Origin of the sequence: Herbidospora mongoliensis, from assembly GCF_001570545.1 — a bacterium.
In the GTDB taxonomy this organism is placed as follows: domain Bacteria; phylum Actinomycetota; class Actinomycetes; order Streptosporangiales; family Streptosporangiaceae; genus Herbidospora; species Herbidospora mongoliensis.
Genome location: NZ_BBXD01000022.1, coordinates 171,209 through 226,728, shown reverse-complemented (window position 1 = coordinate 226,728; position 55,520 = coordinate 171,209). Strand labels below are relative to the sequence as shown.

Genomic DNA, 55,520 nt, shown 5'->3' with positions numbered 1-55,520 from the left:
CGGTCCGCCCTCGAACACCCGGGAGGCTCCGGCGGTCAGGGACGCCATGCCGGCGGCCACCGCGGACAGCTGATCGGCCCGGTCGGGCGGGAACCCGTCGGAGTGGGCCAGTCGCAGGCCGTCGGCCGACACCACCACGGCGTGCGCCACTCCGGGCGTGCCGCCCACGAAGTCGGTGATCAGCCAGTCGAACCTGCTCACGTCGACGCTGAGCTCAGTCACGAGCCCTCCTCCTCATTACCCGTGCCTTCCTGCGGCCTCTCGGCCCGCCCCCGGCGTACGCCCTGCTGGAAACTGGACAGCCGGTCGCGTACGGCCTCGGGTGAGACCTGCGGCCGGGGCGCCTCCTGCGGCGGTGTGCCAGGACCACCCTGCGCGCCGACGGAACCCGGCACCAGGTTGGCTCGTGGCGTCCGCTTCGGGAGCCCCGACTGTGTGACGCCCCCGGAGGCCGGTTCGTTGGCCGCACGGGCGGCCTGGAAGCCCTGATCGGCCTGCTGACCCCAGGGCGTCGTCCCAGGCGTCACAGGCGTATCTGGAGCCCCAGGGGCGACGGGCGGCGTTTCCGGCCGCTTGAACCAGGCCGACGACTCGATCGACGCGAAGATCGGCAGGAACTCGTCGCCGCGTTCCAGCGGCGGGTCCGGAACGCGCGGCGGGGGCGGACCGGCCGGAACCCCGGGGACGGGGAAGGCCCCCGAGTGCTCGGTGAAGGGCGGCGCCGGAAGCGCGGGCTGCTGCGGCGGCGGCTGCCGGTTGTCGCCCGCCGGCGGGCGCAGCCGTCCGGTGGGGCTCCCCGGGCCTGTCGGCTGACGCCGCTCGAAGCCGGGGAAGGTCCCGCCGGGAGGCGCACTCTGCCGGGGCACCCGGTTGCCCGGCGCGTCGTCCCCCGGGGTGCGGGGTGACGGCGGCTTGCGCTGCGGCAGCCCGCCCTGCCCGGTGGAGACGGAGCCGGTGTTGATCGGGCCAGTGTTGATGGGGCCCGTGTTGATGGGGCCCGTGTTGATGGGGCCCGTGTTGATCGGACCCGTGCTGATCAGGCCGGTGTGGATCGGACCTGTGTGGTTCGGGCCCGTGCTCGATGGGCCCTGGGTGAACGGGCCCTGGTTGAAGGGGCCGGTGTTGATGATCGGGCCGGGGACGAACGGGCCTGTGCTGATCGCGGGCAGCGGGCCCGTCGGGAGTTCCGGGCGGGACCGGGTCACCTGGGGCGACTGCGTGGGCTGGGCGGCGTCCGCGTTGGTGATGAGCACGGCCGGGAACAGCACCATCGCGATGATGCCGCTGGTGTCGCCGCGGCGCAGCTGCACCCTGATGCCGTGGCGCGCGGCCAGGCGGCCGACCACGAACAGGCCCATCCGGCGGGAGACCGACACGTCGACGACGGGCGGCTCGGCCAGCCGGGTGTTGATCTCCAGCAGTTCGTCGGGGCTCAGCCCCATGCCCGAGTCGGTGATGGCCAGCAGCACCGCGCCGCCCTCGATGGGGCTGCTCGACACGATGACCTTGGTGGCGGGCGGGGAGAACGAGATCGCGTTCTCGACCAGCTCGGCCACCAGGTGGACGACGTCGTTGGCGGCGTGCCCGGCGATGGCGGGGGAACGGTGCACCCGCACGGTCACCCGCTCGTAGTCCTCGACCTCCGACAGGGAGGCGCGGACGACGTCCACCAGCCGGGCCGGGGAGCTGCGCTTGCGCGCGGTCTCGTGCCCGGCCAGGACCAGCAGGTTCTCGGAGTTGCGGCGCATGCGGGTGGCCAGGTGGTCGAGCTTGAACAGGTCGGACAGACGCGCGCCGTCCTGTTCGCCGCGCTCCAGGCCGTCGATCAGCGAGATCTGGCGCTCCACCAGGGTCTGGGTGCGCCGCGACAGGTTGACGAACATCGCGTTGACGTTGCTGCGGAGCCGGGACTCCTCCCCCGCCAGCTTGACCGCCTGGAGGTGGACCTCGTCGAAGGCCTGCGCGACCTCGCCGATCTCGTCCTGGCTCTCGACCGCGATGGGCTGCACCGCCGGGGAGGTGTCCCCCGTCTCCGACTCGCGCATGCGGCGCACGATCTCCGGCAGGCGGCTGCCGGCGATCTCCAGCGCCTCGGCGCGCAGCCGCCGCAGCGGGCGCACCATCGAGCGGGCGATCAGCACGGTCGTCACCAGCACCAGCAGGATCAGCGCGAGGATCAGCGCGCCGGCCACGATGGCGCTGCGCCGCTCGGTCGAGCGCAGGTCGTCGGCGCGGGCCCGCAGGGCGCCGGCCACCTGGGCCTCGACCTTGGAGACCGCGTCGAGCACGGTGCCGTTGTCGCGGAACCAGTCCTGCGCGGTCAGCACCCGGCCGGGGATCGGCTTCAGCGCCTGGTTGCGCGACCCGAGGGCCACCGCCCAGGCCTTGGCCATCTCGACGTCGGTGCCGGCCTTGCTGATCCGGGCGGTGTGGAAGGCCTGGAACTGGGCCGTGGTCGCCTCGGCGTTGAAGGCGCTCTCGTACGACTCCTGCCGTGACCCCGCACCGAGGAAGCGCTGGAGGTCGTCGGGGGTGAACGACTGGCGTGGCTCCAGGAGCTCGCCGACGAGCAGGGCGCGCTGCTGGGAGGCCTCGTCCTTGACGTGGGCCAGGGCGCTGAGCGCGCGGGCGGAACTGATCACGCCGGGGTCGTCGCTGAGCTCGCCGAGGTCGTCGTGCAGGCGCAGGACGGTGCCGATGGTGGCGGTGTACTCGAAGAAGATCGAGGTCGCCGGGTCGTCGTCGCGCTCGGCGACGTGGCTGTCGGCCACCGTCTCCAGCCGGTTCACGACCTGGCGGGCGTCTTCGACGACGCGCGGCCCGAACGAGGCGTCGATCAGGGCCAGATCGGCCGTGGACGTCTTGATCAGTCCGTCCACGACCTGCTTCTGCTTGGTCAGTGTGTCCGTGTGCTGGCGGACCGTCTCGTCGGCGTTGCGCAGCGCGCTCTGCACCCCGATGAGACCCTCCAGCCAGGCCTTGTGGTCACGTTCGGCCGCCAGCTGCTGCGCCAGATCCCGGAGACGCCCGGCGTACTCGGCCGCGGTCGCGGTCCTCTCGTAGGTCGAGAGACTGTCGACCGATCCGACGACCCGCATGCTGGCCAGAATGACCGCGATCAGCGTCGGCGCGAGGATGAGGGCGGTGAGCCTCGTGGGCACCCGCCAGTTGCGCAGCGCGAAACGGCTTGCCCGCTTGTGAGTGGACACCGGCCCCCGCCATTCGTACTTGACAAAACGCCCTTCACACTCCTGACAGCGTGAAGTGACATAGCCATACAAGCGGGCACAATTCGACCACAAGGTCATGATCAGCCACGGGTTTACCCATGGCCAAGCACACAATCGTTACCAATAGGTAAGTGGACGGAAACGTACAAAGGTGATCAAGAAGGGGCGTAGTAAGCCCTCTCTATGACTATCAGGATCATCGCAGGGCGGACAGGACGTGTTCCCTGACTTGTCCACGTTGTGTCTCATCGGTGATGGGACGCCCGGCCCGGTCGACGACGTAGAAGACGTCGACCGCCTCGGCGCCCAGCGTCTCCACCCGTGCGGCCCGTACGTCGAGGCCGCAGTCGCCGAAGGCACGGCCGATCTTCCACAGCAGGCCGGGCCGGTCGTGGGCGCGTACCTCCACGACCGTGGCGGTGTTGGAGGCGTCGTCGACCAGGGTCACCCGGGGCGGCGCGACCGGCACCCGGGGCGGGCGCAGCGACCGCGTGCGGCGGGCCAGCCGCTGTTCGATGTCCAGGCGCCCGGCGAGGACCAAGCGCAGGTCGGCCTCCAGCGTGGCGGGGTCGGGCGGAGAGCCGTATTCGGGCACCACCGCGAACTCGATGACGGCCGTCGACCCGGCCGAGGCGGCCGACGCCGACCGCACGACCATCCGGTGGGCGGCCAGCACCCCGGCGGCCCGCCAGAGCAGACCGGGCCGGTCGGGGGCGACGACGGTGACCGCTCCCCCGTTGACCCTGATCGCGCCGCCGCCGTGGCGGGCCAGCGAGGCCTGCTCGGCCGACAGCATCGGAGCGGCCGCGGGCGGGGTGCCGGCGAGCGCCGATCGAACACGTCTGACCAGGTCGGAGACGAGGTTCGCCTTCCAGGAGTTCCAGGCGGCCGGGCCGGTGGCCAGGCCGTCGGCGACCGCCAGGGCGGCTAGCAGTTCGAGCACCTCGTGGGAGCCGACCGCGTCGGCCACGCGGGAGATCGTCACCGGGTCGTCGAGGTCGCGCCGGGTCGCGGTCTCGGGCAGCAGCAGGTGGTGGCGCACCATCGTGGCCAGCACCTCGACGTCGGCGGGCGGCAGGCCCATGCGGGCGGCGATGTCGCGGACGACCACCTCACCGGTGGTCGAGTGGTCGCCGGGCCAGCCCTTGCCGATGTCGTGCAGCAGCGCGCCGATGAGCAGCAGGTCGGGCCGGGACACCTCGCGGGTGAACGCGGCGGCCCCGGCGACGGTCTCGATCAGGTGGCGGTCGACCGTGTAGGTGTGGATCGGGTTGCGCTGCGGGCGGTGGCGGACGCGTTCCCAGTCGGGGATCAGGCGTACGAGCACCCCCGCCTGGTCGAGTTCCTCCCAGACGGGCACGGCCGCGCGCCCGGCGCCCAGCAGCCCCACCAGCGCGTCGCGGGCCTCGTCGGGCCAGGGCACCGGCAGCGGCGGCGACTGCGCGGCCAGCGCGGTCACCGTGGCGGGCGCCAGCGGCAGCCCGGCCTCGGCCGCCGCGGCGGCGGCGCGCAGGATGAGGATCGGGTCGTTGCGCGGGTTGATCCCGCGGGCCAGCACGACCTCGCCGCCGTGCTCCACCACGCCGTCGGCCAGCGGCCGGCGGCCTCGCGGCGCCGGCCCGGACAACAGCCGGTCGACGGTACGCCACGTCGCGTCGAAGGAGTGGGCGATCGTGCGCCCGGCCTCGGCCAGGCGGCGCATCAGCGCCTCGGCGTCGAGCAGCCCGAGGGTGCCCGCCACGGCGTCCTGTTCCTGGAGCACCAGACGGTCGGTGCCGCGCGCGGTCACCAGATGGAGCCCGTGGCGGATGTCGAGCAGCAGTTCGTGGGCCTCCCTGACGCGCGGACCCGGCGCGGACGCGACCCAGGCGGCGGCCACGGCCTGCATCGCCTGGACGTCGCGGATGCCGCCGCGGGCGTCCTTGAGGTCGGGTTCGAGCAGGAAGGCCAGTTCACCCGAGGAGTCGGCGCGCTTGTCGGCGGACTCCCGCAGTTCGCCCAGCCGGCGCCGGGAGTCGGCCCGCCATTCGGCGAGCACCGCCTCACGCGCGGCGCGGGTCAGCTCGGCGTCGCCCGCGATGTGGCGGGCCTGGATCAGGCCGAGCACGGCCTTCAGATCCTCGCGCGAGACCTTGACGGCCTCGTCGACGGTACGGACGGAGTGGTCGAGGCCGACGCCGGAGTCCCAGATGGGATACCAGATGCGGTCGGCGATCTGGGCGACGTCGTCCCGCCCGTTGTGCAGCAGGACCAGGTCGAGGTCACTACCAGGGGCCAGCTCCCCGCGTCCCAGGCTCCCGACCGCGACGAGCGCGACCCCGGTGAGGGGGCCGCGCTCCGCGCTTCCGAGCTCTGTTCTTCCTCTGAGCTCGCTGTCGAGGAGCCCGCCCTTACCGTTCCGCTGACTGACGGCGGTCCGGAGCAGGTCCGTGAGCCACCGGTCGATGTCCGCCGCCCGCTCTTTACGGGCGGCGGCGAACGAGCGAGCTTCCCCTCTCATCATCCGGTTACAGCGCCTCCGGGCCGCGTTCCCCGGTTCTGACCCGGACGACCGTGTCGACGGGGACGGACCAGACCTTGCCGTCACCGATCTTGCCGGTCTGGGCGGCCTTGACGATGACGTCGATGACGTCCTCGGCGTCGTCCTCCTCGGTCAGCACCTCGACGCGCACCTTGGGGACCAGGTCGACCTGGTATTCGGCGCCGCGGTAGACCTCGGTGTGGCCCTTCTGACGGCCGTAGCCGCTGGCCTCGCTGATCGTGATGCCCTTGACGCCGAACTGCTCCAGCGCCGCTTTCACGTCGTCGAGCTTGAACGGCTTGATGATCGCCGTGATGAGCTTCATGCGTCCACCTTCTTCGCCTCAGCCGGAACCGCCGGCCCGTTGAGCGAGGACACGCCCGAGGAGTGGATGGTGCCGAGGTCGTAGCCGGTCTCGGCGTGAGTCGTGATGTCGATGCCGGTGACCTCGTCTTCCTGCGCGATCCGGAAGCCCATGGTCTTGTCGATGACCTTACCGATGATGTAGGTCAGCACGAAGGAGTAGAGACCGACGGCCACCGGGCCGAGAACCTGCAGCCCCAGCTGGCGGAAGGACCCGGTGTAGATGAGGCCCTCCTCCTGACCGTCGAGGAAGGGGTACTTGGCGACGAAGCCCAGCGCCACGGCGCCGATGACACCGCCGACCAGGTGCACGCCGACCACGTCGAGGGAGTCGTCGAAGCCGAACTTGTACTTGAGGCCGACGGCCCAGGCGCAGATCGCACCGGCGAGCAGACCGATGAGGGCGGCCGCCCAGACGTCGACGAAGCCACAGGCGGGGGTGATCGCGACCAGACCGGCGACGGCGCCGGAGGCGACACCGAGGGTGGTGGCGTGACCGTCGCGGAGCTTCTCCACGACGAGCCAGGCGCCGGCCGCGATGGCCGTGGCGACCTGGGTGTTCATGAAGGCGAGACCGGCGGTCGCGTCCGCGGCGAGCTCGGAGCCGGCGTTGAAGCCGAACCAGCCGAACCACAGAAGACCGACACCGAGGAGCACCAGCGTCAGGTTGTGCGGACGCATCGGCTCCTTACGCCAGCCGGAGCGCTTGCCGAGGACCAGCGCCAGGGCCAAAGCGGCCGCACCGGCGTTGATGTGGACGACCGTGCCGCCCGCGAAGTCCTCGATGCCGAGCTCGGTGAGCCAGCCGCCGCCCCACACCCAGTGGGCGACGGGGAAGTAGACAAGGGTGGACCAGACGACGGTGAAGACCACCCACGCGCCGAACTTGGCACGGTCGGCGATCGCACCGCTGATGAGGGCGACCGTGATGATCGCGAAGGTCAGCTGGAAGGCGGAGAACACCATCATGGGGAAGGTGTCGTTGTAGGCAGCCTCGTTGACGCCCATCAGCCCGACGTTGTCGAGCCCGCCGACAAGCTTGTGCAGGAATCCGTCGCCCTCACCGATGGCGTCGAACGCGAGGGAGTAGCCGTAGGCCACCCACGCGATCGTCACCGTGATGATCGCGACGAACGACATCATCATCATGTTCAGGACGCTCTTCGCCCTGGTCATGCCCCCATAGAAGAACGCGAGTCCCGGGGTCATGAGCAGCACGAGCGCCGTGCTCACGAGCATCCAGGCTGTGGAGCCGCTATCGATCTTCATTCGATGCGACCCTCCTTCCAATTGGCGTGTGGCCGGTTATCACTTGCGCAGTGGCGCTTCACCAAGGGCGTCATCGACCGGCTCGCGCACTGACGTAGTCAGGGATGAGGGGTAACCGTCACAAACCGCCCGGCTACCTCTCCGTGCACGCCAGGGTGTTCTTTCACCGTTTCAGGCCGAGACGCTGCATGTTTCACATCTGTGAAACTCACCGCAGGCGTGTTTCGGACGTGTTTCGGAGGCTACGCAGACGCAAAAAACGCCTGCCGGTAAACCGGCAGGCGCTTGATGACCTGGTAAAACTAGGCGGCCACGTGGGCCATCTTGCGGAGGCGGGCCAGCGCGTCGCGTTCCAGGCGGCGGGCCCGGTCGCGGCCGATGCCGTAGCGCTCGCCCACTTCGGTCAGTGTGTGTTCACGCCCGTCGAGCAGGCCGTAACGCCAGCGCAGCATCTCGCTGGCCTGACCCTCCAGGCCGGTCAGCCAGTGCTCCAGACGCTCGCGGTCGAGGGTGGCCAGGGCCTGCTCCTCGGGGTTGGCCCACGACTCGTCGGCGATCATGTCGCCGAGCTCGGTCTCGTCTTCGTCGCCGACGCCCAGCTGGAGTGACACCGGGTCGGAGGCCCAGCGGCGCAGCTCGCGCACCCGCTCGATGGGCAGTTCGAGCACCTTGGCGAGATCGTCGTCGGTGGGCTCGGCGTCGAACTCGGCCAGCATGTCGCGGCGGACCCGCATCAGGCGGGTCATCTGCTCGCCGGCGTGGGTAGGCAGCCGCACCGGACGGGCCTGCTCGTGAATGGCCCGGCCCACCGACTGGCGAATCCACCACGTCGCATAGGTCGAGAATTTGTAACCACGGCGGTAATCGAATTTCTCAACCGCCCTGACCAGGCCCAGGTTCCCCTCCTGCACCAAATCGATGAGCGGCATTCCGCGCCCGGAGTATTTCCGGGCCACCGCCACCACCAGGCGAAGGTTCGCCTGGATGAACTCGTCTTTGGCGCGGCGCCCCGACACCGCGACCCGTTCGAGTTCCTCGTCGAGCGCGTCGGAGACCTTCGGCTCCGGGTCACCCGTGTCGAGCAGCTGCTCTGCGAACAGCCCCGCCTCGATACGCTTGGCGAGCTCGACCTCCTGCTCTGCGCTCAGGAGCGGAACGCGCCCGATCTCGGCCAGGTAGGTTCCCAGCAGATCTCGATCCGCGACTTCCTGCGTCCTGTTCCCCGTCGCCATTCCAGGCACCTCGTTCCGCAGCGCGAACACCCTCGTCCTGAACTGGCCAACGGTTCGATCAGGGCAAAGATTCCCTCAAGAGATACGCCAGCAGAATGGTTTTCAATTCCTCCTAAAGGAGGATGCGCCGTACTTTGGCCGGAATTTTCACACCACCCTACGTCCCGCCTGCCAGACCTGCGTGACCAAAGGAACTCCAGGCCGGTACGCCAGGTGCACATACGAGGCCGCCTCAAGGATCACCAGATCGGCCCGCGCCCCCGGCCTGATCACCCCGATGTCGGTCCGGCGCAGCGCCGCCGCCCCGCCCGCCGTCGCGGCCCGGACCGCCTCCGCCGGGGTCATCCCCATCTCGCGTACGGCCAGCGCCACGCAGAACGGCATCGACGAGGTGAACGAGGAGCCGGGGTTGCAGTCGGTCGCCAGCGCCACCGTGACCCCGCCGTCGAGCAGCCTGCGCGCCTCGGGATACGGGGACCGGGTGGAGAACTCGGCCCCGGGGAGAAGGGTGGCGACCACCCCCGCGTCGGCCAGCATGCCGACGTCGTCACGGGTCAGGTGGGTGCAGTGGTCGGCCGAGGCGGCCCCGAGCTCACAGGCGAGCCGGACGCCGGGGCCCTCGCCGAGCTGGTTGGCGTGCACCCGCACGCCCAGCCCGGCCTTCTTCCCCGCGGTCAGGATCTCCCGGCTCTGGGCCTCGTCGAAGGCTCCCCGCTCGCAGAAGACGTCGACCCACTTGGCGTAGGGGGCGCAGGCGTCGAGCATGGGCCCGGCGACCAGGCGGGTGTAGTCGTCGGGATCGGTCCCGGGCGGCACGACGTGGGCGCCCAGGAAGGTCGACTCCTCGGTGAACGCCCGCGCCACCTCCAGCGAGCGTTTCTCGTCGTCGAGCGTCAGGCCATAGCCGCTCTTGATCTCGACGGTGGTGGTGCCCTGGCTGGTCATCTCGTGGACCAGCCCGGCGGTCCGGGTGGCCAGCTCCGGGGTGGTCGCGGCCCTCGTCGCCGCGACCGTGGTCCGGATGCCGCCCGCGGTGTAGCGCTCCCCGGCCATCCGGGCGGCGAACTCGGCGGTCCGGTCGCCGGCGAAGACCAGGTGCGCGTGGCTGTCGACGAACCCGGGGAGCATGGCCCGGCCGCGTGCGTCGATGCGGTGGTCGGCGGCCGGGGCGCGGGCGGTCTCGCCGACCCAGGCGACCTCGGCGCCGTCGATCACCACCGCCGCCTTGGTGATCTCCTCCCGCGTCCGGTCGGCCGTGAAGAGCAGTCCGATGTCATAGAAGAGCGTCGCGCTCATTCAGCACTCGCAATCCGTCAGCCGCGGACGTCGCCGATGGCGTCCCGCAGCAGGTGGCCCACCTCACCCATCACGTGGCGTCCGGCGTCGACGATCCGCCGTCCACCCGACACGACGGAGACGACATCGGCCCCCGTCGCCGCGAACACCACCGATTCCACTGCCGAATCGGCTGTCGCGCCAGCCGTACGGACCGAGTCGAGCCTTACTGTGACCAGATCGGCCCAGGCGCCCGGGGCGAGCTGGCCGCCGTCGGGGAAACCGAGCGAGGCGTGACCGGCCAGGGTGGCGGCGGTGAGCAGTTCGTCGGCCCGCCAGTGGCCGCGTTCGCCGCTGACGATGCGCTCGCCGAGTTCGATCGCGCGGGCCTCCTCGAACAGGTCGACCACGGCGTGGCTGTCGGAGCCGAGTGTGATGGGGCTCCCGGCGCCGTGCAGGCGGCGGGCGGCGCAGATGCCGTCGGCCAGGTCGCGTTCGGTGGTCGGGCAGACGCAGACGTGGGTGCCCGAGCCGCCCAGCAGGGCGACGTCCTCGTCGGAGACGTGGGTGGCGTGCACCGCCGTCGACCGGGGGCCCAGCGCGCCGGCCTCGTGCAGCACCCGGACCGGGGAGGCGGCGTAGGCGGCCACGCACTGCTCGTTCTCGGCGGGCTGCTCGGAGACGTGGACGTGCAGCGGCCCGGCGTGGTGGTGGGTGAACTCGACGACGACCGGCATCTGCTCGGGCCGCATGGCCCTGACGGAGTGGATGGCCGCGCCGATCTCCACGTCGTCGGCTCCGGCGTAGGCCCCGGCGAGAAGGTCGGCGCGCTCGGCCCACTGGTGGACGTCGCCGTCGCCGAACCTGGTCTGCACCCCTTCCAGAGGAGCGCCGAAACCGCCGGACAGATAACAGGTGTCGAGGAGGGCGAGCCGGACTCCGGCGTCGCGGGCGGCCCTGATCAGGGCGTGGCCCATCTCGTTGGGGTCGTTGTAGGGGACACCTTCGTGATCGTGGTGGAGATAGTGGAACTCCCCCACCGCCGTGATCCCGGCCAGGGCCATCTCGGCGTAGGCGGCGCGGGCCAGCCGGTAATAGGTGTCGGGGTCGAGGCGGCCGGCGACGGCGTACATCTGCTCGCGCCACGTCCAGAAACTGCCCTTGCCCACCTGGGTGTGACCGCGCAGGGCGCGGTGGAAGGCGTGGGAGTGGGCGTTGGCCATGCCGGGGATGGTCAGACCGCTGAGAATCTCGCCGCTCGGCGGCACACCCTGTTTCACCTCGGTGACGCGGTGGCCCTCGACGTCGATCTGGACCCCTTCGGCGACCGCGCCGCCGACCAGGGCCATCTCACACCAGTACGTCTCCATCAGGCCCCTCCCCCGGCCAGGTCGGCCAGCACCGCGGCCAGCGCGATCACGCCCGAGACGCAGTCGGCCGGTTCGGCGAACTCGTTTGGGGCGTGGGAGACCCCGGTCGGGTTGCGGACGAACAGCATCGCCGTCGGCACCCCGGCGGAGGCCAGGATCCCGGCGTCGTGCCCGGCGGCGGTCGGCAGGATCGGCGCCGGATGGCCGTCGAGCCCGGCCACGCAGGCGATCCGCAGGCGCAGCACGTCGTCGAAGGTGACCTCGGGCGTCCACGACTCCTCGGTGACCTCGGCCTCGCCGGCCAGTTCCTCGACCAGGCGGTGGACGGCGGCGGTCTCGGGGCCCCTGGCGTCGAGCCAGGCGGTGACGAGCGAGGGGATCGCGTTGGCGTTGCCGGGCTCCACCCTCACCTTGCCGAAGGTGGCGCGCACGCCGTGGGTCTCGGCCTGGAGGCGGGCGGCCAGCACGGCGCGGGCGTAGGCGAGCATCGGGTCGTCGCGGTCTTCGAGGGCGGTGGTGCCGGCGTGATCGGCCGTACCGCGGAAATCGAAGCGCCAGCGCCCGTGGGGCCAGATGGCGCTGGCCACCCCGATCGGTCCCTGGAGCGCGCGGCCCTGTTCGACGTGGAGTTCCACGAAGACCCCGATGTGGGCGAGCGTCTCGTCGTCGCGGCCCAGGCCGCCGGGGTCGCGGCCCTGAGCGGTGAGCACCTGGTCGAATCCGAGGCCCTGGTCGTCTTGGAGGCCCCGGGCCCTGGCCGGATCGAGCACGCCGGTCAGCAGCCGCGACCCGATGCAGGGCACCCCGAACCTGGCGCCCTCCTCGTCGGTGAAGCAGGCGACCGCGATCGGACGGTCGGGCTGGAACCCGTCACCCCGGAGCAGATCGATCGCCTGGAACGCCGACGCCACGCCGAGCGGCCCGTCGAACGCGCCGCCTTCGCGGACCGAGTCGAGATGGCTCCCCGTGACCAGTCCGGGCCCCTGGACCGACGGGTCGCCCCACCACGCCCACAGGTTGCCGTTGCGGTCTTCGTGGCTGGTCAGACCCCGTTTCGCGGCCTGGTGGGTAAACCATTCGCGCAACTCCAGATCGGCGGACGACCAGGCGTCACGCCGATAGCCCCCGGTGCGCGGGTTTCTGCCGATCTGCTCGATGTCCGCCAGCATTCCTCCACCCTACTGAATGGCTCCATTCAGTCCAGGGAGGGTTAGCCTGACCCGGTGAGTTTCGATGTCAGCGTGGTCGTCCGTTACCGCAAGGCCGTGACCTACGGCATGCACGCCCTGCTGGCGGCCCTCGAAGCGACGCCTCCGGCGGTGAACTTCGAGATCAGGTTCGCCACCAGCGCCGAGGAGACGGCGATCCAGATCGGCCAGGCCGACGCCGACCGGGTTCTGGTGCTCTGGTCCTTCTACTCGCCCGACTTCCCCTTAATGACGGCCGAATTGGCCGAGGTGAGAGCGCTCTGCCACCGCGACGACGTCGTCCACGTCGCGGGCGGCGTCCATGCGACAGCGGAACCACAGCAGGTGATCGACGCGGGCTGGGACGTCGCCGCGATCGGCGAGGGCGAGACCACGATCATCGCCCTGGTCGCCGAGCCCGACCTGCGCAGAGTGCCGGGCCTGGCGATCCGCGACCACGACGGGATCGCGCTCCGCACCCCGGGAGCCCCCCAGCTGCCCCTCGACAGCTTCCCGTCGTTCCCCGCCGGGCGGGCCGGCCCCATCGAGATCACCCGCGGCTGCCGCTACACCTGCAAGTTCTGCCAGACCCCGTTCATGTTCGGGGCCCAGTTCCGGCACCGGTCGGTGGAGAGCGTCCGCGAGCACGTGCGGCGGATGGCCGCCCGGGGGCTGCGGGACGTCCGGTTCATCACCCCGACCTCGCTGAGCTACGGCAGCCAGAGCGCCGACCCCGACCTCGACAAGGTCGAGGAGCTGCTGGTGGCCTGCGTCGAGGAGGCCCCCGCGAACGGCAGGGTGTTCTTCGGCAGTTTCCCCTCGGAGATCCGCCCCGAGCACGTCACCCCCGAGGCGATGCGCATGCTGCGCCGCTACGTCGCCAACGACAACATCATCATCGGCGCCCAGTCGGGCTCCGACCGCATCCTGGCGAGTTCGGGCCGGGGCCACGCGGCCGCGCCGGTGCTCGACGCGGCCAGGATCGCGATCGACTTCGGGTTCCGCCCCAACGTCGACTTCATCTTCGGCATGCCGGGCGAGACAGAAGACGACCAGCGGGCGTCCCTGAAACTGGCCGCGGACCTGGTCGACCTGGGCGCCCGCATCCACACCCACACGTTCATGCCGCTGCCGGGCACGCCGTGGCGCGACGCCGAGCCCGCGCTGATCCCGCTGACCACGACGGCCGAACTCGACCGCCTGGCCCAGCGCGGCGACGCCTACGGCCACTGGCGCAAGCAGGCCGAACACGCCCAGGTGCTGGCCGAGACGGCCAAGCAGTATCCGCGCCGGACCCCCCGCCGCCGTATCTAGCGCGGCCGCACGATGACTTCGGTCAGGTGCGCGTCGGCCGGCGCGGTCACCGCCGCGACCACGGCCTTCGCCACCGAGTCGGCCTTGAGATAACGGTGCGGCTCGTACTCGCCGCCTTCCTGACCGCGCACGTCCCGCTGCATGTCGGTGTCGATGCGGCCCGGGTAGACCGTGGTGACCCGCAGGTCGGGCTCCTCCTGGCGGAGCACGTCGGCGTAGGCGCGCAGGGCCCACTTGCTGGCGGCGTAGGAGCCCCAGTCGGGGTGGGCCCGCTGCCCCGCCCCCGAGTTGACGAGCACGACCTGCCCCTTCGCCGCCCGGAGCGAGGGCAGCAGCAGCCGGGTCAGCTCGGCCACGGCGAAGAGGTTGACCTCGAAGGTCTCCCGCCAGACGTGGAGCGGCGTCTGCGCCACGGCGCCCAGGGTGACCACGCCCGCGCTGTGCACGAGCAGGTCGATGCGCCCGAGCCCTTCGATGTCCCTGGCGGTGACCTCGGTCAACTCGACCGGGAAGGGACGCGCGCCGAGCTCCTTGCACAGCTCGTCGAGCTTCCCGCCGCCCCTGCCGCCCAGGATCAGGCCGTAGGTGGGAGAGAGGGCGCGCGCGACGGCGGCGCCGAGGCCGCGGGAACCGCCCGTGATGAGGGCGACAGGTCGATCACTCATGGCGATCACCTTAGTTAAGGGACCCCGGATGGTCGCCGCTCATCCGGACGGCGGGAAAGCCGTTGCGTCGGTTATTCAAGTTTGTATATAAATTTGTACATGTCCTCCACAAGGGTCCTCATCCTGGGCACTCTGCTCGACGGTCCGCTGCACGGCTATGAGGTGCGTCGGCGCCTTGAACTGTGGGGGGCCGGTTACTGGGCGAATGTGGCCTATGGGTCGATCTATCACGGCCTGGCCAAGATGGCCGATGAGGGGCTGCTCGCCGTCGTGGCGCACGGGAAGGCCGGTAAGACCGTCTACGAGGTCACCGACACCGGGCGCGAGGAGTTCCAGCGGCAGCTGCTCACCTACTGGTGGGAGATCAAGCCGATCGTCGACCCGTTCCAGGTCGCGCTGACCTTCATGGACCGGCTGTCCCCCGCCGACCTGGTCAACGCCATGGAGGCGCGGCTGGTCCAGTTGCGGGCGGCGGTCTCGGCCACCGAGCGCGCACTGGAGGCCAAGCTCTCCTTCGACGCGCCCCGCCACGTCGACGAGTGCATCCGGCTGGCCAACGCCCAGCTCGACTCGCAGCTCGTCTGGATCGAGGGTGCGATCGGGCGGGTGAAAGACGGCGAGCTGCCGTAAATCGGTTGACCCTGACCCGGCGTCATCCACGAGGCTGGGTCGTCCCCCTGATCGAAAAGGTGTCCGAATGATCATTGAAGCGCACGGGTTGCGCAAGACCTTCCAAGCCAAACGCGGCCGTGGCAAGACCGAGGAGGTCGAGGCCGTCCGGGGCATCGACCTGGCGGTCGAGAAGGGTGAGATCTTCGCCGCGCTCGGGCCGAACGGCGCGGGGAAGACCACCACCGTCCGGATGCTCGCGACCTTCATCGCCCCGACCGCCGGCACCGCCCGGGTGGCGGGGTTCGACGTGGTGAAGGACGCCGCGAAGGTCCGCGAGAACATCGGCTACGTCAGTCAGGCCGGTGGCATCGACGACAACCATCCCGGCCTCGACCAGCTCCTGCTCGCGGCCCGGCTGGCCGGGATGTCGAAGAAGGAGGCGCAGGCCCGCGCCGACGACCTGCTGACCACCTTCAGCCTGACCGAGATCGCCAAGCGCCCGGCCAAGACGCTGTCCGGCGGTCAGAAGCGCCGGTTCGCCATCGCGATCGGCCTGGTCACCTCGCCCCCGCTGGTCTTCCTCGACGAGCCCACCACCGGGCTCGACCCGCAGAACCGCGCCAACCTGTGGGACGAGGTCAAGGCCCTCCGCGACCGCGGCACCAGCGTGCTGCTCACCACCCACTACCTCGACGAGGCCGACGCGCTCTGCGACCGGCTGGTCATCATCGACAACGGCACCGTGGTCGCCGAGGGCACCCCCTCCTCCCTCAAGAAGGAGGTGGCGGGCGACGTCGTCACGCTGAAGCTGAAGGGCGTCGAGGAGGCCGCCGAAGCTCTCCGGGCCCAGACCTACGTCAAGGAGGTGCGCACCGAGGAGGGTCTGCTGCGGGCCTACCTCGACGACGGCGAGCACGGCCTGCCGCACCTGCTGCGGGTGCTCGAAGAGCGCGGCCTGACCCTGGAGTCGATCTCCCTCGACCGGGCCACCCTCGACGATGTCTTCCTCCGCCACACCGGCCGCTCGCTGCGCGACGCCGCATAAGCCCCCAAGGACCCCCCGACATGATTCGTCAGACGTCCCTGTTCCTGGGCTACGAGCTCAGGTTCCTGCTCCGCAATCCGGTGTGGCCACTGTTCGGCATCATGCAGCCGGTGCTCTATCTGATCTTCTTCGCACCGCTGCTCGGGTCGACGACCGCCAGCGGTTCGATGCCCGAGGTGCTGGCCATGTTCACCCCCGGTTCGATGATGATGATCGCTCTGTTCGGCTCGTTGTTCGCCGGTTTCGGCATGATCAACGAGACCCGGAACGGGGTGCTCGAACGGCTCGCCGTCTCACCGGTCTGGCCGCCGGCGATCATCCTGGGCCGGGTCGCCAAAGACATGCTCGTTCTGGTGCTGCAGGCGATCCTCGTGATGGGCGTGGCCATCCTGATGGGCCTGCGCATCGGCGTGCCCGAGTTCCTCGTCATGCTGCTGCTGATGGCCGTGACCGGCCTGTTCGCCGCCAGCCTCTCCTACGGCCTCGCGCTGGCCATCAAGGACGAGAACGGCGTCTCGCAGCTCGTCCAGTTCTTCGCGATGCCGCTGACCTTGATCGCGGGCCTGTTCCTGCCGGTCTCGCTCGGCCCCGACTGGCTGCAGACCCTCGCCAAGTTCAACCCGCTCTACTACGGCGTGGAGGCCGGCCGGTCGCTGTTCCGCGGCGACCTCGGCGACTCGACCATCCCGATCGCGTTCGCGCTGCTCATCGGGCTGGCGGTGGTCACGCTCGTGTGGTCGATGCGGTCACTGCGGCGACTGGCCGCCTGACGTGTCGTTCCCCGGGGCGGGCCGCTCCGGGGGACGGCGAGTGGCCCGGTTGCGTCAGCTCTCCGGTTCGCGCCACTCCAGGAACGTCCCGGCCCGTTCGGTGAAGCGTTCGTGTTCGTCGAGGCGGGCCTGCGTCCGCAGGGGCGACGCGTCGGCCATGGCTTCGACGAGAAGCATCGCCAACGCCAGGGGCGCCACGTGGGAGTCGAAGACCAGGCGCTCCCCGACCGGTGCGTCCAAGACGACGTCGGCGGGGAAGGGCACGTCGGGGCGGTCGGTGATGACGGCGATCGACAGGCCCAGCTCGTGGGCCTCGGTCAGGGCCACCGCCGCCTCGGCGGGGTAGCGCGGCAGGACGATGGCCAGCAGCCAGCCCGCGCCGGCCCTGCGTGCGGCGTGGAGGCCGTCGGCCAGTTCGGAGCCGCCACTGGTGAACAGCCGCACGTCGGGATGGATCCGCCGGGCGAAGTAGGCGAACGTGGTGGCCAGGCCGCTGGAGACGCGCAGGCCCAGGATCGGCAGCGGCTCGCTGGCCGCCAGGGCCATGCCGACCTCGCCGACCGTCTCGGTCAGCGGTTCGACGCGGTCCCGCAGGGAGCGCAGGTTGCCGATCTCCGTGTCGAGGGCGTCGGGACCCGCCTCGATCTTCGACAACGGGCCGCCCAGGACCAGCGGGCGCAGGGCGTGTCTCAGCTCCGGGTAGCCGGCGAAGCCGAGGGCCGTGGCGAACCGGGTCACCGACGGCTGGCTCACCCCGGCTCGCTCGGCCAGTTCCACGCTCGACAGGAAGATCGCTTCGTGGAGGTGTTCGCCCAGGTAGTGGGCGATGCGGCGCTGCGCCGGGGAGAGGCGGCGGCCGTCGAGGAGGCGTTCGAGACCGTCGACCACGCCTCAATCCTCCCGCATCGGCACCCGGACCCCCGTCTCGGCCGCCACATCGGCGGCTTCGGGGTAACCCGCGTCGACGTGGCGGATGACGCCCATGCCCGGATCGTTGGTGAGGACCCGGTTCAGCTTCTCGGCGGCCAGAGGGGTGCCGTCGGCGACGGTGACCTGGCCGGCGTGGATGGAGCGGCCGATGCCGACGCCGCCGCCGTGGTGGATCGACACCCACGAGGCGCCGGAGGCGACGTTGACCATGGCGTTGAGCAGGGGCCAGTCGGCGATGGCGTCCGACCCGTCGAGCATCGCCTCGGTCTCTCTGTACGGGGATGCGACGCTCCCGCAGTCGAGGTGGTCGCGGCCGATGACGACGGGGGCGCTGAGCGTGCCGTCGGCGACCATCTCGTTGAACCGCTCACCGGCCTTGTCGCGTTCGCCGTAGCCGAGCCAGCAGATGCGCGCCGGGAGGCCCTGGAACTGGACCCGCTCCCCGGCCAGCCGGATCCACCGGGCCAGCGGCTCGTTGTCGGGGAACAGGTCGAGGATCGCCCGGTCGGTCGCCGCGATGTCGCGCGGGTCGCCGCTCAGCGCGGCCCAGCGGAACGGGCCCTTGCCCTCGCAGAACAGGGGGCGGATGTAGGCGGGCACGAAGCCGGGGAAGGCGAACGCGCGGGAGTATCCGGCGAGCTGGGCCTCTCCCCTGATCGAGTTGCCGTAGTCGAAGACCTCGGCGCCGCCGTCGAGGAAGGCGACCATGGCCTCGACGTGACGGGCCATCGACTCGCGGGCCTTCAGCGTGAAGCCCGCCGGGTCCTTCTCGCGTTCGGCCGCCATGTCGTCGAAGGCGACGCCCTGCGGCAGGTACATGAGCGGGTCGTGGGCGGAGGTCTGGTCGGTGACGATGTCGATCTCGGCGCCCATGGCGAGGAGTTCGGGCAGGGCGTCGGCGGCGTTCGCCTCGACGCCGATGCTCAGGGCCTTTCTTTCCGAACGGGCCGTGTACGCCATCCGCAGCGCCTCGGCCAGCGAGGAGGCCTTCACGTCCAGGTAGCGGTGCTCGATGCGCCGCTCGATCGACCTCGGGTCGCAGTCGACGCAGATGGCCACGCCGCCGTTCATCGTCACGGCCAGCGGCTGGGCGCCGCCCATGCCGCCGAGACCGGCGGTCAGCGTGATGGTGCCGGCCAGCGAGCCGCCGAACCGTTTGGCGGCGACGGCGGCGAAGGTCTCGTAGGTGCCCTGGAGGATGCCCTGGGTGCCGATGTAGATCCAGGAACCGGCGGTCATCTGGCCGTACATGGTGAGACCGGCGGCCTCCAGGCGGCGGAACTCCTCCCAGTTGGCCCAGTCGGGCACCAGGTTGGAGTTGGCGATCAGCACCCGGGGCGCCCACTCGTGGGTGCGCATGACGCCGACCGGACGGCCCGACTGCACGAGCAGGGTCTCGTCGCCTTCGAGGGTGGTGAGGGTCCGGACGATCGCCTGGAAACTCGGCCAGTCGCGGGCCGCCTTGCCCGAGCCGCCGTAGACGACGAGCTGTTCGGGGTGTTCGGCCACCTCGGGGTCGAGGTTGTTCTGGATCATCCGGAGCGCGGCCTCTTGGGGCCAGCCCTTGGCCGTCAAGGTCGTGCCACGGGGGCTCCGCACGGTCGGCATGGCGCACTCTCCTGAATGAAAGTATTCACATCCGTCTCCCGCAGGATACGGCGGTGAGAGTCGGAGGGGCACCCCGGCGTCCCGGGGCACCCCGTCCCGGACGCGACCGCACGTGCGCGTTGACCCGGTTCCGGCTCTGTGGCGAAGGAGAGGCTCCGCTTCTTGCGGGGTGCCCGCGATCCGCTCCCGTCACCTCCCCCCGTGGGAAAAGCTCCGGTTAGGAGTTGACCAGGAACTGGGTGGCCGCCAGTTCGCGGTAGAGGTCGTCTTCGGCGATCAGCTCGTCGTGGGTGCCGCTGGCGCGGACCTTCCCCGCCTCCATGACGATGATCCGGTCGGCGCCGGTGACGGTGGACAGGCGGTGCGCGATGACCAGCACGGTCGTCTCGCGGGCGACCTCGGCGATGACCTCGCGCAACCGCAGCTCGTTGACCGCGTCGAGCTGGGAGGTGGCCTCGTCGAGGAGCAGCAGCCTCGGTCGCCGGAGCAGGGCGCGGGCGATGGCGACGCGCTGGCGTTCGCCGCCCGACAGCAGGATGCCGCGATGCCCGACCTGGGTCTCCAGGCCCTCGGGCAGGTTGTCGACCAGATCGTCGAGTCTGGTACGAACCAGCGCGCTCCGGATCTCCTCCTCGGTCACGTCGGGGGCGGCGAAGGTGAGGTTCTCCCGGAAGGTTCCGTCGAGAACGGGGGCGTCCTGTTCGACGTAACCGACGGCGGCCCGCAGGTCGGGCAGGGGCCATTCGGTGATGTCGGTCCCACCGATGCTGATGCGGCCGGAGGAAGGCTCGTAGAAGCGTTCGACCAGCCCGAACACCGTCGACTTGCCCGCGCCCGACGGGCCGACCAGGGCCGACAGCCGCCCGGGTGGCGCCTCGAAGCTGACGCCGTGGTGCACGGTCGGGCGGTCGTCGCCGTAGCGGAACACCACGTCCTCGAAGACCACACCGACCGGGACGCCGGTGGCCTGGCCCGGGGTGGCGGCCGGTTCGACCGGGAGGTCGTCGATCTCCCTGATCCTGGTGAGCGCGGCCAGGCCGTTCTGGAGCTGGGTTCCCGCCTGCACCATCTGGCCCAGGGGCGCGACCAGGAAGAACAGGTAGAGCAGGAACGCGATCAGGGTGGCGATGGTCATCGCGCCGCTGGCCACCCGCGCGCCGCCGACCGCCAGCACGACCAGGAACGCGAGCTGGACCGACAGCCACGCGGTGGTGCCGGCGATCGACTGGTAGGCCGAGGAGAGCACGCCCCGGTCGCGGGCCTTCTTCGCGGCGGCCCCGATCACGGCGATCTCGCGGGCCTCGGCGCCGGACGCCTTGACCGTACGGAAGGCCTGAAGAGCCCGATCGAGCGCCGAGCCCATCTCACCCAGCGCCTCCTGGGCGCGGAGGGAGGCCCTGCGGATGCGCGGGAACAGCAGCGTGCCCAGCCCGCCCACTCCCGCCACCACGCCGAGCGTGACCAGCAGCAGCACCAGGTCCATGACGCCCATCAGCACGGCCGCCCCGATGAACAGCACCGCCGAGCCGACCGCGCCGACCAGACCGTCGGTGGTGACGGTACGCAGCAGCGTCGTGTCGGAGGTGACGCGGGACAGCAGGTCCCCGGGCTTGAGCCGGTCGACCTCCGGCACCCGCAGCCGGAGCACCCGGTCGACGAGCCGGATCCGGGCGGACAGGACGATCCCCTCGCCCATCCGCTCCAGCACGAACTGCCCGAACGCCGAGACCGACGCCCCGATGAGCACCACGACCGTGAGCAGCAGCACGGGCCCGAGGACGCTCTCCCCCGCCCCGAACCGGTCGATCACCGACCGGACGAACAACGGCATCGCGAGCCCGCCGGCCGAACCGGCGAGCGTGAGTATTCCGGCCAGCACGAGTGTGCGCCGGTGTGGTTTGAGCAGGTCGGCGAGCATTCGCCAGGACGACGTCACGTGAGCCCCCTGAAGGACGTCAATTAAAGTTGACGACGTCAATCTAGGTTGACGACAAAGAAGGTGTCAACCTGGCTTGACGTGGAATTGAAGCTTTCATCCGAGTCTGGCCGGTCACCTCGGGTTTCGGCTCATGCCACAGGTGGATTCCTGTACACCTCCGGCGCTTCGCCCGACTCTGGGGAAACTGCTCCCTTAACCGGTTCATGAAAAGAGTCACGCCATGAGACGACGGATCGCGCTCACATGCGCGGCGGTCCTCACCCTGATCGCGTCCCTGCTCGTCGCCGCCTCCCCCGCCCAGGCCGCCGTCGGCCTGCGGGTCAGCGGCCGCAACATCGTGGAGGCCAATGGCAGCAACTTCGTCATCCGCGGCACCAGTCACGCGCACACCTGGTACCCGACCCAGACCAGCTCGATCGCCGCCATCAAGGCCAAGGGCGCCAACGCCGTCCGCGTCGTGCTGAGCGGTGGACGCTGGCCCGCCAACGGCGCCTCCGACGTGGCCAACATCATCTCCCTGTGCAAGGCGAACAAGCTCGTGTGCATCCTGGAGAACCACGACACCACCGGCTTCGGCGAGCAGAGCGGCTCGGTCAGCCTCGACGCCGCCGTGAACTACTGGATCAGCATCCAGAGCGTGCTCACCGGCGAAGAGAACAACGTCATCATCAACATCGGCAACGAGCCGTTCGGCAACAACGCCGTCACCCCCAACTGGACCCAGGCCACCTCGGCCGCCATCCAGCGCATGCGCAGCGCCGGATTCCAGCACCTGCTCATGGTCGACGCCCCCAACTGGGGCCAGGACTGGGGCTTCACCATGCGGGACACCGCGGCGACGGTGGCCGCCGCCGACAGCCAGCGCAACACGGTCTTCTCCGTGCACATGTACGGCGTGTTCGACACCGCCGCCGAGATCAACGCGTACCTGAACGCCTTCCAGACCGCCGGGTTGCCGCTGGTCATCGGCGAGTTCGGCTTCGACCACTCCGACGGCAACCCCGACGAGGACACGATCATGGCCCAGGCGCAGACCCGGGGCATCGGCTACCTCGGCTGGTCGTGGTCGGGCAACGGCGGCGGCGTCGAGTACCTCGACCAGGTCACCAACTTCAACCCGAACCAGCTCACGTCGTGGGGCACCCGCCTGTTCAACGGGGCGAACGGAATCGCGTCCACAGCGGTCGAGTGCACGATGTGCGGCGGCGGCACCCAGCCGACCGACACGACGCCGCCGACGACCCCGGGGACTCCCACCGCTTCATCGATTTCCAGTAGTGGCGCCTCGCTGAGCTGGACCGCCTCCACCGACTCCGGCGGGTCCGGTCTGGCCGGGTACAACGTCTACCGCTCCAACGGCACCCAGCTCGGCACCTCCACCACCAACTCGATCGCCCTGACCGGGCTGACCGCATCAACCGCTTACACGGTTTATGTCCGAGCCCGCGACGGAGCCGGAAACCTGTCCGCCAACTCCTCCTCGGTCACCTTCACCACCACGGCCGCGCCTTCCGACACCACCGCGCCGACCACTCCGGGCGCCCCGACCGCGTCCGGCGTGACCTCCACCGGCGCCTCGCTGACCTGGACCGCTTCCACCGACAGCGGCGGATCCGGTCTGGCCGGGTACAACGTCTACCGCTCCAACGGCACCCAGCTCGGCACCACCACGACCAACTCGATCGCCCTGACCGGCCTGACCGCATCAACCGCTTACACGGTTTATGTCCGAGCCCGCGACGGAGCCGGAAACCTGTCCGCCAACTCGTCCTCGGTCACGTTCACCACGACCGGCGGCTCCTCGGGCGGCTGCACCACGACCGGGACCGTGCAGACCCAGTGGGGCAACGGCTACGTCGTCCAGCCGGTGACCGTGACCAACGGGACCACGGCGCGGACCTCCTGGACGGTGACGTTCACGCTGCCCACCGGCCACACGGTCGCCGGCTCGTGGGGCGCGAACTTCAGCGTCTCCGGCCAGACGGTGACCGCGACGAACATGCCCTACAACGGCAACCTCGGCTCCGGCGCGAGCACGACGTTCGGCTACCAGGTCTCCCGGCCCAACGGGAACACCTCGACCGTGACGTCGTACACCTGCGCGTAGTCACCCCGGCGGCCCCCTCGCGCGAGGGGGCCGTTTCTTTTTGCGAATGGGACCAATCCGATCGCGGCGATGAGGCGAATAGGCGGTCGAGGACTCCGGCCGGACCCCTCGACAATCTGTCTCTTCGTCCCCGAGAGGACCCCATAGCCATGGAGTTCCGGATCACCCCGCGATCGATCGTCGCCGTGGGGGTGGCGGGCGCCCTCGCCGCCGCGTCGTTCGTCATTCTCCGGCCGGAGGCGCCGAGCGCCTCCTCGCACCGTGAGGCCCCGCTGATCGCGGGCGACCCGCGCAACGACAACACCGATGTGTACGCCTTCACCAGCCCCGACAAGCAGGACACCGTCACCCTGCTGGCCAACTGGATCCCGTTCGAGGAGCCCAACGGCGGCCCGAACTTCTACTTCTTCGACACCAACTCGCGCTACAACATCAAGATCGACAACAACGGCGACGCCAAGCCCGACGTCGTCTACCAGTGGACGTTCAAGGACGTCGACAAGCGCGGGAACTCCACGTTCCTCTACAACAACGGCCCGATCACGTCACTCGACGACCCGAACCTGCTGTTCAAGCAGACGTACACACTCAGGAAGATCACCCACCGCGGCGCCACGGTCATCGGCCGGGGCACGGTCGCCCCCAGCAACGTGGGCCGGGCCTCCATGCCCGACTACAACACCCTGCGCGGCCAGGCCATCGACAACATCAGGGGCGGCGGCAAGCAGTTCGCCGGCCAGTCGGACGAGGCGTTCTTCCTCGACCTGCGCGTCTTCGACCTCCTCTACGGCGGCGACCTGTCGGAGGTCGGCCAGGACACCACGCGCGGCTACAACGTCCACACGCTGGGCCTGCAGATCCCCAAGAAGGAGATCGCCCTGCGCGGCAGCGTCGCCCGCAACCCGGTCGTCGGCATCTGGGCCACCACCGACAAGTGGTCGCCGAAGGGCTACGTGCAGGTGTCGCGCCTCGGCCAGCCGCTGGTCAACGAGGTCGTGCTGCCCTCGGGCCTGAAAGACGCCTTCAACTCGCTGAGCCCCGACAAGGACGCCTCGATCCCGGCCGTGGTCAAGAGGGTCACCGAGCCCGAACTGCCCAAGCTGCTGGAGGCCATCTACGGCCTGAAGGCGCCCAAGACCCCGCGCAACGACCTGGTCGAGATCTTCCTGACCGGCATCGCGAAGGGCAACGGCCCGATCAACGCCGACCTCAACTCGCAGACGCTCAACAAGGACGCGGGCAAGCTGCGCCCGGCCGAGATGCTGCGGCTGAACATGGCCGTGCCGGTGACCGCGAACCCGAACCGCCTCGGCGTGCTCGCGGGCGACCTGCAGGGCTTCCCGAACGGCCGCCGCCTCGGCGACGACGTGGTCGACATCGCGATCCAGGCCATGGCCGGCGCGGCGCAGACCGGTCAGCTCGTGCAGGCGCTGGCGGCCGGTGACAAGGTCGACGCCAACGACCAGCCGGCGCTGTCGACGTTCCCGTACATCCCCGGCCCGAGCAACGTGGCCGTGAACCGGGCCCTCTCCGGGTCGTAGATCCCGTCCGATCGCCGCCGCGCTTTCCCCTCCGCGGCGGCGCCCTCTTCTCTGGAGTCCTTGCCATGCGCTCTCTCAAGCGCGGCGGCGTGGCGCTGGCCGGGATCATCGCCATCGCGACCGCCGTCACCGCCGCCGCCAACCTCGCCCCCCGCGCACCCGCAGAAGTGATCGCGGCCCCCGCCGACGACCTGCAGGAACGCCTGCGCCGACTGCCCGGTGACTACGTCGGCTGGGCCGCGCTCGGCTCGTCCTACGTCGACAGGGCCCGGCTCACCGGCGACCCGTCCTGGTACGGCAAGGCCGAACGGGCGGTGGCCAGATCGCTGGAAGTGAGCCCCGGCAACCCCGCCGGCCTGACCGGCCGGGCCTCCCTGGAGGCGGGCCGGCACGAGTTCACCCAGGCCGTCGCGACCGCGCGGCAGGCCATCACCGTCAATCCGTACGGGGCCCCCGCCTACGGGGTGCTGGCCGACAGCTTCCACCAGCTGGGCCGCTACCCCGAGGCGACCAGCGCCGTAGAGAAGATGATGTCCCTGGCGCCCGGGGTGTCGTCCTTCACCCGGGCCTCCTACGACGCCGAGTTGCGCGGCGACCTCGCGATGGCCGGCGACATGCTCGAATACGCCCGCCGCGACGCCTACCAGCCCGCCGACATCGCCTTCTGCGAGCACTACCTGGGCGAACTCCACCTCCGCCAGGGCCGCTACGACGAGGCCCGCGCGCACTATTCGAAGGCCCTGCTCGCCGACCCCGCCTTCGACCCGGCCCGCGTGGGCCTGGCCAGAGTCACCGCCCTTTCCGGCGATCTGGAAAAGGCCGCTTCTCTGTACGCCGCGGTCACCGCCCGGCTGCCACTGACCCAGACGCTGGTCGAGCAGGGAGAGGTCCTGAAGGCGCTGGGCCGCGACCCGGGATGGACGACGCTCAAAGCCCAGCGCGAACTCATGCGCCTCAACGGCGTCCGCGACGACATCACCTGGGCCGAATTCGAAGCCGACCACGGCTCACCCGCCGAAGCCGTGAAGTTCGCCCAGGCCGAATACGCGAGAAACCCCAACGTCGCCGCAGCCGACGCCCTGGCCTGGGCCCTGCACCGTGCGGGCCGCTCCACCGAGGCCCTGGAACACGCGAAGGAAGCCACCGCGACCGGCTGGCGCAACGCCCTGGTCATGCACCACCGCGCCGAAATCGAAAAAGCCCTGGGTCTCCGGACGGACTCCGCGCGCCTGGTCACCGAATACAACCCCCGTTTCTCCGCCGCTCTCCCCGCCCTCCAGAGGTCCTCATGAAAATCGCACGCGCCTTCCTCGTCGGCCTGGCGACGTTCATAGCCCTGGGGACGGCGGCCCAGGCCCACCCCCTGGGCAACTTCACCGTCAACCACTACAACGGCCTGCGCCTGTACGCGGACCGCGTGGAGAACACCGCGGTCGTGGACGTGGCCGAACTCCCCACCCTCCAGGGCGACCACCCCACCTGCGCGGCGGTCGCCGCCGCCCAGACCCTCCGGGTGAACGGCCAGCGCACGACGTGGCGGGTCGCGGAGAGCGACCTGACCCGGCCCGAGGGCCAGGGCGGCCTGAAGACCACCCGTTTGACCTGCGAGTTCGTCGCCGACGTGACACCGACCGGGACCATCGCCTTCACCGACGACCACGACCCCGACCGCATCGGCTGGCGCGAGATCACCGTCGCCTCCCCGGAGGTCCGGCTGACGCCTCCCGACGTCCCCGCCACGAGCATCAGCGACGAGCTGCGGACCTACCCCGACGACCTGCTCGCCTCGCCCCTCGAACAGCGCTCGGTGACGCTGACCGTGAACCCGGACGGCGTCCTCACCGCCCCGGCGGGCTTCACCGCCCCCGGCCCGATCGGCGGCTGGCTCGACACCCTCGACCGCACCTTCACCGACCTGATCGGCGCCGAGTCCCTGACACTGGGCGTCGGCCTGCTGGGTGTGGCCCTGGCCCTGATCCTCGGCGCGGGCCACGCGCTGATCCCCGGCCACGGCAAGACCATCATGGCCGCCTACCTGGCGGGACGGCGCGGCCGTCCCCGCGACGCGTTGGTCGTGGGGTTCACGGTGACGGCGACCCACACGGCGGGCGTGCTGGTCGTCGGCCTTACCCTGACAGCGGTGTCGTCGTTGTCGGGGGACCGGGTGCTGATGTGGCTGGGAGTGGCCAGCGGCGTATTGGTCACCGCCATCGGCCTCCGCCTCCTCCAGACCGCAGTGCGGGGGGACTCCCCCAGTCATGGCCACGGACACGGGCATGGCCACGGGCATGGCCACGGACACGGGCATGGTCATGGGCAGGGCCATGGGCACGGGCACGGACATGGACACGGGCACGCTTCGGGACATGCGGTGGCGGTCCTCGACCGCGAGGAAACCACAACCCCCACCGCCAAGCCCTCCCGCGCAGGCCTGATCGGCATGGGCATCGCAGGCGGCCTGGTCCCCAGCCCGTCAGCCCTGATCGTCCTGCTCGGCGCGACCGCCCTGGGCCGCACCTGGTTCGGCGTGGCCCTGGTCCTCGCCTACGGCGCGGGCATGGCCGCCACCCTCACGGCCACCGGCCTCCTCCTGGTGAAACTCGCCGACCGGGTGGAAGCCCTGCTCAAACTGGGCCGCCTCTCCGCGACGGCGGCCCGCCTCTCCCGCCTGGCCCCCATCGGCACCGCCCTGATCGTCATCGGCCTGGGCCTGGGCCTGGCCCTCCGCTCCTTGAGCTGATCCACGGGCAACCACCGCCCACGTCTTCGTTACAGAGCGGACGTGTCTCAGGTCAGAGCGCCGCAGGGGTCGCCGTCGTGGAGTTGACTTTGTCGCAAGCTATGAAGCATCATCTTGGTACAAAGCTTGCGACAAAGGGGCCAGCATGACCCGTGAACCGTTACCGGACCCCGGCTCGCCGGAGCGTTCGGCCGATCTGCGAGAGGCGGGCGCGTGGCTGGCCCGGCATGAGCTGGCCGGCGTCCGCCCGACCCTCCTGCTGGCCGGCCGGCTGGCCGTCCGGAGACGCGCCCGTATCGCCGCCGCCGTCATGCTGGCCGTGCTGATCATCGCGAGCGCGCTCGCCGCGACCTACGCCCCGCTCCCCGGTTCCGCTTCCGGCGGCGTCCAGCCGCAGCGCCCGCTGCCGCTGCTGGCCCTGACCGCGCTGGTGGCCGGGCTGCTGCTGGCACAGTCGCTGCTCGACTGGTGGGTGCGGCGCGTCGACCAGCGGGCGGGCGCGACGCTGTCCCGCAGGGCCGCCCATCCGGTCCAGCCCGGCTGGCGGGCCCTGGTCGGCCAGCCTTACGCCGTCTTCGCGGTCGCCACCTTCGCCGGTGCGATGGCGCTGGCCGGGAGCGCCCTGGCCGTTCCCGACCCTGTCGTGCGGCAGCTGGCCGCCGTCCTGCTGATCGGCCTGCTCGGCGTGACAGCCATCTTCGTCCTGCAGCTACGCCACGTGCTCAGGTGCCCGGTCGTGGCGGAGGACGAGGAGTCGCTGACCGCCGACGTCATCATGCGCGTCGAGGACGCCCGCGACCTCGTCACGCCGAGCGTGCAGTGGTCGCTGCCCGTGGTGCTGCTGTTCGGCACCGCACCCGGCTGGTGGAGCGCCGCTTCGATCGCCTACCTGATCCTGTTCCTGACCGCGTTCATCGTGCTCCACACCAGAACACCATCGAGCGCGACGGTGGCCCGGCGGGCCATGAACCTCCGATGATCGTCATCGACGCGGCCTCACCGGTGCCGCCGTTCGAGCAGCTGCGGGCCCAGTTCGCCCGGCAGATCCAGGACCGCACGCTGGCCGTGGGCACCCGGCTGCCGACCATCCGCCACCTCGCGGCCGACCTCGGCCTGGCCGTCAACACGGTCGGCCGGGCCTACCGGGAGCTGGAGGAGGCCGGGCTGATCGAGACACGCGGGCGGGCCGGCTCGTTCGTGTCGGCCGGCGGTGAGGAGAGCCGGGAGCGGGCCCTCCGGGCCGCCGCCGACTACGCGGCTGTGATCGCCGGCCTCGGCATCGACACGGGCGAGGCGATCCGCATCGTCCAGGCGGCTCTGACGTCGGGCACGGCGGCGCCGGCCTCGTCCTGACCGCTGAACCATGTCACCAGTCGGTGTCGCCCTCTTCCGGGCGGCGCAGGCGGATGTCTTCCGCCCAGGCCAGGGCCCAGGAGCGGATCTCGCGGGGCAGCGGCATCATCTCGGCCGCGTCGAGGCGGTCGGCCAGTTCCTCGGCCGCGAAGTCGTCGAGGTGGTCGCGGCCCAGACCTTCGAGTTCCCGGTACGAATAGAGCCCCCGCACCGAGGCCACGTTCACCACATCGGCGGCTGTCCCGCGTTCGTGCAGGTCACGCATGGCCAGGCCGGTGGCGTCGATCAACGACACCACGGGCGTCCCGTCGATCTCCTCGACGGGTTCGGCCAGGTCTTCGCGCAGCAGGTCGACCACGCAGGTCTGCTCGGTGACGGGGTCGTGGACGGTCAGCCGGGTCACCCGGGGAGAGGCGTCTTCGGCCGAGACGTCGAAACCGGCCCGGTGCAGGGATTCGGTCGCCTGCCAGGCCGGTTCGACGAGCTTGTCGGTGGTGGCGAACCGCAGTTCCCCCGGATCGTCGGCGCGCATGCCGTGCAGGCGCAAAGCCGGGCCGCCCACCAGCGCGAGGCCCAGAGGCCCGGGGCGGACGGCGGCCAGGATGCGGTCGGGGAAGACCCCGAGGAACGACGTTTCACTCACCGCCCAAGTATTACCGCTTGTACTTCCTGCGGATCTCGTTGGCGACGGCCCGGAGTCGGTCCTGGGTGGTGAGCAGCTTGGCCTCCGCCTGCTCGGTACGACCCTCGGCGGCGAGGGGGCGGTTGCCCGTCCTGGCGCCGATCTCGGTCTTGGCCCTGGCCTTCAGTTCACGGAATTTCGCGGAGAGTCCCATGGCATACCGGGCTGCCCTCAGAATGGGCGGCCTAACCTATGTGGCGTCCGGACACGAACTCCTGGACCGCGATCTTGGCCTTGATGACCGGCCGGCGCCACCGTTCCTCCCGCCGCAGCGCCGTGCGCAGTTTCGCGGGCTTGGTGTCGTAGAACCAGTGCGCCCACGGCGATCCCGGGCGGGCGAGGCGGACCGCGCCGACGTACCCGAAGATCGGTACGAAGACCCCGAGCAGGCCCGACCAGATCTTCCCCTTGAGCAGGGTGACGACGGCGAAGACGAGGTTGAGGACGAGGAAGAAGACGGCGGCCTTGAAGTCCTCGTCGGTGTCGTCCCAGCCCAGCGGGCGGGCGCCCAGGAGCAGCAGGGCCGTCACGGCGATGGCGACGAAGACGGCGTCGACGGAGGTGCGGCCCTCCTCGGCCCAGTAGACGTCGCGCAGGTGCAGCAGCAGCGCGAACTCGTCGAGGACCAGGCCTGAGCCGATGCCGAAGAGGGCGGCGGTCACGGCGTGCCAGCCTTCGGCTCCCGGGCCGACGAGCAGCGCGGCCACGCCGCTCATCATCATCAGGATCACGCCGAACACGACGTGGTGGACGTGCGTGTCGCCCACGTTGACGTTCCTGAACCACCATCGGACCTCGGCCCGGATCAGCCGCACGTTGATGCGGGTGAACACGAACGTCACGATCAACGCCACGAAGAAGCAGAACAGCGGCAGCCGATGGGTGTCGACCACCGCCCGCTGGAAAAGTTCACCCATGGTCACCGCCCCCGGGGGCGACTCTACCCATGCGAGCTGTTCAGGCCAGGAACCCACGCAAAAGCGCGGCCGTGCCTTCGAGGTGTTCGGCCACGGCCCGTGACGCGCCGTCGGGGTCGCCGGCCAGGATCGCAGACACGATCGCCTGGTGCTGCGCGCCCGCGTGGGCGATGTTCGGGCCGAGCACGGGGATCGCGTTCAGCAGGTCGGTGACGCGCAGCCGGGCGTCGGCGCACGCGGCGGCGAGCAGCGGCGACCCGGTCAGCTCCGCGATCGACAGATGGAAGGCCGCGTCGAGGCGGCGGTAGTCGGTGGGGGCGGCCTCGTTGACGTCCGAGAGCCGGCGCAGCAGCATCGCCCGCTGGGCTGAGTCGAGCGTCGTGGTGGCCAGTATCTGCGCGGCCCCGCACTCGATGGCCATCCGGTAGGTCAGCGCGTCGGCCAGGTCGCCCGCGCCCATCTGGTTGACCGCCTCGGCCAGGTCGCCGCCTCCGGGGTCGGGCGGCCGGTAGATGACGAACGCGCCGCCGTAGCGTCCCCGGCGGACGTCGAGATAGCCCGCCTCCTGGAGGGAGCGGATGGCCTCGCGCAGGGTGACCCGGCTGATGCCCAGGTGGACGGCCAGATCACGCTCGGGCGGGAGGCGTTCGCCGTGCGGGACGACGCCCAGCTTGACGACCTGAAGCAGCCGCTCGACGGTCTCCTCGAACGCGTTCCCGGCCCGGACCGGACGCAGTAAAGATCCGAGTTGCGTTTCTTTCACCCCACCCTCCCCATTTAGGCTCCTCATTGGTATTTTTTCATACCGTAGAAGGTGAGGCGAGCGTGCTGACACTCGACGAACTCCGGGAAGACGTGCAGGCGGGCCGGATCGACACCGTCCTGCTCGCCGTGACGGACATGCAGGGACGGCTCCAGGGCAAACGGCTGTCGGCGCGGCACTTCCTCGACGAGGTGCTGGACCACGCCGCGGAGGGCTGCAACTACCTGCTCGCGGTCGACGTGGAGATGAACACGGTCGGCGGATACGCGATGTCGTCGTGGGAGCACGGATACGGCGACTTCGTGATGAAACCCGACCTGGCGACGCTGCGATGCGTCCCGTGGCAGGAGGGCACGGTCCTTCTGCTGGCGGATCTGGTCTGGGAGGACGGCTCCGACGTCGTCCCCTCGCCCCGCCAGATCCTGCGAAAGCAGACCGACAGGCTCGCGGAACGCGGTTGGACCGCCTTCGTGGGCACCGAACTGGAATTCTGCGTCTACCGCACCAGCTACGAGGACGCCTGGAACAGCGGCTACCGCGATCTCGTCCCCGGCAACCTCTACAACGTCGACTACTCCCTGCTCGGCACGGCCAGAGTGGAACCGCTGCTGCGCCGCATCCGTCTGAGCATGGAGGGCGCCGGCCTGTACGTGGAGTCGGCCAAGGGTGAGTGCAACCTTGGCCAACACGAGATCGCTTTCAAGTACGCCGACGCCCTCACCACCTGCGACAACCACTCCGTCTACAAGAACGGGGCCAAGGAGATCGCGGCCGAGGAGGGCATGTCCCTCACGTTCATGGCCAAGCCGAACCAGCGCGAGGGCAACTCCTGCCACGTCCACATCTCGCTACGCGACGACGACGGCACCCCGGTCATGGCCGGCGACGGCCCCCACGGCCTGTCGAAGACCGGCGAGCACTTCATCGCCGGTCAGCTCCGCGCGATGCGCGAGTTCACTCTCCTGTACGCCCCCAACATCAACTCCTACAAGCGCTTCGTCGCCGGTTCCTTCGCCCCCACGGCGGTGAAGTGGGGCGTGGACAACCGCACCTGCTCGCTGCGCCTGGTCGGCCGGGGCAACTCGCTCCGCATCGAGAACCGCGTCCCCGGCGGCGACGTGAACCCCTACCTGGCCGTCTCGGCGCTCATCGCCGCGGGTCTGAAGGGCATCGACGACGAACTCCCGCTGGAGGACGCCTTCACCGGCAACGCGTACGCCTCGGGCGCCGACACGGTCCCCTCGACGCTGCGTGACGCGCTCGCGCTGTTCGAGGGCTCTACGCTCGCCAGGGACGCCCTCGGCGACGAGGTCGTCGACCACTACGCGAACAACGCCCGGGTGGAGCTGGCCGCCTTCGACGCGGCGGTCACCGACTGGGAGCTCTATCGGGGGTTCGAACGGCTGTGAAGATCATCAATCCGGCCACGGAGCAGATCCTGGCCGACATCGAACTCGCCGACCCCGTCGAAGTCGACAGAGTCATCGAAAAAGCCAGGAAAGCGTACAGAACCTGGAAGGACGTCGCCCCCGGCGAACGCGCGCGGCTGCTGCGGCGCTTCGCCGCGCTGGTCGAGGAGCACGCGGAGGAGCTCGCGCAGCTCGAGATCGCGAACGCCGGGCACACCGTGGGCAACGCCCGCTGGGAGGCCGGCAACGTCCGCGACGTGCTGAACTTCTATTCAGGAGCGCCCGAGCGCAACCACGGCATCCAGATCCCGGTGCCCGGCGGCATCGACGTCACGTTCCAGGAGCCCCTGGGCGTGGTCGGGATCATCGTGCCGTGGAACTTCCCCATGGTGATCATGATGTGGGGCGCGGCTCCGGCGCTCGCGGCGGGCAACACGGTCATCGTGAAACCCGCCGAGTGGACCCCGATGTCCGCGCTGAAGCTGGCCGAGCTGGCTCTCGCGGCGGGTCTCCCCGAAGGGGTGCTCCAGGTCCTGCCCGGTGAGGGGGAGGTCGCGGGCGCTCGTCTGGTCGAGCATCCCGATGTCGCCAAAATCGTCTTCACCGGCTCGACCGAGGTCGGCAAGCTGATCGCGGCGCAGGCCGCACAGCAGGTCAAAAGGGTGACGCTGGAACTGGGCGGCAAATCCGCAAATATCGTCTTTGCGGACGCAGATATCGATAAAGCCGCACAAAGTGCCCCGATGGCCGTCTTCGACAACAGCGGCCAGGACTGCTGCGCGCGGTCCCGGATCCTGGTGGAGCGTTCCGTCCACGACGAGTTCCTGGCCAAGCTCACCGAAGCGGTGAAGGCCATCAAGACCGGCGATCCCACGTCGGAAGACACCCAGATGGGTCCGCTGATCAGCGCGGAACACCTGGCCAGGGTCACCTCTTACGTGAGAGATCCGTATTTCCAGGGCGCCCACCCCGACGGCCCCGGCTACTGGTTCCCGCCGACCATCCTCACGGGCGCCGACGACCCCGCCTATCGCGAAGAGGTCTTCGGCCCGGTGGTGTCGGTCGTCGCGTTCGACGACGAGGCAGACGCCCTGCACAAGGCCAACGACACCCCCTACGGTCTGTCCGGCTCGATCTGGACCCGCGACGTCGGCAGGGCACTGAGGGTCGCTCGTGGGGTGGAGGCCGGGAACCTCAGCGTCAACTCGCACTCCTCGGTCCGCTACTGGACGCCCTTCGGCGGCTTCAAACAGTCGGGTCTGGGCCGCGAGCTGGGCCCCGACGCGCTGACCGCCTTCACCGAGACCAAGAACGTCTTCATCTCAACGGAGTAGGAAGAGCATGCAACGTCTGCAGGACCGGGTCGCCGTGATCACCGGCGCCGCCGGGGGCATCGGAATGGCGACCGCGCGCAGGTTCGCCGAGGAGGGCGCCAAGCTCGTCCTCGCCGACCTCGACGAGGAGGCCGGGCGGCGCGCGGCGGAAGAGGTCGGCGGCATCTTCGTCAAGGCGAACGTCGCCGAGGAGGACGACGTCATCCGGATGTTCCAGACCGCGTACGACGAGTTCGGCAGCGTCGACATCGCGTTCAACAACGCCGGGATCTCCCCCGCCGACGACGACTCGATCCTGACCACGGGCCTGGACGCCTGGCGTCGCGTCCAGGAGGTCAACCTGACCAGCGTGTACCTGTGCTGCAAGCACGTGCTGCCCTACATGCAGCGGCAGGGCAAGGGCTCGATCATCAACACCGCCTCGTTCGTGGCGGTCATGGGTTCCGCGACCTCGCAGATCTCCTACACGGCGTCCAAGGGCGGCGTGCTGGCGATGACCCGTGAGCTGGGCGTGCAGTTCGCCCGCGAGGGCATCCGGGTCAACGCCCTGTGCCCAGGACCGGTCGACACCCCCCTGCTGCGGGAACTGTTCGCCAAGGACCCCGAGCGGGCGCAGCGCCGTCTGGTGCACGTGCCGCTCGGCAGGTTCGCGCGGGCCGAGGAGATCGCCGCCGCCGTGGCGTTCCTGGCCTCCGACGACGCGTCGTTCGTCACCGCCGCCGAGTTCCTGGTCGACGGCGGCATCTCCGGGGCGTACGTGACCCCCCTGTGAAGCCCGTGATCGGCATCACGTGTTACGCCGAACCCGCGCGTTTCACGGTGTGGGAGACCACTGCGGCGCTGTTGCCGTGGGACTACGTCAGGCACGTCGAACGGGCCGGTGGGCAGCCGGTGATCCTGCCGCCCGCCGGTGACCCGGGCGAGCTCGTCGGCCGTCTCGACGGCCTGATCGTGGCCGGGGGCGGCGACATCGACCCCGGCCGGTACGGCAGCGCTCAGCACCCGAGAACCGGATACATCCGCGATTTCCGGGACGACGCCGAGTTCTCGCTGGTCAAAGCCGCCCTGGCGACCAGGCTCCCGATCCTCGGCATCTGCCGGGGCCTTCAGGTGCTCAACGTCGCGCTGGGCGGCACGCTGGTCCAGCATCTGCCCGACGTGTGCGGCACCGACCGCCACTCTCCGGCCCCGGGGGTCTACGGAAGGGTTCCGGTACGTCTTTCGCAGCCCTTGCAACGGCTCTACGGCACCGGGGAGATCACTCCCGCCCACTACCACCACCAGGCCGTCGACAAGCTGGCGCCAGGTCTCACAACGATCGCCCGCGCCGACGACGGCACGATCGAGGCGGTCATGCTTGACGAGACGGTGTGGGCGGTCCAGTGGCATCCGGAGGCCGATGAGGAGGCGCCGGTCTTCGGGTCGTTCGTCCTCCGCGCCGGGTTCCGCCCGGCCGGGAGGGGCAGATAGGCTGACGACACACCAGTGATCCCGCGCGGGAGAGCGCCCTGGCATCCGGCCAGGGCCCCTGAAGGAGCAAGCCCTCCCCGCGAACCTCTCAAGGCAAAGGACCGTGCGGGCGAGGTGTCCTCTGGAAAGCAGGCCTGTGGCCTCGCCGAAGGTGAAAGTCCGGCAAAACTCGGGCGAAGCTCTCAGGCACCCATGACAGAGGGGGAGGATGCTGACATCCGACCTTATTCGAGGTGCGCTTCATGTCCCGACCGACCCCGCTGCACGAGGTGCACAAGAGCCTCGGCGCGACCCTGACCGACTTCGCGGGCTGGCTGATGCCGCTGCGCTACGGCAGTGAGTCGGCCGAGCACACCGCAGTCCGCACCGCCGCGGGGCTGTTCGACCTGTCCCACATGGGCGAGATCTACGTGACCGGTCCGGGCGCGGCCGACGCCCTCGACCACGCGCTGGTCGGCAACCTGGGCGGCCTGGAGCCGGGCCGGGCCCGCTACACGATGATGTGCGACGCCGACGGCGGCATCGTCGACGACCTGATCGTCTACCGCCTCGCCGCCGACGAGTTCATGGTCTGCGCGAACGCGTCCAACTACTTGAAGGTGGCGGCGGAACTCACCGACCGCGCCAAGAACCACGACGCCGTGGTCGACGACCGCTCCGACTCCTACGCGCTGCTGGCCGTCCAGGGCCCGAACTCCCCGGAGATCCTGGCCCAGCTCACCGACGCCGACCTGCCGGGTCTGAAGTACTACACCGGCCTGCCCGGCACCGTCGCCGGCGTCGAGGCGCTGATCGCCCGCACCGGCTACACCGGCGAAGACGGCTTCGAGCTGTTCGTCCAGGCCGACGACGCGGTGAAGCTCTGGCACGCGCTCATGGAAGCCGGGGCCTCTCACGGCCTGGTCCCCGCCGGGCTGAGCGCCCGCGACACGCTGCGACTCGAAGCCGGAATGCCGCTGTACGGCAACGAGCTCACCTCGGCCACCACGCCCATGGACGCCGGTCTCGGCAGAGTCGTCCGCTTCGACAAGCCCGGCGACTTCGTCGGCCGCGCGGCCCTCTCCGCTCTTGAGACAGAAAAGCGCCTGGTCGGCCTGGTGATGAAGGGCCGCCGGGTGCCCCGCCACGGTTTCGCCGTCGTCGACGCCGAGGGCACCGTGATCGGCGAGGTCACCAGCGGCGCACCGTCGCCGTCGATCGGCCGCCCGATCGCGATGGCCTACGTGACCTCAACCCCCGCCGCCGTGGACATCCGCGGCTCCCACGAACCGGTCGACGTCGTTGACCTGCCTTTCTACAGGAGGAAGAAGTGAGCAGCATTCCCGACGAGCTCAGCTACACCAAAGAGCACGAGTGGGTGGCCGGGCTGGACGACGGTCTGACCGTCACCGTCGGAATCACCGCCTACGCCGCCGAGTCGCTGGGTGACGTGGTCTACGTCCAGCTCCCCGAGGCCGGGGCGACGATCGAGGCGGGCGACGCGGTCGGCGAGGTCGAGTCGACCAAATCGGTCAGCGACATCTACGCCCCCGTCGGCGGCGAGATCGTGGAGATCAACCAGACCGTGGTCGACGACCCGTCCCTGGTGAACAGCGACCCCTATGGCGAGGGCTGGCTGTTCCGCGTGCGCATCGAGGGCACCCCCGACGACCTGCTCACCAACGAGGAGTACGCCACCCTCACCGCCGCCGAGTCCTGATCCCCCGCATATGGCGATCAGCGTCTTCGACCTTTTCAAGGTCGGCATCGGGCCGTCCAGCTCCCACACGGGCGGCCCGATGGCCGCCGCGCACAAGTTCGCGCGCGGCCTGCTGCACGACGGTCTTCTGGAGAAGACCGCGAAAGTCCAGGTCATCCTGTACGGCTCCCTCGGCCTGACCGGAAAGGGCCACGGCAGCGACAAGGCCGTGCTGCTGGGTCTGTCCGGGGAGAAACCCGAACTCGTCGACGTCGACGCGGTCGACGGCATGCTGGCCGCGATGCGCGCGGCGGGCACGGTGTCCCTGATGGGGCAGCGAGTCGTCCCGTTCGTGGTCGGCGACGACCTGATCTTCGAACGCAAGATCTCGCTCCCCGGCCACCCCAACGGCATGCGTTTCACCGCGTGGGGCGATACGGGCGACGTACTGAGAGAGAAGATCTACTACTCGGTCGGCGGCGGCTTCGTCGTCGACGAGAACGCCACCGGCGCCGACCGCATCAAGCCCGACGACACCCCGCTCCCCCATCCGTTCCTGACGGCGGGCGAACTGCTGGCGCAGTGCGCCGAGACGGGCCTGTCGATCTCCGGTTTGATGATGGCCAACGAGCAGGCCTTCGGCCGCACCGAGGCCGAGATCAAGTCGGGCCTGATCAACCTGTGGCGGGTCATGGACGAGTGCGTCCGGCGCGGATCCTCCCGCGAGGGCGTGCTGCCCGGCGGCCTGAAGGTGCGCCGCCGCGCCCACCAGCTCCAGCGCCAGCTCCAGAGCGAACCGGCCGAACGCGATCCGCTCCAGGCGATGGACTGGGTGACCCTGTTCGCGCTGGCCGTGAACGAGGAGAACGCGGCGGGCGGCCGCATCGTGACCGCCCCCACCAACGGCGCGGCCGGCATCATCCCGGCGGTCATCTCCTACTACACGCGGTTCATGCCCGGCGCCGACGACGACGCCGTGGTGCGGTTCCTGCTCACGGCGGGCGCGGTCGGGGTGCTGTTCAAGGAGAACGCGTCGATCTCGGGCGCCGAAGTCGGTTGCCAGGGAGAGGTCGGCTCGGCCTGCTCGATGGCGGCGGCCGGCCTGACCGAGGTGCTGGGCGGCACACCGGAACAGGTGGAGAACGCCGCCGAGATCGGCATCGAACACAACCTGGGGCTGACCTGCGACCCGATCGGCGGCCTGGTGCAGATCCCGTGCATCGAGCGCAACGCCGTGGCCTCGGTGAAGGCCATCGCGGCGGCCCGCATCGCGCTGCGCGGCGACGGGAAACACTTCGTGTCGCTCGACAAGGCGATCAAGACGATGCGCGACACCGGCCGCGACATGCACTCCAAGTACAAGGAGACCAGCCGCGGCGGGCTCGCGGTCAACGTCATCGAGTGCTGAGCGGGTCAGGCCGAGGCCAGGTGCGGATCGCCCATCACGGCGGCCCCGCCGGAGTTCATGAAACAATTACCGGACAGGTCGTCAGCCGAGATTCTGATCTTCACCGCGTCCCCGATGGGGAATTCGACTTTCTTGGGCTTGGCGTATTCGACCGACTGCTCGTGCAGCAGCGTGCCGTCGCCGTAGAAACGGAAAGCGACCTCGCATGAGTCGCCCGCGAGGTCGTTGATGCCGAGCGTCGTCTTGAAGGTCGCATATCGACTCTCCAGGGTGTACTCGACGAATCCGCCGTCGTTGTCGGTGGCGATGGCGATGGCCCGGGTGTAGCGGGTCCGCTTGATCGTGTAGGTGTCCCGATATGCCCAGTGATCGTCCGAGGCATCCTTGTCGGCCAGGAACAGGGCGCCGGAGGCCGCGGCCATGGGCTGGCTGTCGACAGGCTCTCCTGCTGCGGCGGGGTTGGGCGCGGCGGGGGCCTGCGTGACGGTCACCGTCTGAGTGGCCGTCGCCGTCACGGTCGTCAGGGCAGTCACCGTGTCGATCACCGTCACCTCCGCTTTGGGAGCGATGGCGACCACGCCTCCCGCCGGCAGGAACCGCAGGCCCACCAGAGTGCCGACCAGGGTGATGACTGCGGTGCTGAGACCAATGATCAGGTTGACGCGTAACATCCGACGATTTGTCCGATGTTCACGCATCGCATCGTGAATTTCCATTTAGTACCCTCCGCGCCATTAGAACGCTCCACGGAGGCACAGGCTAATCCGTACCAAAAAGAACAGAAGTGGTTTTCTGCTACCTAATTGGAGCCCCAATTAACGGGTAATCCCCCTCCAGTCACTCTGTGTAGTTGGGACCCTCACGTCCCCCCTTCCACTGGCGTTCACTCCCGTCCAGTGCTGAAATGTCCCCCTGAAAGGCGGTGGACATCATTCCCGCAGGCAGCTTCCTCCGGACCCACTGGGTCTTCCTCACCCTCCTGGTGTCGGGGATCACCGTCCGGGTCGTCGCGAGCCTCGGATATCGCCCCGCGTTGTGGTTCTGGGCCGACTCGTTCTCCTACCTGAGCTCCGCCCTGGACATGCGTCCCCTGGAGTCGCGCCCCTCCGGCTACTCGGTGTTCCTCGCGCCGTTCCACTCAGTGCTGGCCCTCGTCACCGTGCAGCACCTGCTCGGGCTGGGCATCGCCTGCTGCGTGTACGTCATCCTGCGCAAACGCACCTTCCTCCCCGGCTGGGCGGCCGGGCTGGCGACGGCGCCGATCCTGCTGGACGCGTACCAGATCCAGCTCGAACACCTCGTGATGGCCGACCTGCTGTTCACGTTCCTCGTGGTGGCCGCGGTGACGCTGATCCTGCTCAACCCGCGCAGCCGGCTCATGGTCGGCGTGGCGTTCCTGCTGCTGGCGTTCTCGGCGATGACCCGCACACTCGGCCTGCCGCTGATCGGGGTGGCGGCGGTGTGGCTGCTGATCGCGCGAGCGGGCTGGCAGCGGGTGCTGGCCGGCGTCGGCGTGGCCGGGGTGGCGGTGGCCGGATACGCCGTCTGGTTCAACGCGGCCTACGGCAGCTACGGCATGGGCAGCAGCAGCGTGTGGCTCTGGTCGCGGACGATGACCTTCGCCGACTGCGGCAGGATGAACCCGCCGGAGCACCTGAAGGTCCTGTGCCCCGACATCGGCCCCCGGCTGGCCGCCCCGGCCTACATCTGGGACCCGGCCTCGCCCATCATGAAGACCGGCAAACAGCGCGACGAACTGGCCTCGGAGTTCACGACGCTGGCCCTGCGCAGCCAGCCGCTCGACTTCCTGGTGACCGGCCTCGGCGACGCGATGTGGGCGTTCCACTGGGACCGGGTCGTCTATCCGTCACCGGGCACCCAGAGCGCCTACCAGTTCCCCGACTTCGTGAAACCGCTGAGCGACAAGCTGGCCTCGGCGGGACGGTCGGCGCCCGAGCTGATGATGCAATACCAGGGCAGCCGCGCCGACACCGAGATCGTCGAGCCGTTCGCGTCGTGGATACGCGCCTACCAGAGCCAGGTCTTCCTGCGCGGCCCCATCCTGGCGGCGATCTTCGGCTTCACGTTCCTGGTGATGATCATCCGCTTCCGGGTGGCGACCCTGCTCCCACTGGGCTTCGCACTCACCCTGCTGCTCCTGCCCCCGCTGGTCGCCGCCTTCGATCATCGGTACGTCGTGCCGGTCGTCCCCCTGGCCTGCCTGGCCGCGGCCTGCGCGGTGGGCTGGCGCTCACCCACGACGAACGTGCAACGTGACGAGAACCGGGAAGAGCGCGTCCCGGCCCGCCGCGCCGCGCACGCGTGACACCGCCTCGGTGTCGACCCGGGAGACGATCTCGTCGAGGGGTGCGCCAGGCATGCACCGTACCGAGACCCGGAGTTTCTCCTCCCCCACGGCCCGCACACTGATCTTGTCGACCCCCGGCAGGTCCTTCAGCGCGATGGCCAGCGTCGCGGTGCCGTAACCGTGCCGCGCACCGTCCTGCCCGACCCCCATCGAACAGATCAGCCAGCGCGCGGTGACGAACACGAGGAGAACCACCAGAGCGGCGGCGACGGACCGCGCCCAGGGATGGGCGGTGAACGCCGCCAACTCCCCGATCTTGTATGCGGCCCGCGCGTCCGACGCGAACAGCACGTAGTTCCCCCCGGTCACCAGCACGAAGCCGACCACGGCCAGCCCGACGCGATCACCGATCGGGGTACGCATTCCAGCATTCCCCGCCACAGGCTCGGGCTGCATTCGACACTCCTTCAGATGTTCTTACGCCGGAGCCGCACGACGACCTCGTTGCGCCCGTAGACGCCCAGCCCCGACAGGCGGTCGCCGACAGCGGCGCCGACCTCCTTGAGCAGTTCGCCGGTCCGGCTTCCCTTGGTCAGTACGGTCACCTCGATCTGCCCCCGGCGCAGCCGGACGAAGGCCAGGTCGACCCCCGGCACCGTCATCACCACCGCGACCAGGGTGCGTTTGAGGCCGGTCCTCGTCAGGCCCATGACCAGGGCGTCGTCGGAGACCTCCAGCGGCACCAGGCGTGGACGCCCCGGGATCATCGCCAGGAGGACCAGCGCGGTCCCGCTCACCACCATCGCCGACCCCGTCAGCGCGACCAGCGGCTCGCCCCACACCAGGTCGAGCACGCCGGGCAGGCCCGACCAGCCCGTGGGCCAGTCGGCGAAGGCGCACACCATCTCGCCGACCAGAGCCGTGCCCAGCACCAGCAGTGCGCCCGCGACGCCCGCGCCCGCCGGGGTTCGTCCCGGCCGCAGAGCTCGCATGGCCGTGCGGCGGCGGGCGCGGCGGCGGTCCTTGGTCGTCCGGATCTCGTCTACCGCGCTCATGGTCACCCAGGGATACACGGCCCGGCGGCTGTGATCAGCGTGCCGGGCCCGGATGACTCGATCTTGTGACAGGTTTTGCCGGGTAAATATGAAGATTGCTCACAAAAGGCTAAAGTGCTGCCCATGAGCGACCGGCAGCGATACGACCGGGCCACGTCCCATCTCGACCCTCCGCTGGCCATCGTCGACCTCGACGCGATGGCCGCCAACGCGCGGTCGATGACCGAGCGGGCCGACGGCAAGCCGATCAGGGTGGCGTCGAAGTCGATCCGCTCCCGCGAAGTGCTCCGGCGCGTGCTCGACATGCCCGGCTACCAGGGGATCATGGCGTTCACCCTGCCCGAGGCGCTGTGGCTGGTCTCGCACGGTTTCCGGAACATCCTGGTCGCCTACCCGACCGCCGACCGCGCCGCCGTCGCCGAACTCGCCGACGACGAAACGGCCTCGCGCGAGATCACCCTGATGGTCGACTCGCCCGAGCAGTTCCCGCTGCTGACCGGCCGCTATCCGATCAGGGTCTGCCTGGACATCTGCGCCGCCTATGTGGTGGGCCCTTTCCGCGCCGGGGCGTTGCGATCACCCGTACACACCCCCGAGCAGGCCGCCGACACGGCCCGGCTGATCGGCAAGAACCCGTCGCTGCACCTGGTCGGCCTGATGGCCTACGAGAGCCAGATCGCCGGTGTGGGCGACCGCGTCCCCGGCCCTTACGGGGTGGCGCTCCGGTTCGTCCAGCGCCGCTCCCGCCGTGAGCTGGCCGCCCGCAGGGAACTGATCGTCAAGGCCGTCGGCGAGGTCACCGACCTGGAGTTCGTCAACGGCGGCGGCACCGGCAGCATCGAGACGACCGCGCGAGAGAATGTGATCACCGAAGTGGCCGCCGGCTCGGGCTTCTACCACCCGGCCCTGTTCGACCGATACAGCAACTTCACCGGCCGCCCCGCGGCCATCTACGCCCTGCCCGTCGTCCGCCGCCCCGCCCGGGGAGTGGTGACGGTCCTCGGCGGCGGCTACCCCGCCTCCGGCGCGGGCCCGGGCCGGGCACCCGTCCCCCACCTGCCCGAGGGCCTGCGCTACAACGGCGACGAGGGTGGCGGAGAGGTCCAGACCCCGCTGCACGGCCGGGCCGCCGACGACCTGAAGGTCGGCGACCGCGTCTGGTTCCGCCACGCGAAGGCGGGCGAACTCTGCGAACGCTTCAGCACCCTGCACCTGGTGGAGGGAGACCGGGTGACCGGGGCGGCCCCGACCTACCGGGGCGAAGGCCAGACGTTCCTCTAGGCCCTACGGCGGCGTCGCATGATCACTATCAGGGCGCCGATCACGACCACCGCGCCGATGCCGATCAGGACCGGGGCGATCGGCGTCGCCGGATAGTCGTCGTCCCAGGGCTCCTCGACCGGGCGGTGACCGTTCGGACTCTGGGCGGCCGGGTTGCCCACCATGTCCCCTATGGTCGACACGACGTGGTCGGTCTGTGCCTTGACCTGCGACTTCATCTTGGCCACACTGCGACCGGCGACCTTCTTCGGGCTGACCCGGTCGGCGATCGCATCGACCGTTCTGGCCAGTTCGGCGCGCGTGCGCTCAATGCGCCCCTCTAGCGTGTCCGGGTCGGTGTCGGCCATGGTCGCCTCCTGTCACAGGGTGTGTTCGATCAAGTCTGCCAGGTGCGGGCCGCACAACCCGCAGCGGCCGAACCGGTAGTTTGTTCGCGTCGAGACTTACCGCTACGGAGGCGACATGACCCAGCGACTCGAACCCGGCGACGCCGCCCCAGGCTTCACCCTGACCAGCGCCGACGGCGACGAGGTGTCGCTTGACTCGCTCCACGGCAAGCGCGTCATCCTGTACTTCTACCCAGCGGCGATGACTCCAGGCTGCACCAAGCAGGCCTGCGACTTCCGCGACAACCTCAGCTCCCTCGCCGACCACGGCTTCACCGTCCTCGGCATCTCCAAGGACAAGCCGGCCAAACTCCGCCAGTTCGTCGAGCGCGACGCCCTGACCTTCCCCTTGCTCTCCGACGAGAGCCTCGACGTGCACAAGGCGTACGACGCCTACGGCGAGAAGCAGAACTACGGCAAGACCATCATGGGCGTGATCAGGTCGACGTTCGTCATCGACGCCGACGGGAAGATCGAAAAGGCGCTCTACAACGTGAAAGCCACCGGGCATGTAGCCCGACTGCTGAAGGAACTCGGGGTTTCCTGATGCCCCCGGGCGGGAGGTAGGATCACTTCCGCCCATCGGGGTTGTAGCCCAATTGGCAGAGGCACATGACTTAGGATCATGCCAGCGCGGGTTCGAGTCCCGCCAACCCCACTGGCGAATGAATGGCTCGTGGTTGTTGCCCCTTCGGGGCACCTGCCACGGGCCATTCGCCATTTCCGCAGACGGGGGGACGACCCCCCGAACCCCCCGATGCGAAGGGGCATTCGCCCCCTCGCGCTCCCCCTGGCCGCTGACGCGTCCCGACGTCACTAACGCTCCGGGTCGCTCTCGCTCCCTGCGAAGGGCTCCGCCCCTCGCGCTCCCCGGCAAGGCCTCGCTTCGCTCGGACCGCTCTCGCTTCGCTCGTCAAAGCCTTTCTTCCGTTACGGCTTCGCCTGGCCGGCCATCCGGCCTTCCTTTGGCCACCCGATCACTAAAGTCCGCACGGTCCTGCCGACACGCTCGGCAAGCTTGGCGATCGAGTATTCGCGGCCAGAATGAAGAAGAACAAGGTGACCACGGCTCAGCGTTCGCAGACGATGCCGTCGCCATCGCGGTCCTGGTACCACGCGTATTCGGGGTCGCTGCCCTTGTAGTAAGGGCCGTACCCGGCCGCGTTGGCCTTGGCGCACGTGTCGAACCGCGGGTCATTGCCACTCCCGCCACCCGTAGGCGTCGGCGAGGGTGACGGACTGGTGGTCGGCGTGCTGCCGCCACCCCCGCCAGTGGACGTGGGCGACGGCTTGGGCGACGGCTTGGGGGTCGGCTTGGGAGTGGGGGTGGCGCTGTCGCACTTGCCGGACCAGATACGCAGCCGCTCGGATTTGGCCTTGGCCTGGTCGGCGCGCATCACCTTGATGTACTTGTCGTTGGGACTGTCCAGCACCGTACGGGCGTATCCGCCCCGCACCAGGCTCCGGTTGACGAATGTCCCCGCCGCGTTCCACACATAGAACAGATAGCGGCCCTGGGGATCCTTGGGCTCCTTGTCGCGCAGCACGTAGGCGCCCTTGCCGACGGCCAGCAGAGCCGCCGTCCGACTGGCCGCCGCCTTGGACCAGCACGCAGGACGGGCGGGAGCGTCGATCTCCAGCAGGCGAACCCGCAGCGTCCGGCCCTTGTAAGTGACGTCGACGGTGTCACCGTCGACGATTTTCTTGATCTTCACGGTGACGGCGGTCTTGGGAACCGGCTTCGGCCGCGCGGCAGCCGGCGTGGCGGTGGCTAATGGAGCGAGAAGGGCGGCACAGGCAAGCACAGCCATGGAGCGGGACAGTTGGCGCATGGTGGTGCTCCAGAGGTAGAAGATACGCGGCTCTCCATGGACGGCCGGATACCTGTCGCGGATGACACGAAATGCGGTTGGAGGCCAGCTACGGGTGACGGCCAAACAGCCGTCACACCTTTTCTGAGGCACGCACGCGGATAAGGAAATCCCGCCTGAGCATCAAACGGATGGAGTTCGCGAGTCCTTTTCGGCGACCGTCCGTCTCGACCGCGAGCAGCCATGGCCTGTTGCCGCCTCGTATCAGTAAGTCGGTCACCCATCCCTCCATATCCGTGAGGGTGCCCTCCCTACGACCTCGTGATCGGGACGGCTGATCGCTAAGATCCGCCAGCATGACCTTGATCCTTAATATCGCGATGGCTGTCTCGTTAATGGCGTCGGTGCCGACCGGTCCGGGGGCGCTCACCAAGAATCCGGTCTACAAAGCCGGCGCACTGCCTGCGGTCACCTGCACCGAAGAGGCGTACTTCTCCGACTTCGACAACACGCGACGGCAGGCCGAGAACGTCATGACCTGCTTGGAACAAGCCTGGCGGCCATTACTCGCCAAGGCGAAGATCCCCTTCAAGCGCGCCAAACTCGTCGTCAAGGACGGCGACCGTGTGAAGGCGTGCGGAGTTTCCGGCATAACGTACGAGACGACTAGCGTGTATTGCCCAAAGAGCAAGACGATCTACGTCTGGTCCCCGGTGAGGTCGCGGAAAGACGAACTCGACCGGCCGACTCTCCTGCTGAGTGTGGCGCGTGGCTACGCCTACCACATCCAGCAACTCACCGGCATACGTCCCGCCGCGCAGAGAGCATTCGACAAAGCATCGAAGCGCGGTAAGAAGGACGTGAGCCTCCGGCTGGAGATGCAGACCACATGCTTCACGGCCGCCTTCCTCGGCAGCGTCTGGGATTCCCTCGGGCACACGGCCACAGACCACGACCCGAAATATGTGCGGTACGTGCTGGTCAACATGCATCATGCGCTGGGCTTCAACAACGGCAACCACGACAACGCCGAATACTGGGCAAAACGAGGGTTCACCACTCGTTCCCCCGGATCGTGCAAGACTTTTTCGGCCCCGGCGAAGCGGGTCAGCTAGCCGCTGATCGCGACAGTCGAAGTCGATCAAGCGCCAATCTCAAGGCATAACGCTCAGCGTTTGTCGATTCCGAGAAAGAATCTACCTCGGCCGAGTTCGCCGACAGGAAAGATTGACTTTCCCAGCACTCAGAAAAACGTCACGGAAGAACCCCGCCCCAGCCCAATTCGTTCGAAGGTGCCGTAAGGCGCCATCGCCGATGACAGCACCGCATCGATCCGTGTCCGACCGCCGGACCCGTCCCCGCCGTGACCATGGCCGGCCAGGCGGGTGCGGGAGAGCCGGTCAGAAGTAACGGGAGCTGAGGTCGGTGGTGGGCCAGGTGGTGACCTTGCCGATCTCGGCGTTGATCAGCGGGCTCAGCACATCGAAGTCGAGGCTGCCGGTCTCCTCCCGGCGGTTGAACAGCGCGGCGTAGGTGAAGCCGTTCTGCAGCCGGGCCAGATAGGTGTAGGTACCGGGCAGCGAGCCGTCGTGCCAGGTGTTGAGGTGCCCGGTCACCTGGCGCACCCACAAGCCCCCGCCGTACCAGGAACCGCTCGAGGTGAGGCCGATCTCCGGCTTGGCGACGATCTTGCCGATGGAAGTCGCGTTGAGCACCGGACCGGGAGCGTCGAAGACTTTCGCGAACCTGACCAGGTCCACCGCGGAGGCCAGCCAGCCGCCGCCGGAGGCGCGGTTGGGCATGTTGAAGCCGCCGTAGGAGGCGGGTACCACGGCGCCCTGAGGATCCGCGACGGTCTTGGCGGTGAAACGCGACTCGTAGAACACCTCGCCGGGCGCGGCCTCGGCGCGGAGCGTACGGCCGAGCCGTAGCCGGGTGATGCCGACGGGCGCCAGCAGCTTCTGCTTGACGTAGGACTCGTAGCTCTGGCCGGAGACCTTCTCAACGATCAGGCCGAGCAGCATGTAGCCGTAGTTGCTGTAGGCGTAGCGGCTGCCGGGGGCGAAGTCGAGCGGGCGGCTGCTCGCATACTTGACGATGTCGCCCCGGGTGATCGGCAGCGGTACGCCGAGCGCATCGGCGATCACGTGGTCCAGATACAGATAGTCCTTCGAGATGGCGCTGTCCCAGCCGCCGGTGTGCTGCAGCAGCCGCCACACCGTCACATCGGCCAGCCGGGGATCCGCCGCGGTGGACAGGCCGAGCAGGCGGGCCACCGAGGCGCCCAGGGTGAGCTTGCCGTCCTGGACCAGGCGCACGATGGCGGCGGCGGTGATGTGCTTGCTCAGGCTCGCGATCCGGAAAAGCGAGGTGGGCGACACCGCGGGGACGGCCCGGCCGTCGCTGGAGTATCGGTAACCACGCGCCAGGACGAGCTTGCCGTTCTTGACGATGGCGAGCTGGGCACAGGAGATGTCGCGCTCGGTGATGTAGGTCTTCAGGACCCGATCGAACCCTGCGAGCGCGGTGGGCGCGACCCCGGAAACCACCACCGCCGGGGCGCTGGCGGCCCACAGGGGCAGGGCACCGGACACGGCCACGGGTAACGCCGCGGTACTCGCCTGAAGAAAGCTTCGCCTGCTGAGTAGCGTCACATGGGCTCCCGAAATCGGCGGTTCAACAAGGCTCTGGATATCGGTAGCGGATCTTAGGATGCTTTTTCGGCCTTCGCCAACCAGGATTTTTCGGAGCGCCGTATTCGGTGGCCCTAACGTCTTCCCGGGAAGCCCTGCCGCTCCGGGAAGTCAGGTGACGATCCCATGGTGGTGTCCCGCCATGTCGTTCCACTCCGCTGCCGACGCGGGCGCGGCAGAAGGGCCATCCCCCGCCGGAGGCGAAACAGTTTCTGGGTCTCCTGTGGCCGGCAAGGCAGTAGGTCCGCTGAGAGCCTCGCCCTCCCCGGATCGGGCGCGGGAAGGCTTCAACCACAACCTCTCGCCCTCATCGGGTGCGACCTCAAGGCGGAGACACTTTGGCAAGTTGAGGCAGGCCCGTGACGCAACCCGACCCTGACCTTCATACTCTCCCTCACCAAAAGGGGTACTAAGGGATGAAGGGGTATTACGGGAGACGGACGGCCAAAAACCGATAAGGCCGTCAGAAAAGGTCAGAGTGGGGGATTCATATGACGGAGACCCATGCGCCATCGGCCCAGGGCGTGCCAGTCCCGCGAGAGCGAGCCCCTGACCACGGCCGCACCACCATCGCGGGGGATGTCGTCGCGAAGATCGCGGGCGTGGCCGCCCGGGAGATCTCCGGGGTCCACGACTTCGGCACCGGCCCGGCCCGCGCGTTCGGCGCGTTCAAGGGCAGACTCGGCGCCGAGGAGGGCGTCACCCGCGGCATCGCCGTCGAGGTCGGCGAGCGCCAGGCAGCCGTGGACATCGATCTGGTCGTCGACTACGGCGTGGCCATTCCGGGCCTCGCGGCAGCGGTCCGGGACAACGTGATCACAGCCGTCGGGCAGATGTGCGGGCTAGAGGTGACCGAGGTGAACGTCGCGGTGGATGACGTCTACCTGCCGAGTCAGGACGAGTCCTCGGGCACCAGGGAAGGTGCGCGGGTCCAATGACCAAGGGCAGGGGCCGTAAGGCCCCCCGGTTCGATCCGGCGGCTCCGCCGAACCCGGGGGCCCCGCGGCCCCGGACCGCTTCGGACGCAAGGCGGATCGCCGAGATGGTGGCCTCGTGTCCCGGCGTCGCCGCGCTCACAGCGGGTCCGTTCGGGACGGTTGCCACGTACCTTCCCGGCGAATCCGTGCCGGGGGTGCGCCTGCACGACGAGGTGGTCGAGATTCATGTGGCCGTCCGGTACGGCAGGCCGATACCCGAGATCGTGGCCGGGGTCCACGAAGCGGTAGGCCCGCTGTCCGGCGACAGGCGTGTGGACGTGATGGTCGACGACGTCACCGAAACCGAAGAAGCCAGGAAGGTAGGTTCATCATGAACCAGTTCCCAGTTTGGTCCATCGTCGGACTCGCGTTCGGCACGATCGTCGGAATCGTGGGCGCCTTCGGCGGCCTCAACGCCTTCCTCATCGTGCTCGTCCTCGGGGTTGTCGGCTTCTTCGTCGGGCTCGTCCTCGAAGGCGGCGTCGAGATCCCCAGGCTTCGGGCAAGGCGGCAGTGACCGCCACGGCCGGGCACGGTGCCACCGCGGTCTCGGAGCGCACGTTCGTGAAGATCGTCACAGAGGTGGCCGCCGACGACGACCGGGTCGCGGAAAGGCCACAAGTGGCGGCGTCCATCAGCGGAGCCATCGCCACCGTGCGGCTGGGCATCGCCGTCCGCTACCCGGCACCCGTGCGTCAGGTCGCGGCGGAGGCGCGCGAGCGGCTCATGAGCCGGGTGCGCGACCTGACCGGCATCACCGTTGAGAACGTCGACGTCGACATCGTCCGGCTCGTGTGAGAACCGAGGAGCGGCTATGACGACTCTCCACGCGGGAGCTGGATCCCCCGAACCCCGTCAGATCACCGGCGAGACCCCTGAACCGCCTTCCCGCGCGTCCGCGCGCGGGAAGGGCGCGGCGCGCTTCCTGCGCCCCAAGCGGAAGGTGCCCGCGGCGATCGCCGCGCTCGTCCTGTTCGCCACCGGGCTGCTGATCGCGATGGAAACGATCTCGGCGCTGTTCGGCCACCCGGGACGGATCGTGCCGTACGACAGGGTGGCGGACTGGGCCCGCGCCACGACCTGGCAGGACAACGCGGTCATGGCAGGTGCCGGGGCCATAGGGATCGTGGGAATCTTGCTGATCCTGATCGGGACAGTCCCCGGGCGACCCCGGCTGGTGGCGCTGCGCAGCCACGACCCCAACATGATCATCAGCACACCACGGCGCATGCTGGCCCGGGTGCTCGGCGCGGTCGCGGCTCAGGTGGACGGTGTGCGCCAGGCGCGGGCGCAGGTACGCGGGCGGCGGGTGACCGTACACGCGGGCACCGACCTGCGCGACACGGCCGCACTGCGCGAGCGCGTACGGGACGCCGTGGAGGATGAGCTGGCCAAGCTCGCGCCGGTCGGCCGCTACACGGTCAAGACCAGGGTGAGAGGTGCACGATGAAACGAGGTAGGGCCTTCGGCCGGGGCATCGCATGGGGCAACCGAACCGGCCTGGTGCTGCTCGGCCTGATCCTTCTCGCGGCGGGCGCCGCCGCCTTGGCGCGCGGCCTGGGCGTCTTCGGTGCGAACGCGGCCCAGGCGCCCCTGCTGCCCAATCCCGTCTCCACCTTCGCCGACTCCATCTCCTGGTTCTGGCCGGCCGTCGCCGCCGGGGCCGTCGTGGTGGGCGTCATTGGGCTGAGCTGGCTGCTCGCTCAGTTCCGGCTCAACCGGCTGGGTCGCATGCGCCTGGAGTCCGGCCCGTCCGGCGTCACCGAGATCGGCGGCAGGCAGGCCGGCGAAACCCTGGCCGGTCAGGTGAGCGCCTACCAGGGCGTGCGGCGCGCGCGGGCCTCGCTGCGCGGGAAGCCGGACGCGCCCGCCCTTGACCTGCGGGTGACCTCACAAGATCCGGCGCATCCGGACGCCCTGATCACCCGGTTGCACGACGAGGCGCTCCCCGACCTGCGGACCGCGTTGGGCCTGGAACGCCTGCCCGTCCTGATACGGCTCCGCTTCGACCCGGGCGGGCGGACCCGCGAGGTCCACTGAAACGGCTTATCTCCGAAACCCCTTCTGACCTGCTATCACGTTGTGGGGCTACGGGGATTCGAACCTCCAGATCCCTTCCGTGCCGTCGACGTCCGTAAGTCGATCTGAGCCATCCCGTGCCAACGGCTGTTCGTCAGGTGGAGGGGAAGAGGCCCGTCGGCTTGAGGGTCGAGGGGGTGACCTTCAGGGTGAGACTGCCGGAGAACTGCTGGTGCGTGGCACTTCCGGTCGCCGTCCACTGGATGGTCAGTTCTGTGCCCACCGGGGTGGTGATCGCCAGAGGAATCGACGGCAGCGGCGCCGACTCTCCGGCCCTCAGATCGATGCCGCTCACCTCGACGGCGTTCTCCGCCACGACGGCGTAGTCGTAAGCAGGTTCCTCTTCGGAGAAGGATTCCGCGAAGCGGCGGATCAGGTTCAGTTCCTCTCCCATGACCTTGTGCATGGAGAAGTCGCGTACCGAGGTCATGCCGCCGGCGATCGGGCGCGGCGGGAGGCCGGGTGGGGGTGTGCGGGCCACGCCGGGTGGGATCAGCAGGACGCCCTGGGGAAAGGTGAAGCGGACGACCAGGCTCAGGAAGGACACCTCGCCAGGGTTCACGAGGGTCGTCGTGAAGGAACAGGCGGGCCATTTCGCGGTCATCGACAGCACGCGGGCGATGAGCGCCTCGCGGGCCTCGTCGAGGTAGGTGGTCACGTCTCGCTGGAAGGCCGCCGGATCCGGGGGTGCCGATGTCCTCTTGAACGCCTCGGGCACTTTCTGGAAGCGGCTGACGGCCACGCCCATCGCCTCGGCGGCCCATCGGCCGAGGGCCACCGGGTCTGTTCTGCCGGTGGCGTTGTCGGGGAGCCGGTTGACGAGGCGCGACACCTCGGCGATCAGGCCGAAGCCGGTCTCCGCTATCCGTGCGATGTCGTCCAGGGCGGGTTCGGCGGGGGGATCGCGCATCTCCTGTTCCTGGCGGGCCAGCCAGGCGTCTATCTCGTCGAGATGGTTGGGCGCGGCTTCGATGGTGTCGGTCTCCGAGGTCGCGCGCAGAGATCCGAAATCACCACGTGATCGCTGCCACGCGGCCACCCATCGGGTCCGCTCCTCGCCGGTGACACGGCAGGCGGTCAGGAACGCGTCCAGCGTCTGATCGCTCGGGTTTCCCTTGGTGAAGAGGTCACCCACGGTGCTTTTCGGCAAACCTGTCGCTTTTCCCAGTTGCGCATATGAACGGCCACGGCTCAGCGCTTTCAACGCCGCCCCGAATTCCTGCGGCGTGCTGACATCTTCGGGTCGGATAAATCCTAGATCATCTGTCATTGGATTCCTTTACGCGTGGTCCCCCCAAACGCTACAACGACATATCCGGAACCACTGGCGAATTCGATTCCACGTGGAACCGTCCGGCATCCTCCGGATTCGTTGCCGGACGGCTGCGTCACCCTCTGAACTGGGCCTCAGCGCCCCGGACGACCTGGGGCTGGAACCGTCAGGGAGAGCAAGATGCAGTGGGTGAAGCTCCTCAGAGGGCCCGTCGTCGACCGGCGCCGGGTGTTCGTGGTCCACGGGCGGGACGGGGTCGTCCGGGACCGCATGTTCGACTTCCTGCGGGCCCTCGATCTCAAGCCGATGGAGTGGGAGTCGTGCGTGATGACCACGGACAATGTGACGCCGTTCCTCGGTGAGGTGCCGCCGTCCGCGCTGGCCGAGGCGCAGGCGGTGGTCGTTCTGCTCACGCCCGACGACGTCGTTCACCTGCATCCCCGGCTGCACGTGAAGCGGGAGGTCGCCTACGAGATGGAGGAGACCTGTCAGCCTCGGCCGAACGTCCTGATCGAGCTCGGCATGGCGCTCGCGGTCAGTCCGAGGCGGACGATCCTGGTGGAGATGGGTGATCTGCGGCCGATCAGCGATATCGGGGGGCGCAATGTCATTCACCTCGACGGGTCGCCGGCGACCATGGGAAAGCTCGTCGAGCGGCTCAAGTCGGCCGGGTGCGCGGTGGACGATCGCGGCGGTGACTGGCGTGATCCGCAGCGTTTCGCGCGGCTCGACGCGTACGACCGGCGTCCCGCCAAACGACCTTGAGAAGGCCGTCATAAAGCGGCATTTACGGCTTTGTTTCGCATTTAGCCGATTCTCTGGAATTGGCGGCATTTCCGGGTGCGTCAGGAGGAAGATTGGCCCATGAGACCCTTAGCCCGGTTCACGGTGGCAGCTCTCGCACTCGCCGCCGCCGTCATGGTTCCCTCGCCCGTGCTGGCCGCCGATCCGCTTCTGCGCGACCATCCCCTCCCGGAGCTCCGGGCCAAAGCCGATCTGCTGGATCTGGCCGCGCCCGAGCAGAATCAGGTCTGGATCGTCGGCTACCAGGCGCTCAAGGCGGGCTATCCCGGCAACCCCGTCGTCCACCGCTGGAACGGGCGGCGGTGGGCCGGGTTCACGATCCCGAACTTCTCCAGCCGGGGCGTGCTCGGCAGTGTGAGCGCCACCGCCTCGGGTGAGGTGTGGATCGGCGGGACCAGGAACGGGTCGGCCTACATCGCGCAGCTCGCCAACGGCGGGTTCGTCGAGGTTCCGGCGCCGCCGGGGCTGACCGCGGCGGCGCCCGAGGCGACCTCGTCGGGGCTGTGGGTGGCTTCGAACATTCGCACGCAGCCCGGCGCCAGCGTCATCTGGCGGCGGGCAGGCACCGCGTGGGTCTCCTACCCGATGCCGATGCAGAAGGTGCTGGCCGTCAAGGGCGCGGGGGCCGAGGCCTGGGCGGTGGGCGGCGCGCCCAGTGAAGACGACTCCGTGCCCGGGGTCGCCCACTTCGACGGGACCGCCTGGGAGGGCGTCGACTACCCGCCGCCGTTCAGCGAGGGGTCCATTCTGGAGGACGTGCTGCCGCGTACACCCGATGACATCTGGGTCGTGGGGACCAACTACACGCGCGGCGAGCCTCGGCCGACGGAGCCGCTGCTGAGCCGCTATGACGGCGACTCGTGGACCGATGTGCCGCTGCCGCCGGAGATCATCGGACTGCACTCCATCACGCGGGATCCGGCCGGGAAGGTCTGGATCTCGGCGCTGGCCCTGTCTCCCGCGGAGGGGGCACAGCAGCGGCCGGTGGTCATCGGGACGTCGCCCGATTCCCTCTCCTGGACGGTCCTCGAGGTGCCCGGCGTCGGCGAGTTCGGCGTTCACCACGAAGGCCGCGACAACCTCGGCGTCGAGCTGTCCACCTCACGTCTGTGGCTGCTGACCGACACCTATCCCGGCGGCCCCGTGCTGTCCACGGCGTCGCTGCTGCCGTAGAGCTCCTACCGGGGGAACTCGCAGCGGAAGCCCGTGTCGGTACGTTCGCAGCCCCTCGGCATGCCGGGAATCTGCTCGTCGACGACCACCCGGAACCGGTCGGGCCGGTCGTCGCGCCACGTGTGCGCCACCGTTCCCACCAGGAGGCCGCCGAGGATCGCGCCCACCAACCCCGCCGCCAGCAGTGGCAGGAAACGGACGGAACGCTTCGGCCTGCGAGGTTCCGGGGCGGTCACGCTCCAGCCCGGCGCGTTCCAACCGGGGCCGCCGGGCGCGTAGGCGTAGGTCTTCGTCGGGTCCTGGGGACCGGACGGGCCGCGGAACCGCAGACGCGGGGGCGGCGGGGAGCTGAAGGAGCCGGTCGGTGAGTCGGACGGGCCGCGTGGCGTCATGTTCGTGTCATCAGTGCCACGCGGCCCGGTTCCGTGATCCGTCATTGCGAATCTGTCTCCCTTTACACCCCAAGGATGCGCTCCCGGGATTAACTATGCCCGCCTCCGCGTAAGAGGCGTGTAAGCACCACCCAGTCTGCGACCTGGGTCGTAGTACCGAATCCGCCGCTAGGTGGACCGTGCCGGGAACTGCGCATACGTACTCTTGAGGCGTGCTCGGCAAGCTTCGCGCGTTTCGGCGGCGGCATCCGGCGTGGATCGACACGCTCGCGGTGTCGCCCCTCGTGCTGTACTCACTGCTGAGCGCCTCCTACATCGCCGAAGGGCTGGCCGTCACGGGCGGCCCGGCCATCGGGGCCATGGGGGTGTTCTGGCTCTCCGCGCTGCTGGTCGTGCCGTTGTTCTGGCGGCGGCGCTTTCCGCTGCAGGTCATGGCGGTCGTCTCGGGGGTCAGCTTCTTCCAGTGGCTCGGGGGTGTCGCGCCGATCCCGGCCAACATGTCGGTGCTGGTGGCGATGTTCGCCGTCGTCGCGTCGTGCCGGCTGGCGTGGGCCGT

At 69.4% G+C, this 55,520-nt stretch carries 56 protein-coding genes, 1 tRNA gene and 2 riboswitches (2 of these 59 running past the window's edge); of the genes, 31 read left to right on the top strand and 26 right to left on the bottom strand.

Annotation, left to right across the window (positions count from 1 at the left end; genetic code table 11):
* From AW272_RS32970 to AW272_RS32930, 9 genes are all read right to left on the bottom strand, one after another.
* Positions 1–222 carry the 5' portion of a roadblock/LC7 domain-containing protein gene (locus tag AW272_RS32970; RefSeq protein ID WP_066373472.1) on the bottom strand. Its footprint begins 198 nt before the window's first position, so 222 of the gene's 420 nt are visible here — the first part of the coding sequence; its start codon is at positions 220–222; its stop codon lies off the left edge, out of view.
* The gene (locus AW272_RS32965; protein WP_066373471.1) at positions 219–3,209 is read right to left on the bottom strand and encodes a nitrate- and nitrite sensing domain-containing protein; all 2,991 of its coding nucleotides are present in this window, start codon (positions 3,207–3,209) and stop codon (positions 219–221) included. Before AW272_RS32965 ends, AW272_RS32970 begins: the two co-directional genes overlap by 4 nt.
* Positions 3,210–3,426: 217 nt before the next feature.
* The gene (locus AW272_RS32960) at positions 3,427–5,730 is read right to left on the bottom strand and encodes a [protein-PII] uridylyltransferase (protein WP_066373637.1); all 2,304 of its coding nucleotides are present in this window, start codon (positions 5,728–5,730) and stop codon (positions 3,427–3,429) included.
* 7 nt (positions 5,731–5,737) lie between these two features.
* Positions 5,738–6,076 (bottom strand): P-II family nitrogen regulator, encoded by a 339-nt coding sequence (locus AW272_RS32955; protein WP_030455639.1) that lies wholly within the window; start codon positions 6,074–6,076, stop codon positions 5,738–5,740.
* Positions 6,073–7,383, bottom strand: a complete 1,311-nt coding sequence (locus tag AW272_RS32950; protein ID WP_066373470.1) for an ammonium transporter — start codon at positions 7,381–7,383, stop codon at positions 6,073–6,075. The genes AW272_RS32955 and AW272_RS32950 overlap by 4 nt, the downstream gene beginning before the upstream one ends.
* A gap of 302 nt (positions 7,384–7,685) precedes the next feature.
* Positions 7,686–8,615, bottom strand: a complete 930-nt coding sequence (locus tag AW272_RS32945) for a sigma-70 family RNA polymerase sigma factor (RefSeq protein WP_066373469.1) — start codon at positions 8,613–8,615, stop codon at positions 7,686–7,688.
* Between the two features lie 147 nt (positions 8,616–8,762).
* Complete coding sequence (hutI, locus tag AW272_RS32940) at positions 8,763–9,911, bottom strand: imidazolonepropionase (protein ID WP_083958959.1); 1,149 nt, start codon at positions 9,909–9,911, stop codon at positions 8,763–8,765.
* A gap of 17 nt (positions 9,912–9,928) precedes the next feature.
* The gene (locus tag AW272_RS32935; protein ID WP_066373467.1) at positions 9,929–11,260 is read right to left on the bottom strand and encodes a formimidoylglutamate deiminase; all 1,332 of its coding nucleotides are present in this window, start codon (positions 11,258–11,260) and stop codon (positions 9,929–9,931) included.
* The gene (locus tag AW272_RS32930; RefSeq protein WP_066373466.1) at positions 11,260–12,429 is read right to left on the bottom strand and encodes an allantoate amidohydrolase; all 1,170 of its coding nucleotides are present in this window, start codon (positions 12,427–12,429) and stop codon (positions 11,260–11,262) included. Before AW272_RS32930 ends, AW272_RS32935 begins: the two co-directional genes overlap by 1 nt.
* Before the next feature lie 54 nt (positions 12,430–12,483).
* Here AW272_RS32930 and AW272_RS32925 point away from each other — a divergent pair, with 54 nt between their 5' ends.
* Positions 12,484–13,761, top strand: a complete 1,278-nt coding sequence (locus AW272_RS32925; protein WP_245657850.1) for a TIGR04013 family B12-binding domain/radical SAM domain-containing protein — start codon at positions 12,484–12,486, stop codon at positions 13,759–13,761.
* Here AW272_RS32925 and AW272_RS32920 read toward each other — a convergent pair.
* Positions 13,758–14,426 (bottom strand): SDR family oxidoreductase, encoded by a 669-nt coding sequence (locus tag AW272_RS32920; RefSeq protein WP_066373461.1) that lies wholly within the window; start codon positions 14,424–14,426, stop codon positions 13,758–13,760. The two genes, AW272_RS32925 and AW272_RS32920, sit on opposite strands and share 4 nt — an antisense overlap.
* 99 nt (positions 14,427–14,525) lie before the next feature.
* Here AW272_RS32920 and AW272_RS32915 point away from each other — a divergent pair, with 99 nt between their 5' ends.
* The 3 genes from AW272_RS32915 (at position 14,526) to AW272_RS32905 (ending at position 16,853) form a co-directional block, all read left to right on the top strand.
* Positions 14,526–15,056, top strand: coding sequence for a PadR family transcriptional regulator (locus AW272_RS32915; RefSeq protein WP_066373457.1), 531 nt, complete (start codon positions 14,526–14,528; stop codon positions 15,054–15,056).
* A gap of 67 nt (positions 15,057–15,123) precedes the next feature.
* Entirely contained in the window at positions 15,124–16,083 is a 960-nt protein-coding gene (locus AW272_RS32910) for an ATP-binding cassette domain-containing protein (protein ID WP_174551877.1), read from the top strand.
* A gap of 20 nt (positions 16,084–16,103) precedes the next feature.
* Positions 16,104–16,853, top strand: coding sequence for an ABC transporter permease (locus AW272_RS32905; RefSeq protein ID WP_066373456.1), 750 nt, complete (start codon positions 16,104–16,106; stop codon positions 16,851–16,853).
* Positions 16,854–16,907: 54 nt separating this feature from the next.
* Here the strand turns inward: AW272_RS32905 and AW272_RS32900 are convergent, their stop codons facing one another.
* From AW272_RS32900 to AW272_RS32890, 3 genes are all read right to left on the bottom strand, one after another.
* The gene (locus AW272_RS32900; RefSeq protein WP_066373452.1) at positions 16,908–17,741 is read right to left on the bottom strand and encodes a MurR/RpiR family transcriptional regulator; all 834 of its coding nucleotides are present in this window, start codon (positions 17,739–17,741) and stop codon (positions 16,908–16,910) included.
* A gap of 3 nt (positions 17,742–17,744) precedes the next feature.
* On the bottom strand, positions 17,745–19,391 hold the full coding sequence (gene hutU / locus AW272_RS32895; protein WP_066373450.1) for a urocanate hydratase: 1,647 nt from the start codon (positions 19,389–19,391) through the stop codon (positions 17,745–17,747).
* A gap of 217 nt (positions 19,392–19,608) precedes the next feature.
* Positions 19,609–21,309, bottom strand: coding sequence for an ABC transporter ATP-binding protein (locus AW272_RS32890; RefSeq protein ID WP_066373449.1), 1,701 nt, complete (start codon positions 21,307–21,309; stop codon positions 19,609–19,611).
* Between the two features lie 241 nt (positions 21,310–21,550).
* On the opposite strand from AW272_RS32890, the gene AW272_RS32885 reads away from it, so the two are divergent.
* The 6 genes from AW272_RS32885 to AW272_RS32860 all read left to right on the top strand — a co-directional run bounded on the left by AW272_RS32885 (position 21,551) and on the right by AW272_RS32860 (position 29,071).
* Positions 21,551–23,437 carry a cellulase family glycosylhydrolase gene (locus tag AW272_RS32885; protein WP_066373447.1) on the top strand — a complete coding sequence of 629 codons (1,887 nt, stop codon included), beginning with the start codon at positions 21,551–21,553 and terminating at the stop codon, positions 23,435–23,437.
* A 149-nt stretch (positions 23,438–23,586) separates the two neighbouring features.
* The gene (locus tag AW272_RS32880; RefSeq protein WP_157518965.1) at positions 23,587–24,978 is read left to right on the top strand and encodes a DUF4331 domain-containing protein; all 1,392 of its coding nucleotides are present in this window, start codon (positions 23,587–23,589) and stop codon (positions 24,976–24,978) included.
* A gap of 65 nt (positions 24,979–25,043) precedes the next feature.
* On the top strand, positions 25,044–26,270 hold the full coding sequence (locus AW272_RS32875) for a tetratricopeptide repeat protein (protein WP_066373445.1): 1,227 nt from the start codon (positions 25,044–25,046) through the stop codon (positions 26,268–26,270).
* The gene (locus AW272_RS32870) at positions 26,267–27,718 is read left to right on the top strand and encodes a nickel/cobalt transporter (protein WP_066373442.1); all 1,452 of its coding nucleotides are present in this window, start codon (positions 26,267–26,269) and stop codon (positions 27,716–27,718) included. Before AW272_RS32875 ends, AW272_RS32870 begins: the two co-directional genes overlap by 4 nt.
* A gap of 145 nt (positions 27,719–27,863) precedes the next feature.
* Entirely contained in the window at positions 27,864–28,697 is an 834-nt protein-coding gene (locus AW272_RS32865; RefSeq protein WP_066373441.1) for a hypothetical protein, read from the top strand.
* Positions 28,694–29,071 carry a GntR family transcriptional regulator gene (locus AW272_RS32860; RefSeq protein ID WP_066373437.1) on the top strand — a complete coding sequence of 126 codons (378 nt, stop codon included), beginning with the start codon at positions 28,694–28,696 and terminating at the stop codon, positions 29,069–29,071. The genes AW272_RS32865 and AW272_RS32860 overlap by 4 nt, the downstream gene beginning before the upstream one ends.
* A gap of 13 nt (positions 29,072–29,084) precedes the next feature.
* Here AW272_RS32860 and AW272_RS32855 read toward each other — a convergent pair whose 3' ends face one another.
* From AW272_RS32855 to AW272_RS32840, 4 genes are read right to left on the bottom strand one after another with little or no spacing between them, the layout of a single operon-like run.
* Positions 29,085–29,714, bottom strand: coding sequence for a hypothetical protein (locus AW272_RS32855; RefSeq protein ID WP_066373436.1), 630 nt, complete (start codon positions 29,712–29,714; stop codon positions 29,085–29,087).
* Between the two features lie 10 nt (positions 29,715–29,724).
* Positions 29,725–29,907 (bottom strand): hypothetical protein, encoded by a 183-nt coding sequence (locus AW272_RS43890; protein WP_066373435.1) that lies wholly within the window; start codon positions 29,905–29,907, stop codon positions 29,725–29,727.
* Positions 29,908–29,938: 31 nt separating this feature from the next.
* The gene (locus tag AW272_RS32845; RefSeq protein ID WP_066373630.1) at positions 29,939–30,670 is read right to left on the bottom strand and encodes a hypothetical protein; all 732 of its coding nucleotides are present in this window, start codon (positions 30,668–30,670) and stop codon (positions 29,939–29,941) included.
* A 40-nt stretch (positions 30,671–30,710) separates the two neighbouring features.
* Positions 30,711–31,460, bottom strand: a complete 750-nt coding sequence (locus AW272_RS32840) for a FadR/GntR family transcriptional regulator (RefSeq protein WP_066373434.1) — start codon at positions 31,458–31,460, stop codon at positions 30,711–30,713.
* A gap of 38 nt (positions 31,461–31,498) precedes the next feature.
* Here AW272_RS32840 and AW272_RS32835 point away from each other — a divergent pair, with 38 nt between their 5' ends.
* From AW272_RS32835 to AW272_RS32805, 7 genes are all read left to right on the top strand, one after another.
* On the top strand, positions 31,499–32,842 hold the full coding sequence (locus AW272_RS32835; RefSeq protein WP_245657859.1) for a glutamine synthetase family protein: 1,344 nt from the start codon (positions 31,499–31,501) through the stop codon (positions 32,840–32,842).
* Entirely contained in the window at positions 32,839–34,176 is a 1,338-nt protein-coding gene (locus AW272_RS32830) for an aldehyde dehydrogenase family protein (protein WP_066373431.1), read from the top strand. Before AW272_RS32835 ends, AW272_RS32830 begins: the two co-directional genes overlap by 4 nt.
* Positions 34,177–34,183: 7 nt before the next feature.
* Positions 34,184–34,948 carry a 3-oxoacyl-ACP reductase gene (locus AW272_RS32825; protein WP_066373430.1) on the top strand — a complete coding sequence of 255 codons (765 nt, stop codon included), beginning with the start codon at positions 34,184–34,186 and terminating at the stop codon, positions 34,946–34,948.
* Complete coding sequence (locus AW272_RS32820; protein ID WP_066373428.1) at positions 34,945–35,646, top strand: gamma-glutamyl-gamma-aminobutyrate hydrolase family protein; 702 nt, start codon at positions 34,945–34,947, stop codon at positions 35,644–35,646. Before AW272_RS32825 ends, AW272_RS32820 begins: the two co-directional genes overlap by 4 nt.
* Positions 35,647–35,662: 16 nt before the next feature.
* Positions 35,663–35,760, top strand: a riboswitch (glycine riboswitch).
* Positions 35,761–35,855: riboswitch (glycine riboswitch) on the top strand. It abuts the riboswitch before it with no gap.
* 33 nt (positions 35,856–35,888) lie between these two features.
* Positions 35,889–36,959, top strand: coding sequence for a glycine cleavage system aminomethyltransferase GcvT (gene gcvT / locus AW272_RS32815; RefSeq protein WP_066373427.1), 1,071 nt, complete (start codon positions 35,889–35,891; stop codon positions 36,957–36,959).
* Entirely contained in the window at positions 36,956–37,345 is a 390-nt protein-coding gene (gene gcvH / locus AW272_RS32810) for a glycine cleavage system protein GcvH (RefSeq protein WP_066373426.1), read from the top strand. The genes gcvT and gcvH overlap by 4 nt, the downstream gene beginning before the upstream one ends.
* Before the next feature lie 10 nt (positions 37,346–37,355).
* Positions 37,356–38,732 (top strand): L-serine ammonia-lyase, encoded by a 1,377-nt coding sequence (locus tag AW272_RS32805; RefSeq protein ID WP_066373425.1) that lies wholly within the window; start codon positions 37,356–37,358, stop codon positions 38,730–38,732.
* 5 nt (positions 38,733–38,737) lie between these two features.
* On the opposite strand, the gene AW272_RS32800 is transcribed toward AW272_RS32805, so the two are convergent.
* A complete protein-coding gene (locus tag AW272_RS32800) occupies positions 38,738–39,403 on the bottom strand; it encodes an NPCBM/NEW2 domain-containing protein (RefSeq protein WP_066373423.1) in 666 nt (221 codons plus the stop codon).
* A gap of 251 nt (positions 39,404–39,654) precedes the next feature.
* Here AW272_RS32800 and AW272_RS32795 point away from each other — a divergent pair, with 251 nt between their 5' ends.
* On the top strand, positions 39,655–41,058 hold the full coding sequence (locus tag AW272_RS32795; protein WP_083958957.1) for a hypothetical protein: 1,404 nt from the start codon (positions 39,655–39,657) through the stop codon (positions 41,056–41,058).
* Here the strand turns inward: AW272_RS32795 and AW272_RS32790 are convergent.
* Positions 40,984–41,463 carry a hypothetical protein gene (locus AW272_RS32790; protein WP_066373422.1) on the bottom strand — a complete coding sequence of 160 codons (480 nt, stop codon included), beginning with the start codon at positions 41,461–41,463 and terminating at the stop codon, positions 40,984–40,986. The two genes, AW272_RS32795 and AW272_RS32790, sit on opposite strands and share 75 nt — an antisense overlap.
* A 44-nt stretch (positions 41,464–41,507) precedes the next feature.
* Positions 41,508–42,095, bottom strand: coding sequence for a DUF6286 domain-containing protein (locus tag AW272_RS32785; protein WP_157518963.1), 588 nt, complete (start codon positions 42,093–42,095; stop codon positions 41,508–41,510).
* A 123-nt stretch (positions 42,096–42,218) separates the two neighbouring features.
* Between AW272_RS32785 and AW272_RS32780 the strand changes: the two genes are divergently transcribed.
* The gene (locus tag AW272_RS32780; protein ID WP_066373419.1) at positions 42,219–43,376 is read left to right on the top strand and encodes an amino acid deaminase/aldolase; all 1,158 of its coding nucleotides are present in this window, start codon (positions 42,219–42,221) and stop codon (positions 43,374–43,376) included.
* Here the strand turns inward: AW272_RS32780 and AW272_RS32775 are convergent.
* Positions 43,373–43,723 (bottom strand): DUF3618 domain-containing protein, encoded by a 351-nt coding sequence (locus AW272_RS32775; protein WP_066373417.1) that lies wholly within the window; start codon positions 43,721–43,723, stop codon positions 43,373–43,375. The two genes, AW272_RS32780 and AW272_RS32775, sit on opposite strands and share 4 nt — an antisense overlap.
* A gap of 115 nt (positions 43,724–43,838) precedes the next feature.
* Between AW272_RS32775 and bcp the strand changes: the two genes are divergently transcribed.
* Both bcp and AW272_RS32765 read left to right on the top strand, forming a co-directional pair.
* Positions 43,839–44,309, top strand: a complete 471-nt coding sequence (bcp, locus tag AW272_RS32770) for a thioredoxin-dependent thiol peroxidase (RefSeq protein WP_066373416.1) — start codon at positions 43,839–43,841, stop codon at positions 44,307–44,309.
* 37 nt (positions 44,310–44,346) lie between these two features.
* Positions 44,347–44,420, top strand: a tRNA-Leu gene (locus AW272_RS32765).
* A gap of 412 nt (positions 44,421–44,832) precedes the next feature.
* On the opposite strand, the gene AW272_RS32760 is transcribed toward AW272_RS32765, so the two are convergent.
* A complete protein-coding gene (locus AW272_RS32760; RefSeq protein ID WP_066373414.1) occupies positions 44,833–45,477 on the bottom strand; it encodes a thermonuclease family protein in 645 nt (214 codons plus the stop codon).
* 229 nt (positions 45,478–45,706) lie between these two features.
* Entirely contained in the window at positions 45,707–45,853 is a 147-nt protein-coding gene (locus AW272_RS44580) for a hypothetical protein (RefSeq protein ID WP_157518961.1), read from the bottom strand.
* 76 nt (positions 45,854–45,929) lie between these two features.
* Between AW272_RS44580 and AW272_RS32755 the strand changes: the two genes are divergently transcribed.
* Positions 45,930–46,688 (top strand): neutral zinc metallopeptidase, encoded by a 759-nt coding sequence (locus tag AW272_RS32755; RefSeq protein ID WP_083958955.1) that lies wholly within the window; start codon positions 45,930–45,932, stop codon positions 46,686–46,688.
* 285 nt (positions 46,689–46,973) lie between these two features.
* Here AW272_RS32755 and AW272_RS32750 read toward each other — a convergent pair whose 3' ends face one another.
* Positions 46,974–48,173, bottom strand: a complete 1,200-nt coding sequence (locus tag AW272_RS32750) for a serine hydrolase domain-containing protein (RefSeq protein ID WP_245657848.1) — start codon at positions 48,171–48,173, stop codon at positions 46,974–46,976.
* 584 nt (positions 48,174–48,757) lie between these two features.
* Between AW272_RS32750 and AW272_RS32745 the strand changes: the two genes are divergently transcribed.
* From AW272_RS32745 to AW272_RS32720, 6 genes are all read left to right on the top strand, one after another.
* Positions 48,758–49,204 (top strand): Asp23/Gls24 family envelope stress response protein, encoded by a 447-nt coding sequence (locus AW272_RS32745; protein WP_066373409.1) that lies wholly within the window; start codon positions 48,758–48,760, stop codon positions 49,202–49,204.
* A 104-nt stretch (positions 49,205–49,308) separates the two neighbouring features.
* Positions 49,309–49,578 (top strand): Asp23/Gls24 family envelope stress response protein, encoded by a 270-nt coding sequence (locus AW272_RS32740; protein ID WP_083958977.1) that lies wholly within the window; start codon positions 49,309–49,311, stop codon positions 49,576–49,578.
* Entirely contained in the window at positions 49,575–49,760 is a 186-nt protein-coding gene (locus AW272_RS32735) for a hypothetical protein (protein WP_066373404.1), read from the top strand. Before AW272_RS32740 ends, AW272_RS32735 begins: the two co-directional genes overlap by 4 nt.
* A gap of 47 nt (positions 49,761–49,807) precedes the next feature.
* Positions 49,808–50,041, top strand: a complete 234-nt coding sequence (locus AW272_RS32730) for an Asp23/Gls24 family envelope stress response protein (protein ID WP_157518959.1) — start codon at positions 49,808–49,810, stop codon at positions 50,039–50,041.
* A gap of 16 nt (positions 50,042–50,057) precedes the next feature.
* Positions 50,058–50,693: a DUF6286 domain-containing protein gene (locus AW272_RS32725; RefSeq protein WP_066373401.1), complete on the top strand. Its 636-nt coding sequence runs from the start codon at positions 50,058–50,060 to the stop codon at positions 50,691–50,693.
* Complete coding sequence (locus AW272_RS32720) at positions 50,690–51,283, top strand: hypothetical protein (RefSeq protein ID WP_066373399.1); 594 nt, start codon at positions 50,690–50,692, stop codon at positions 51,281–51,283. The genes AW272_RS32725 and AW272_RS32720 overlap by 4 nt, the downstream gene beginning before the upstream one ends.
* 133 nt (positions 51,284–51,416) lie before the next feature.
* On the opposite strand, the gene AW272_RS32715 is transcribed toward AW272_RS32720, so the two are convergent.
* The gene (locus tag AW272_RS32715; RefSeq protein WP_157518957.1) at positions 51,417–52,457 is read right to left on the bottom strand and encodes a hypothetical protein; all 1,041 of its coding nucleotides are present in this window, start codon (positions 52,455–52,457) and stop codon (positions 51,417–51,419) included.
* 327 nt (positions 52,458–52,784) lie between these two features.
* On the opposite strand from AW272_RS32715, the gene AW272_RS32710 reads away from it, so the two are divergent.
* On the top strand, positions 52,785–53,360 hold the full coding sequence (locus AW272_RS32710; protein ID WP_218011149.1) for a TIR domain-containing protein: 576 nt from the start codon (positions 52,785–52,787) through the stop codon (positions 53,358–53,360).
* A gap of 99 nt (positions 53,361–53,459) precedes the next feature.
* Positions 53,460–54,572 (top strand): hypothetical protein, encoded by a 1,113-nt coding sequence (locus AW272_RS32705; RefSeq protein ID WP_157518955.1) that lies wholly within the window; start codon positions 53,460–53,462, stop codon positions 54,570–54,572.
* Between the two features lie 5 nt (positions 54,573–54,577).
* Here the strand turns inward: AW272_RS32705 and AW272_RS32700 are convergent, their stop codons facing one another.
* Entirely contained in the window at positions 54,578–55,009 is a 432-nt protein-coding gene (locus AW272_RS32700; RefSeq protein WP_157518953.1) for a hypothetical protein, read from the bottom strand.
* A gap of 167 nt (positions 55,010–55,176) precedes the next feature.
* Here AW272_RS32700 and AW272_RS32695 point away from each other — a divergent pair, with 167 nt between their 5' ends.
* Positions 55,177–55,520, top strand: the beginning of a protein-coding gene (locus AW272_RS32695; RefSeq protein ID WP_066373390.1) for a sensor histidine kinase. 838 nt of this gene lie beyond the right edge of the window; only the first 344 of its 1,182 coding nucleotides appear in the window; its start codon is at positions 55,177–55,179; its stop codon lies off the right edge, out of view.

What these genes read in the sequence shown, in the direction of transcription:
- AW272_RS32790 (WP_066373422.1), bottom strand. Translation starts at nt 41,463, where the DNA reads ATGCGTACCCCGATCGGTGATCGCGTCGGGCTGGCCGTGGTCGGCTTC.
- AW272_RS32805 (WP_066373425.1), top strand. Translation starts at nt 37,356, where the DNA reads ATGGCGATCAGCGTCTTCGACCTTTTCAAGGTCGGCATCGGGCCGTCC.
- AW272_RS32740 (WP_083958977.1), top strand. Translation starts at nt 49,309, where the DNA reads ATGGTGGCCTCGTGTCCCGGCGTCGCCGCGCTCACAGCGGGTCCGTTC.
- AW272_RS32960 (WP_066373637.1), bottom strand. Translation starts at nt 5,730, where the DNA reads ATGAGAGGGGAAGCTCGCTCGTTCGCCGCCGCCCGTAAAGAGCGGGCG.
- AW272_RS32870 (WP_066373442.1), top strand. Translation starts at nt 26,267, where the DNA reads ATGAAAATCGCACGCGCCTTCCTCGTCGGCCTGGCGACGTTCATAGCC.
- AW272_RS32735 (WP_066373404.1), top strand. Translation starts at nt 49,575, where the DNA reads ATGAACCAGTTCCCAGTTTGGTCCATCGTCGGACTCGCGTTCGGCACG.
- AW272_RS32825 (WP_066373430.1), top strand. Translation starts at nt 34,184, where the DNA reads ATGCAACGTCTGCAGGACCGGGTCGCCGTGATCACCGGCGCCGCCGGG.
- gcvT (WP_066373427.1), top strand. Translation starts at nt 35,889, where the DNA reads ATGTCCCGACCGACCCCGCTGCACGAGGTGCACAAGAGCCTCGGCGCG.
- AW272_RS32910 (WP_174551877.1), top strand. Translation starts at nt 15,124, where the DNA reads ATGATCATTGAAGCGCACGGGTTGCGCAAGACCTTCCAAGCCAAACGC.
- AW272_RS32905 (WP_066373456.1), top strand. Translation starts at nt 16,104, where the DNA reads ATGATTCGTCAGACGTCCCTGTTCCTGGGCTACGAGCTCAGGTTCCTG.
- AW272_RS32845 (WP_066373630.1), bottom strand. Translation starts at nt 30,670, where the DNA reads ATGGGTGAACTTTTCCAGCGGGCGGTGGTCGACACCCATCGGCTGCCG.
- AW272_RS32745 (WP_066373409.1), top strand. Translation starts at nt 48,758, where the DNA reads ATGACGGAGACCCATGCGCCATCGGCCCAGGGCGTGCCAGTCCCGCGA.
- hutU (WP_066373450.1), bottom strand. Translation starts at nt 19,391, where the DNA reads ATGCCGACCGTGCGGAGCCCCCGTGGCACGACCTTGACGGCCAAGGGC.
- AW272_RS32755 (WP_083958955.1), top strand. Translation starts at nt 45,930, where the DNA reads ATGACCTTGATCCTTAATATCGCGATGGCTGTCTCGTTAATGGCGTCG.
- AW272_RS32865 (WP_066373441.1), top strand. Translation starts at nt 27,864, where the DNA reads ATGACCCGTGAACCGTTACCGGACCCCGGCTCGCCGGAGCGTTCGGCC.
- AW272_RS32945 (WP_066373469.1), bottom strand. Translation starts at nt 8,615, where the DNA reads ATGGCGACGGGGAACAGGACGCAGGAAGTCGCGGATCGAGATCTGCTG.
- AW272_RS32875 (WP_066373445.1), top strand. Translation starts at nt 25,044, where the DNA reads ATGCGCTCTCTCAAGCGCGGCGGCGTGGCGCTGGCCGGGATCATCGCC.
- AW272_RS32950 (WP_066373470.1), bottom strand. Translation starts at nt 7,383, where the DNA reads ATGAAGATCGATAGCGGCTCCACAGCCTGGATGCTCGTGAGCACGGCG.
- AW272_RS32720 (WP_066373399.1), top strand. Translation starts at nt 50,690, where the DNA reads ATGAAACGAGGTAGGGCCTTCGGCCGGGGCATCGCATGGGGCAACCGA.
- AW272_RS32885 (WP_066373447.1), top strand. Translation starts at nt 21,551, where the DNA reads ATGAGACGACGGATCGCGCTCACATGCGCGGCGGTCCTCACCCTGATC.
- AW272_RS32800 (WP_066373423.1), bottom strand. Translation starts at nt 39,403, where the DNA reads ATGTTACGCGTCAACCTGATCATTGGTCTCAGCACCGCAGTCATCACC.
- AW272_RS32700 (WP_157518953.1), bottom strand. Translation starts at nt 55,009, where the DNA reads ATGACGGATCACGGAACCGGGCCGCGTGGCACTGATGACACGAACATG.
- AW272_RS32725 (WP_066373401.1), top strand. Translation starts at nt 50,058, where the DNA reads ATGACGACTCTCCACGCGGGAGCTGGATCCCCCGAACCCCGTCAGATC.
- AW272_RS32955 (WP_030455639.1), bottom strand. Translation starts at nt 6,076, where the DNA reads ATGAAGCTCATCACGGCGATCATCAAGCCGTTCAAGCTCGACGACGTG.
- AW272_RS32840 (WP_066373434.1), bottom strand. Translation starts at nt 31,460, where the DNA reads ATGAGGAGCCTAAATGGGGAGGGTGGGGTGAAAGAAACGCAACTCGGA.
- hutI (WP_083958959.1), bottom strand. Translation starts at nt 9,911, where the DNA reads ATGAGCGCGACGCTCTTCTATGACATCGGACTGCTCTTCACGGCCGAC.
- AW272_RS32930 (WP_066373466.1), bottom strand. Translation starts at nt 12,429, where the DNA reads ATGCTGGCGGACATCGAGCAGATCGGCAGAAACCCGCGCACCGGGGGC.
- AW272_RS32920 (WP_066373461.1), bottom strand. Translation starts at nt 14,426, where the DNA reads ATGAGTGATCGACCTGTCGCCCTCATCACGGGCGGTTCCCGCGGCCTC.
- AW272_RS32775 (WP_066373417.1), bottom strand. Translation starts at nt 43,723, where the DNA reads ATGGCCGACACCGACCCGGACACGCTAGAGGGGCGCATTGAGCGCACG.
- AW272_RS32785 (WP_157518963.1), bottom strand. Translation starts at nt 42,095, where the DNA reads ATGAGCGCGGTAGACGAGATCCGGACGACCAAGGACCGCCGCCGCGCC.
- bcp (WP_066373416.1), top strand. Translation starts at nt 43,839, where the DNA reads ATGACCCAGCGACTCGAACCCGGCGACGCCGCCCCAGGCTTCACCCTG.
- AW272_RS32935 (WP_066373467.1), bottom strand. Translation starts at nt 11,260, where the DNA reads ATGGAGACGTACTGGTGTGAGATGGCCCTGGTCGGCGGCGCGGTCGCC.
- AW272_RS32705 (WP_157518955.1), top strand. Translation starts at nt 53,460, where the DNA reads ATGAGACCCTTAGCCCGGTTCACGGTGGCAGCTCTCGCACTCGCCGCC.
- AW272_RS32915 (WP_066373457.1), top strand. Translation starts at nt 14,526, where the DNA reads ATGTCCTCCACAAGGGTCCTCATCCTGGGCACTCTGCTCGACGGTCCG.
- AW272_RS32860 (WP_066373437.1), top strand. Translation starts at nt 28,694, where the DNA reads ATGATCGTCATCGACGCGGCCTCACCGGTGCCGCCGTTCGAGCAGCTG.
- AW272_RS32880 (WP_157518965.1), top strand. Translation starts at nt 23,587, where the DNA reads ATGGAGTTCCGGATCACCCCGCGATCGATCGTCGCCGTGGGGGTGGCG.
- AW272_RS43890 (WP_066373435.1), bottom strand. Translation starts at nt 29,907, where the DNA reads ATGGGACTCTCCGCGAAATTCCGTGAACTGAAGGCCAGGGCCAAGACC.
- AW272_RS32780 (WP_066373419.1), top strand. Translation starts at nt 42,219, where the DNA reads ATGAGCGACCGGCAGCGATACGACCGGGCCACGTCCCATCTCGACCCT.
- AW272_RS32890 (WP_066373449.1), bottom strand. Translation starts at nt 21,309, where the DNA reads ATGCTCGCCGACCTGCTCAAACCACACCGGCGCACACTCGTGCTGGCC.